We start from the raw sequence: 55,823 nt of genomic DNA on the forward strand, positions 1-55,823 counted from the left end.
GGCTTGCCAGCGATGGCGGCGGGGCAGTCGATGAAGAATCCACTGCGCCGCCCCTTCGCTGGCAAGCCAGCTCTCAGTGTGTCTTGCGCCTTAGCTGGCGTGGGTACTCAGGATGCTCGCTACTTGCTGCGGCTGGCAGTTCAGATACGGCGACTTTTTCAGCCAGCGCTGATCCGGGTACCACGAGAACATGAACTGACCGTCCTTGAGCTTATCGATCACCTGCTTCGCAATCTGTGGCCGAACGGCCGGGCAACCCTGGCTGCGACCGATGCGGCCCTGGCGTTTGCTCCATAACGGGTTCACATAGCTGGCGGCGTGAATGACGATGGCGCGATCGCGAGCCATGTCATTGAAGCCCGGTTCCAGACCGTCCATGCGCAACGAATAACCGTGGGTGCCGCTGTAGCTTTCCTGAGTGCGGAAGAGGCCGAGACTGGACTGATAACTGCCTTCGACATTGGAAAACTGCGTGGCGAAGTTTTCCCCGGAGTTGGAGCCGTGGGCGACCAGATCGCGCAGCACCAGTTTTTTCCGGTTGAGGTCGAAGATCCAAAGGCGACGTTCGGTGGACGGTTGCGAATAATCGATGATTGCCAGATGACGGGACGGCTTCGCGCCGTTGTTGACCGCACATTGCATGGCACTCAAGGCACCTTTCAGCGCCTGGGGATTGAGTTCTGGCGCGGCGTGCGCGAGGCTGGTGAAGAGAACCGGCGATGGTTTGCCGGCGGCGAAAGCTGGGCTGGTCACGGCGACAAGGGTCGCGGTGGTCAGCAGAAGTCGGCGCAGAAACGTCAACATTTATAAAGTGTCCTCACTTGCTACTTATTTGGCACTTTGGCTCCTGACTCCCAGTCGTAACCTGCAAGCTCGCAGATCGAGCCTGACTGTTCAGCGCACCTGATGTAAGGTTGGCCATCATCAAGAAGGCCATGGATTGGAGTAAAGCAGTTGTTCAAAAAGTACGCATGCTACTTGAGCATTTGTTTGCTCGCTGCGCCGTTTGTCGCTTGTGCCGATGAACCGCTGCCGCCGTTGCAGACACTGCCGACGCCGCCGGCAGAAATGCCAGTCGAGCCGCAAAGCCCTTTGCAGGCCGTGCTGATCAGTCTGCCGCAGGCCTGTCCGGCGATTGCCGCGCACCTGGCTGGCCCGGCGCTGGAACAGTTGCAAGCGTTTTACCAACAGCAGGACTGGATGCCGGTGTGGGCACGCGAGTCCGGACGATTGCAAGCCTTGCAGGGGCAGTTGCAGCTGTTGGCCGATGATGGCCTCAGTCCGAAACGCTACCCGGTTGCGACGAATCCTCCGCAGGACGGCGAGCTGTGCGCCGATATCGACATCAGCCGCTATTACCTGCAAGCCCTGCAGGATCTGCATTACGGACGCCTGTTGCAATCGCACTTCGAACCGCTGTGGCACGCCGACGAGGCACCGCGCGACCGTCAGGCCGAACTGCTCGCCATTGCTGTGCCGGGCATGCATGACATCCCCGCCGCATTCGACCTGGCCCGCCCGCGCCTGGCGCAGTATCAGAACCTGCGTCAGCTCTACGCCACGCAACGGCTGAAGGCCTTGCCGCAATGGCAATCGGTGGGCAACGGGCCGCTGCTGCGCCCGTCGATGGAAGACAGACGCGTGCCGGAACTGGCGCAACGTCTGTACAGCGAAGGCTATCTGACCCACGCCGCCGGCGCGCCCGGCAATGCCTACGAGGGCGTGCTGGTGGACGCGGTGAAAAGCTTTCAGGCCAACCATTCGTTGCAAGCGGATGGCGTGGTCGGGCCGGGGACGATTGCCGAACTCAACATCAGCCCGCTGACCCGCCGCGAACAACTGCGGGTCAATCTCGAGCGCTTCCGTTGGCTGGCCCAGGACATGGAACCCGATGGTTTGCTGGTCAACGTCGCCGCCGCCGAACTGACCCTGTATCAGCGCGGCCAGCCGGTGTGGCAGACCCGTACCCAGGTTGGCCGTGCCGAGCGCCAGACACCGTTGCTCAAATCCCGTGTCACGCGATTGACCCTCAACCCGACCTGGACCGTGCCGCCGACCATCTGGAAGGAAGACAAGTTGCCGGCGATCCGCAAGGACCAGACATTCCTCAGTCGGCAGAATCTGCAAGTGCTCGACGCCAACGGGCAACCGCTGGCGGCGGCGGATATCGACTGGGACAACCCGGGCAACATCCTCCTGCGTCAGGACGCCGGGCCGCGCAATCCGCTGGGGCAAATGGTCATCCGCTTCCCCAATCCGTTTTCGGTGTACCTGCACGACACGCCGAGCAAAGCGTTATTCGACAAGGGGCCACGGGCGTTCAGCTCGGGGTGTGTACGGGTCGAGCACCCGATGCAACTGCGCGACTTGTTGCTGAGCCCGGCAGAAAAGGCCCGAACCGAGACGTTGCTCGCCACCGGCACCACCCATGAATTTCGCTTGTCGGCGCCAGTGCCGATCCTGATGACTTACTGGACCGTGCAAGTCGACAACGCCGGCCACGTGCGTTACTCGCCAGACATCTACAGCCGTGACAACGCGTTGTTGGCCGGACTCGATCGGGCACATTGAGCCTCAACGGGCGCGGCGATTCCAGAACCGCCGCGCCAGCCACGCATCGACGCTCAATTTGCCCGCCCCGGCGAATACCAGCGGCACCAAGGCTGCCAGGTAAATCGCCGGCAACTTGAAGTTGCCGAAGCCCTTGTTGGTGATCGCGTAACCCTGGGCCAGCTCGCTCAGCGATGACCAGTCGGCAGGCCAGTGCACGGCAGCGGTGGCGACCACGGTCACCACGATCAGCGCCACCGCCGAGATCCGCGTGCCGAGGCCGACCAGAATCGCCAGCGCGCCGATCAGTTCGGCCCACATCGACAGTTCCCAGTTCAACGTCGCCGGCAAGTGATCGAAGGGAAAAGGGAACCGGCTCTGAATGTCCTCGAACCAGTTCTGGCCGTTGAATTTTTCCAGTCCTGATTCGAAAAACTCCCAGGCGATGAACAGGCGCAGGGTCAGTGGTGCGAGCCAGGTGCCGGCGCGGTCGAGGTTCAGGTGTACGGCTTGGGTGGCGGTTGAAAGGTTGGTGGTCATGATGAGTCTCCGGACGATGGGGGAATTGAATCGACCGGGTTATTTGAGCTTTGGGGTGTATCGACGATGTGTCGCGGGCGGGTGGAATTGTGAGCTTGGTGTGTCTGCGGTGGGGCGATATACAGTGCGATACAGTCGACCAAACTGGACGCACGCCCTCGGCCCAGTCAGCATGGCCCAAAAAAAGCGGATCCCCCTCATGCGAAGACTCCCCTCACTGCCCGCCCTGCGCACCTTTGAATGTGCCGCCCGCCACGCGCATTTCGGCCGGGCCGCCGCCGAGTTGTGTGTCACCGACAGTGCCGTCAGTCATCAGATTCGCCAGCTCGAAGAACAACTCGGCGTCCCGCTGTTCATCCGTGAAGGCCGACAAATTCGCCCGACCATCGCCGCCGGACGCCTGATGCAAAGCCTGCAACAGGCCTTCGAACTGATCGGCGAGGCTTGCGATGAACTGCGCGACCCGTCTTCGCTTGCCGTGTTGCGTCTGGCCGTCACCGCTGAGCTTGCGCAGAAGTGGTTGATGAGTCGCCTCAGTGATTTCTATGCGCGCTATCCGCACATCACCTTGCACCTTTACGAACAACCCATCGACGCCAGCGCGCCGGGCGAAGACATCGATCTGGCCATCACCTACGGCACCGGCCCGGCGGACAGCAGCGCCTACTTCGTCCGGCCGTTGCCAGCCCTGCAATTCTTTCCGGTGTGCAGCCCCGGCCTGTTCAACCAGGGCACGTTGAAAACGCCGAAGGATCTCGCCCGACACTGTCTGCTGCACGACGATCAGGACGGCAAGACCTGGACCGCCTGGCTGACCAGCCACGCCGGTGACCAACGCCCGCAGCGCCAGTTGTATTTCGCTCACGCCGGGTTGGCGCTGGAAGCGGCTGTGCAAGGGCAGGGCGTGGCGATGGGCGACAACCTGACCGCGCAGGAAGACTTACAGAGCGGCCGGCTGGTGCGGCCGTTCACCGCAAGCATGACCGCGCTGGGTCAATACGTGCTGGTCTGCGAGCGTGTGCGCCTGGAGCGCCCGGCCGTGGCGCAAATGCTGGAATGGTTCAACGATCAACTGGCCGATTGATGAGTTGAATTCAACTGTCCCGTAGTAATCATCGTTGGCGAGCGTGCTACCTGCGACCGTACCTTGTGGTCATTCCCATCGCGAAGACGAGGTTTGACCATGGCACGTTTGCTCGACTCCACCCCGAAACACGACGGCTTCCGTCTGCCCGGCGAATTCGAAGCCAAGTCCGGTTGCTGGCTCGGCTGGCCTGAGCGCACCGATGTCTGGCGCAACGGCGCCAAGCCTGCGCAGAAAGTCTGGGTGCAGATCGTCACCGCCATCTCCCACAGTGAACCGGTCACCGTGTGCGCCTCCGCCGCGCAATTCGCCACCGCCCGCCGCCAGTTGCCGCCGCAAGTGCGCGTAGTGGAAATGACCTGCAACGACACCTGGTTTCGCGACAGCGGCCCGTGTTTTGTGGTCAACGACCAGAGCGGTGAAGTGCGCGGTGTCGACTTTGAATTCAACGCCTATGGCGGACTTGACGGCGGACTGTATTACCCGTGGGACAAGGACGATCAGATCGCCAGCAAGATCCTTGAGATCGAACGTTTCGACCGTTATCGCGCACCGTTGATTGCCGAGCTCGGTGGCATCCAGAGTGACGGTCAGGGCAGCATTCTCACCACCGAGCAGTGCCTGCTCAACCGTAATCGCAACCAGCATCTGGGCAAGCAAGAAGTCACTCGCAGGCTCACCGACTACCTCGGCGCCGAGCAAGTGATCTGGTTGCCTCGGGGCTGCAAGTTCGACGAAACCGATGGTCACGTCGATGATCTGGCGTGCTTTGTCCGCCCCGGCGAAGTGGTGTTGCAATGGACCGAAAACCGCGACGATCCGCAGTGGGAGATCTATCAAGAGGCGTACGACATCCTGCGCAGCACTCGCGACAGTCGTGGCCGCGAGTTGATCGTGCACAAACTGCCGCAACCGGATGTGCTGGAGTGGACCGCCGAAGAAGCCGAAGGCCTCGACCAGCAGGACAGCACCCACACCCGTCAGGCCGGCACGAAAATCTGTGCGTCGTACATCAATTACTACGCCGGTAACAGCTCGATCGTGGTGCCGCTGTTTGGTGATCGCAACGACAAGGTGGCCATGGCGACCCTGGCCGAGCTGTTTCCGCAACACAAAATCGTCGGCATCGAAAACTCCCGGGAAATCCTCCTCGGCGGTGGCAATGTCGCGTGCATCACCATGCCGCAATACGCCGGCACGCCTGACCACAAAAAGGGAGTGTGATGATGGGCCTGCACAAACTGACTCAAGCGTTGTTGCTGGTGCTTGCACCCTTGTGTGTGCAGGCCGCCGACACCGCGCAACCGGTGGTCAATCTGTACATCTGGGGTGAGTATCTGGCGCCGGATACCTTGAAGAATTTCGAGGCGAAAACCGGTATTCATGTGGTCGCCGATCACTTCGATTCACTGGAAACGGTGGAGACCAAACTGCTCACCGGGCGCAGCGGATATGACCTGGTACTGACCGCCGGCCAGCATCTGTCGCGCGCCATCGAGAGCGGTGCGATTCAGCCGCTGGACAAGGCACGGGTGCCGCATTTTGCTGGCGTAGGTGAGGAGTTTCGTCAGCACATGGCGGTGTTCGATCCGGGTAACCGTTATGCCGGAATTTATGCGTGGGGCACCACCGGTGTGGGCTATCAGGAAGAGGCGATCAAGCAGCGCCTGCCGAATGCACCGACCGACAGCTGGGCGATGTTGTTCGATCCGGCAGTGGTGTCGAAATTCGCCGATTGTGGGGTGAGCCTGCTCAACGATCCCAACGAAGTGTTTGCCGCCGTCATGAAATACATGGGGCTGGACATCAACCGGCAAAACCTCGATGACCTGAAACTCGCCGAGCAGCAACTGGCGAAGATCCGTCCGTACATTCGCTACTTCGACAACGACCTGAACATCAGCGATCTGGCCAACGGCAACACCTGCGTGGCGATGTCGTGGAACGGCAACGTTGCCATCGCGGCAGGGCAGGCGCAAGCGGCCAACAAACCGTTCAGGCTCAGTTACCGGATCCCGAAGGAGGGCACGCTGATCTGGTTCGACGCCATGGTCATTCCCAAGGATGCCCCGCACCCGCAGGCCGGGCTGGCGTTGATGGATTACCTGATGACGCCGGAGGTGATTGCGCCGATCACTGACACCATCCACTACGCCAATGCGATCACGGCGGCGGACGGGTTGGTGGATGCGGCGATTCGCAATGATCCGGGGACGTATCCGTCCGAGCCGGTGCGGACCTCGCTGTACAGCAAGAATGACAATGGCAAGGCGTTCAATCGGGCGTTGATCCGTGCGTTCAGCCGTTTGAAATCCGGCCTTTGAAAGGGTGTTGAATCGAATGACGCCTTCGCGAGCAGGCTCGCTCCCACAGGGGAATCGATTCCAAAGGTGGGGAGCGAGCCTGCTCGCGAAGGCGTCGGCGCAGCTTGAATCAATGTCATCTGACCCACCGCCATCGCTGGCAAGCCAGCTCCCACAGGACTTGTATTGCTTGAGGACTCTATATTCACCACCGACCTTGTGGGAGCTGGCTTGCCAGCGATGAACGATAACGCGGTCTAAACCTTAGGTACCCGCCACAAATACCAGGCCGCCACCGTCCGATACGGACTCCACGCCAACCCGATCTCTACCATTTGCCTGCGCGTCGGTTGCACCGCCAACCCCTTCAACCGGCGATAGCCCTCACGCACGCCAAAATCATCCGCCGGCAAGATATCCATCCGCTCCAGGCTGTAGATCAACAACATCTCCACGGTCCAGCGGCCAACCCCGCGCAGGCTGACCAACCGCTCGATCAGCGCTTCATCCGCCATCGCCAGCGCCGTCGCGTAATCCGGCACCACACCCTCCAACGTCGCTTGAGCGATTCCCTGAATCGTCGCGATCTTGCCCGCCGAAAAGCCGCAACTGCGCATTCGATCAAAATCCGTCGCGAGGATTTGTTCAGGTCGCGGAAACGATTGCCCGGGAAACAGGCCCACCAGCCGCCCGACAATCGCATCGCCAGCCTTGGCATGCAGCTGCTGATAGGCAATCGCCCGCACCAGCGATTCATACGGATCGCGCGCCGGGTGCGGCTGATGCAGGCAAGGGCCGACAGCGGCGACATGCTGTTGCCAATCGGCATCGAGCGCGGCCAGAAAAGTGCTGGCCGCTTGATAAGTGTCGGCCATGCTATTTCAGCAAGCCGTTGACTTCGCCGTAGGTGAACGCCTTCAAGTCGTGGGTATCGAGCTTGCCCGTGGCGAGAAAGCTTTTCACCAGTCCGTCCATCGCGCCATAGAGGAACTCGGCGATGCCGGAACCGGCGCTCAAGCGGCGTACGCCCAACGCTTGCAGCTCGGCAGGCGAGGGCAGGCAGGCGAAGCCCAGCACGTTGACCGGCATCGAAGTGCCTTTGCAGATGGCTTCGATCTCGTAGGCGGCGGTGACACCGGCGGCGAACAAGCCATCGGCACCGGCAGCCTGATAAATCGCCGCGCGGCGCAGGGTTTCGGCGACGCGATCCTCGGCCGGTACCAGACTCTTCAGATAGACATCGGTGCGGGCATTGATGAACAGTTGGATATTACGTTTGTCGGCCACTTGTCGCGCCACTTCGATCTTGCGCGCCAGCAGCTCGGGATCCGCGGAACCGTCCTCGATATTGATCCCGACAGCGCCGGCGGCGATCACCGCATCCAGCACTTCGGCCACGCGCCCGAGATCATCGGAATAACCAGCCTCGACGTCGACGGTCAGGGGAATACTGATCACCCGGGCAATCGATTCCACCGTCGAAACCAGACGTTCGAGGGGCAGGGTGTTGCCGTCCGGGTAGCCGTGCGCCCAGGCCACCGCAGCGCTGCTGGTGGCAACGGCTTTGCCGCCCAGATGTTCGACCAGTCGCGCGCCGGTGGCGTCAGCGACGTTGGTCAGGATCAGCAAGTCTTGCTGGTGCAATTGGTGGAACCGAGTGTCGAGCGCGTCCATCGAAATCCCTTCTTGTGGTTTGAATCAAATCGTCAGAAAGCCAGTTGTTGGGTGAACTGCACCGCAGCGTTTTCCAGTCTCAACAGAAACGCCTTGCGCGGCTGTCCTCCACCATAGCCGGTGAGCGAACCATCCGCGCCGATCACCCGATGACAAGGCACCACAATCGCCAGACGGTTGTGCCCGTTGGCCAGGCCCACCGCACGACTGGCGCCGGGTTTGCCCAGACCGGCAGCAATGGCGCCGTAGCTGCGGGTCTGTCCATAGGGGATGTGCAACAGTGCCGACCAGACCTGCCGGGCGAACTCGCTGCCGGGCAGGTGCAAAGCCACCGTGAACCGCGTCAAGCGGCCGGCGAAATACTCCACCAGTTCGCGCTCAATCTGCTGCAGGTGTGCGTTCTGCCCCGGCGCGACCACGTAACCGTAACGGTTCTGCAACTCCTCGATTTCCCGGGTCAACGCCGGCCGATCAAGAAACTCCAGCAACACCAGTCCACGCCGTTCAGCCATGGCGATCATCGGCCCCAGCGGCGTGGTCAACCGGGTGAACAACAGCGGTTCACTGTTGGCGGCGCGGCCGGGGGTGATGTGGAATGACTTCTGGAACGCATCGCGAAAGCCGCTGAGGGATTCGTAGCCGGAATCGAAAGCCGCATGATCGATCGAGGCGCCTTGCTTGATCCCGCCCAGCGCCATGCCGAGCCTGCGGGTGCGCAGCCACGCGTGGAAGGTCATGCCGAAATGCTGCTTGAACCAGCGCCGCAGTTTCAGTGGCTCGATGCCTTTGGTCAGCAACTGCGCGTCACTCCAGCGGATTTCCGGATCCGCTTCGACTGCCGCGAGTAACTGTTGCACCCAATCCGGCGCAATCGCCGCAGCGTCCAGCGGTTTGCAGCGCAGGCAGGCGCGATAACCGGCAGACATGCACTCGTCGGCATGGGCGAAGAATTCGACATTCTCCGGTTTCGGTTTGCGCGCCGTGCAGCTCGGGCGGCAGAAGATCCCGGTGGTTTTCACGGCCGTGAAGAACACGCCTTCATAGGCAGTGTCGCGTTCGAGCATGGCGCGAACCATCTCGGCGTGGGGCGGCAGGACAGCGGCTTGTATGTTCATGAGCTGAGAGTAAAACCAGATTCTCGATGGCTCCACCGAAAAATCGACAATGAATTTCGCAGTCCCTTGGACTACCGTGTTGAAGCTGCCGAATGTGTGAGGAGGTGGGTTTATGCATCCGTTTTCGATTCAACATATTGATCACATCGTGCTGCGCGTCGCGGACCTGCAACGCAGCATCGATTTTTACGCCAAGGTGTTTGGCGCCGAAGTGGTCAAGCACAACGAACCGCTGGGTCTGGTGCACTTGCGCGCCGGGACGTCGATGATCGATCTCGTCGACCTGGCGGGCGAACTCGGCCGCAAGGGCGGCGGGGCGGCCGGTGTCGAGCGGCGCAATGTCGATCACTTCTGTCTGCGCATCGCACCGTTTGATGAAGGGGCGTTGACCGCGCACTTGCAGTCGCACGGCCTCAACGTCGAAAAAGCCGCCACCCGCTTCGGTGCCGAGGGCTACGGCCTATCGTTGTACTGCTTCGATCCGGACGGCAATCAGGTGGAGCTCAAAGGCCCGTCTGCGGCTTAGGCCCGCTTCGCCATCAACAACACCGAAGCCGCCGCCGACAACAACCCCGCGCAGCAACGATTGAACAGGCGCTTGCCGCGCGGTTCGGAAAACCAGCGGCGCATGTGCAGGCCCATCCACGCGTAGGCGCTGATGGCGATCCATTCCAGCAGTAGAAACAGTACGCCGAGCACGGCGAATTGCGCCGACACCGGCCGGGCAGGGTCAACGAACTGCGGCAGAAACGCGGTGAACAGCAGGATCGCTTTCGGATTCCCTGCTGCGACGAGGAACTCCTGTCGGGCCAACGCGAAGAAGCCGACCGCCGCGCCCGTCACCTGTTGCTCGGCTTCGGTATTGGCCCGCCACAATTGCCAGGCCAGGTACAACAGATACGCCGAGCCAATGATCTTGATCGCATGGAACAGCCATTCCGAGGTTTGCAGCACCACCGACAACCCGGCACCGGCGAGGGCGATCATCCCGGCGAACGCCAGAATCCGCCCGATCCCCGCCGAGCAGGCGCGACGAAAGCCATAACGGGTGGCGTTGCTGACCGATAGCAGGTTGTTCGGCCCGGGGGCCATGTTCAAGGCGAAACAGGCCGGAAGAAACAGCGAAAGCGTGGCGAGATCCATGTGGCGGGCTCCGGTGACGGGAGACGTATTTTTATCACGGGCCTACGGCGCCTGACCCGTACAGTCATGCAGCGCTGTCGCGGAACAGCAGCCGTCGATGATTGGGCAATCAGATCGAACTTTCTGTGCAGCGCTGAACTCTGAAAAGTCCGAGGGCAATGGTTTCGTCAGAAAAAACCATCCATACGGTCAGAAATGTCGTTTGCGGTGTAACATTTCACCCGACATTCAACCGACCCCGAATGGCCCCAGGCGGCCCCACCAAGAGCGATATACATGCAAGCAAAGGCCCGTGAAGTTTATGTGCCACCGGTGCTTCAGGATTTGCGAGCCGGCACTGCCGAACTGCACATCGCACTGGAAAAACGCCTTCCTTTTTTCTCCGATATCCTCGATACACCCGCCTTCGTGCGCCTGATGCAGGCTTATTACGGCTTCTATCAGCCGCTGGAAAACGCCTTGCAGCGCAGTGGTTCAGTCCCCGACGATTTCGACCTGACGCCACGCCTCAAGACCCAGACTTTGCGCAGCGATCTGCAAACACTGGGCGTTACCCCTCAAATCCTCGAAAACCAGCCGTTCTGCGATCAACTGCCGCTGATTGACTCAAACGCTGCCTGCCTGGGTGTGCTGTACGTGCTCGAAGGTGCAACGCTGGGCGGGCAAATTCTGCGCCGGGAAATCTCCGCACGCCTGGGCCTGGAAGCCGACAACGGTGCGGCATTTCTCGACATCTACGGTGCCGCCACCGGCCGCCGCTGGCGTGATTTCATCGAATACCTGGGCAATCGTCCAATGGCCGCCACCGAACGCGAAGCCGTCGTGCAAGCTGCACAAACCACATTCAGCTGTTTCGAGCGCTGGCTCGAGAGCCGGGAGGTACTGGCATGACCCCGCAAGACAAAGAAGCGTTTGAAGAGTTGTTGGCCAACTGTGCCGACGAGCCGATTCGGTTTCCCGGCGCGATTCAGCCGCACGGCTTGTTATTGACCCTGAGCGAGCCTGCGCTCGCGATCATTCAGGTCAGCGCCAACGTCGAAACCCTGCTGGGCCGTACGCCAGAGGCGCTGATCGGCCAACCGCTGCAAAGCCTGCTCGGCGACGAGCACACCGGCCAGGTGCGTGAGGCCTTGCAGCAACCGGCGTTTTTCGATGCGCCGCCGCTGCATTTCCATCTCAACGGCTGCGCGTTCGAAGGCTTGCTGCACCGGCATCAGGGTGTACTGATTCTGGAGCTGGAGATCCACGTCGAGAACTTCCAGCCGCGCAATGTCGCCGGCAACCAGACGAATCTGGGGCGGATGCTCCAGCGTCTGCAAGCGGCCACGTCGCTGCAAGCGCTGTACGACATCAGCGTCAAGGAAATCCAGGCCATGACCGGGTATGACCGCGTGCTGATCTATCGTTTCGAGGAGGAGGGCCACGGCCAGGTCATCGCCGAAGCGTCCGATCCGTCGATGGAAGTGTTCAATGGCTTGTTCTTCCCGGCCTCGGACATTCCCGAGCAGGCCCGCGAGTTGTACCGCACCAATTGGCTGCGGATCATCCCCAACGCCGACTACCAACCGGTGCCGCTGCTGCCGAAGCTGCGTCCGGACACGCAAACGCCGCTGGATCTGAGCTTTGCGACCCTGCGCAGCGTTTCGCCGATCCACTGCCAGTACATGAAGAACATGGGGGTGTTGTCGTCGATGAGCATTTCCCTGCTCAAGGGCGACAAACTCTGGGGCCTGATCAGTTGCGGCAATCGTCAGCCGCTGCATGTGCCGCATGAACTGCGCACCGCGTGCCAGACCATCGGCCAGGTACTGTCGCTGCAGATCAGCGCGATGGAGGCGCTGGAAGTCAGCCGTCAACGCGAGGAAAAAGTCGAGGCACTGGCGCAGCTCAATCAGGCGATGATCGATTCGCCGCAGAATGTTTTCGATGGTCTGGCCAATCAGCCGCAAGTGTTGATGGCGCTGGCCAATGCCGGCGGTATCGCGATCATCGAAGACAAGCAGTTGCACCGTTACGGCAACTGCCCCGAGCCGGATGAGATCCGCGCACTGCACAAATGGTTGCAGGAAAGCGGCGAGGCGGTTTTTGCCAGTCATCATCTGGCCAGTGTGTTCCCACCTGCCGCGCAATATCAGCAAGTCGCCAGCGGCGTGCTTGCCATGAGCCTGCCCAAACCGGTGGACAACGGCGTGCTGTGGTTCCGTCCGGAAGTGAAGGAAAACATCAACTGGAGCGGTGATCCGCGCAAGCCGCTGGATCTGGAAAACTCCGATGCCGGCCTGCGCCTGCGTCCGCGTACGTCGTTCGAAATCTGGAAAGTCGAGATGGCCGGGATCTCCACCAAGTGGAGCCATGGCGACGTGTTTGCGGCCAATGACTTGCGCCGCTCAGCGCTGGAAAACGACCTGGCGCGTCAGGTGCGCCGCGAGCAGGAAGCGGTGCGCGCCCGTGATGAACTGGTGGCGGTGGTTTCCCACGACCTGCGCAATCCGATGACGGTCATTTCGATGCTCTGCGGCATGATGCAGAAGGCCTTCAGCTCCGACGGCCCGCACACCTCGCGGCGCATCTCCACGGCCATCGACACCATGCAACAGGCCGCCGGGCGCATGAACACGCTGCTGGAAGACCTCCTCGACACCTCGAAAATCGACGCCGGGCGCTACAGCATCACGCCGCAGAAGCTCGACGTCAGCCAGATGTTCGAAGAAGCGCAGGCGCTGCTCGCGCCGCTGGCGGTGGACAAGGACATCAGCATTTCCTTCGCGGCTGACCCGGATCTGCGCATCCATGCCGACCCGGAACGGCTGTTTCAGGTGCTGTCGAATCTGGTTGGCAATGCCATCAAGTTCACCCCGCGCCTGGGCACGGTCGGCGTGTATGCCACGTCCGTTGGCGATGAAATCGTCTTCACCGTGCGTGACAGCGGCGAGGGCATTCCCAAGGAGCACCTGCCGCACGTGTTCGACCGTTACTGGACGGTGAAGGAAGGCAACCCGACCGGCACCGGCCTCGGCTTGTACATCACCCAAGGTATTGTCGAGGCTCACGGCGGACAAATCGTCGCCGAAAGCGAGCCGGGGCAGGGCAGCGAGTTCCGCTTCACCGTGCCGCGACTGGACTGATCGTCAGTCAGAGGGCGGCACATTCAGCATGGATGTGCCTGCCCCGACGTCTTCGCGAGCAGTCTCAAACGTGTCATTGCGTGTTGCGTTGTGCGTTTTTGCTCACCATCAGGCTTAACAGCACCGAGCCGAGAATCACGCTTCCCACCACCGCCAGCGACCACTCCACCGGCAGGTGAAACCACGGCATCAGCGTCATCTTGCCGCCAATGAACACCAGCACAATCGCCAATCCGTACTTGAGCAAATGAAAGCGCTCAGCCATGTCCGCCAGCAGAAAGTACAGTGCCCGCAGGCCCATGATCGCGAAAATATTCGAGGTGAATACGATGAACGGATCGGTGGTTACCGCGAAGATCGCCGGGATGCTGTCCACCGCAAACATCAGGTCGCTCGCCTCGATCAGCACCAGCACCAGAAACATCGGCGTGGCCCAGCGCACGCCGTTTTGCCGGACGAAAAACCGTTCGCCATGAAAACCGCTGGTAATGCGTAAATGCCCGCGCACCCAGCGCAGTAACGGGTTGTTGTCCAGATCCGGTTGCTGATCGGCAAACACCAGCATCTTGATCCCGGTGATGATCAGGAATACGCCGAAGGCATACAGCAGCCATTCGAACCGGGAGACCAGCCAGACGCCGGCGAAAATCATCACCGCGCGCATCACGATCGCCCCGAGCACCCCGTACAGCAGCACTCGACGCTGTAACTCCGGTGGCACGGCGAAGTAGCTGAAGATCATCACGAAGATAAACATGTTGTCGATCGACAGTGACTGCTCGATCAGATAACCGGTGAGAAATTCCAGGGTTTTCTGCTGCGCGATTTCACCGCCAAACGTACCGTTCAGGTACCACCAGAGCAGGGCCGCAAACGCCAGTGCCAACAAGCACCAGGCAATGACCCAGGACAAGGCTTCGCGCACGGACACCCGATGCGCCTTGCGTCCGCCGAACACAAACAGGTCCAATGCCAGCATGGCCAGAACGAAAACGATGAAGGCGCCCCACATCCATGGTTCGCCGATATTGATGTGGGTGGCTGGCATGTTCGCGCTCCCTGTCTTGTTCGATGAGGGTCAGACGAAGCCATGCTAGCGACGGGTTCGCGGCAAAGAAAAATCGTTTATTTCTGGGGCAGAGTTCGTTAAAAACGAAGTGTCGGCCGCCAGCGGCGATCCGACCCATCCTCTTTCACCGGGGCGAGCCCTTGGCGCACCCCTTGCGCAGCGGTACTTTCAGCGATGACCGATGACACTCTGGAACCTCAAGCGGTGTGCAGCCCGATCACCAGTAGCGCGATTTTTATCGTCGCGACGCTCAATGCCGGCACCGCAGCGAACGACACCGTAAAAGGCTGGTGCGCTGATCTCGCGGGGCTGGTGCGCTCGGTGGGCAAACGCGTACCGGCAGGCAATCTGTCCTGCGTCTGCGGGTTTTCCTCGAATGCCTGGGATCGTCTGTTCGGCAGCCCGCGACCGGCGTCACTGCACGGGTTCCGCGAATTTGGCGCGGCCGGGCGCCACGCCCCGGCGACCCCCGGCGATTTGCTGCTGCACATCCGCGCTGATCAAATGGATCTGTGTTTCGAGTTGGCCACGCAGATCATGGCAGCGCTGGGCGATGCCGTGACCGTGGTCGATGAGGTCCAGGGTTTCCGCTATTTCGACATGCGCAGCATCATCGGTTTTGTCGACGGTACGGAAAACCCGGTCGGGCGCAAAGCCGTGAACTTCACCATCGTCGGCGATGAGGATCCGGACTTCAGCGGCGGCAGTTACGTGCTGGTGCAGAAGTATCTACACAACATGAGTGCGTGGAATGAACTGAGTGTCGAGGCGCAAGAGCGCGTGATCGGGCGCAAGAAATTGTCCGATATCGAACTGGATGACTCGGTCAAACCGAGCAACTCCCACAGTGCGCTGACGACGATCACCACAGCGGACGGCGAGGAGGTGAAGATCCTCCGTGACAACATGCCGTTCGGCCGGCCGGGAGCCGGGGAGTTCGGTACGTTCTTTATCGGTTATGCGCGTTCGCCAGCGCCGATGGAGCAGATGCTGGAAAACATGTTCGTCGGCAAACCACCGGGCAACTACGACAAGCTGCTGGATTTCAGCACGGCGGTGACTGGCAGCCTGTATTTCGTGCCATCAGCCGATTTGTTGGAAGCGCTGGCCGATCGCTGATCAACGGAAAAACTCCCCCGGCGTTTCCCCAAACTGTTGGCGAAACGCCGCGATAAACGCCGACGTCGAATCGTAACCGCAGGCCAGCGCGACGTCGGTGACGCGTTCGCCTTTCTCCAGTGGCGTCAGCGCACCGAGCAGGCGCAAGCGCTGGCGCCAGGCACGGAAGGTCAGGCCGGTATCGCGCAGAAACAGACGCGTGAGGGTCTTTTCGGTGACGCCGAATTTGTCGCTCCAGTGGCTCAGCGTGGTCTGTTGTTCCGGGTGTTGCTCCAGGCTCTGGTAGATCTGGCGCAAACGGGCGTCCTGGGGCAGCGGCAGCATCAGGTCGATGTGTGGTGCGTCGGCCAGTTGATCGAGGATCACTTGAGCGAGGCGCCCGTGAGCGCCGCGCTCATCGTATTCCACCGGCACCTGGCTGAAGGCGCGAATCAACTCCCTGAGCAGATCGCTGACGCCGAGCACATGACAGCGCTCGATCTGCCGCGAGGCGACGTTGCAATCGATGTACAGGCTGCGCATCTCGGTGTGCGGCGAACTGAATACCCGATGCGGTACGCCGGCCGGAATCCACACCGCGCGTTCCGGCGGCGCAACGAAACGCCCGGCGCTGGTCTGCACCTCAAGTACGCCTTGAATCGCATAGGACAATTGCACCCACGGATGGCTGTGACGCCGGGTCAGCGCGCGATTGGGCAGCGATTCGGTGCGCCCGTACAGCGGGCGCGGCAGGCTGGGCAGCCCGGGAATGCTGCGTCGAAAGCTTTTGTCCTGTCCTTTAGGCGGCATCTGCAGGCTCTTCGGCGTTAGTCGGTAATTCCCTGTCACGTTAAAGTCGCTGGCACGCCCTGGCAACCCCGGATGAACACATCATGATGCGCCCTAGATTCCTTCCCGATAACTTCACCCTGACGCTGATCGGCGTTGTGCTGCTGGCCAGTTTTCTGCCAGCCAGCGGTCAGGTCGCGGTCGGCTTCGGCTGGTTGACCAACATCGCCATCGCGCTGCTGTTTTTCCTCCACGGCGCCAAGCTTTCCCGCGAGTCAATCATCGCCGGTGCCGGTCACTGGCGCCTGCATCTGCTGGTGTTCGGCCTGACCTTTGTCTTGTTCCCGCTACTGGGGCTGGCGCTGAAACCACTGCTGTCGCCGTTGATCGGCGACAAGCTGTACATGGGCATGCTCTACCTGTGCGCATTGCCCGCCACCGTGCAATCGGCGATTGCCTTCACCTCGCTGGCGCGGGGCAATATCCCGGCGGCGATTTGCAGCGCTGCGGCGTCCAGCCTGTTCGGGATTTTCCTCACGCCGTTGCTGGTGACCCTACTGCTCAACGTGCATGGCGACGGCGGCTCGACCCTCGATGCGATCCTGAAAATCAGCGTGCAACTGCTGCTGCCATTTATCGCCGGGCAGATCGCCCGGCGCTGGATCGGTGCGTGGGTAGGGCGCAACAAGAACTGGCTGAAATTTGTCGATCAGGGCTCGATTCTGCTGGTGGTCTACGGCGCGTTCAGTGAGGCGGTCAACGAAGGCATCTGGCATCAGATTCCGCTCATCGAGCTGCTGGGGCTGGTGGTGGTCTGCTGTATCTTGCTCGCGCTGGTGTTGCTCGCGTCGACCCTGCTGGGCAAGGCGTTTGGTTTCAACCAGGAAGACCGCATCACCATCCTGTTCTGCGGCTCGAAAAAGAGCCTGGCGACCGGCGTGCCGATGGCGCAGGTGTTGTTCGCCGGCAGCACCATTGGTGTATTGATTCTGCCGTTGATGCTGTTCCATCAGATTCAGTTGATGGTGTGTGCGGTGCTCGCGCAGCGCTACGCGAAACGTCCGGAGTCGGTGCCTGAGTTGATGGCGCAAGTCGATCCATAACGCTGACTTGCAGGAGCTGCCGCAGGCTGCGGCAGCTCCTACAGAGAGCGACTCTTCACCGCTGCGGCAGCACGTGAGGGTACGTTCAGTATGCGCAGCAATGAAGACACATGAATCCGCACCGTAAACGGCGAAATATCCAGTTCACGGGCGATTTCCTTGTTGGTCTTGCCTTGCGCGATCAGCCGCAACACCTCTTGCTGACGGGGCGTGAGCGCCGCACCGGTCTCCAGCGGCAATAAGCCCGACGGTGCAAACTTCACCAGCACTTCACCTTCGCGAATTGCCAGGATCGCCTGACCGATTTCGTCCGGTGCGATGTTTTTGCCGATGAAGCCATCGATGCCTGCTGCCATGACGTCGCTGATCAACGCCTCGTCATCAACCATCGACACCACGATCAGTGTGGTGCGCGGCAAGCGGCGACGCAGTTCGGCGAGCTGACTGACGCAGGTCAGGCCGGGAAAGCGCAGGTCCAGAATCAGGCTATCCGGCTCGTCGCCACAGGGCAGCAGCGCCAGTACGGCGTCGAGGTCGCCAGCCTGTTCAATATTTGCGTCGGGGAGCAGGCGCTGCACCGTGCGCAGCATCGCTTCGCGAAACATCGGGTGATCGTCGGCTATGATAATTCGGCATGTCATGGCGTGACCCTCCCTGGGCCGGGTGTTGCTGATGGCATGCACCTTAGCACCCGGTGCGGGCATTGCCTGTCGGTTTGTGCTGATTATGACGATTGCGGCACAAGGACGTTCACCATGAAGTTCGAGAAGAACACCGAGCTCGATCAGGCCAATCTGCGCATTATCATCGCCAGCATCGCGTTGGTTTACATTGGCGTACTAGGCGTCTTACCGGCCCAGCGCTTCGATACCTATCTGCCGGTGGTCACCTATATCTGCCTGTTTTTGCTGGCCTCGATTGTGCTGCGCCAGACAATTGTGCGCTGGCCGGGGCATTATCCGGCACGGCGGATTTTCGCCATGGTCCACGATTACACCGGCACCTGCTTCGGTCTGGTGGTCGGTGGCGAAGCGGCATTGCCGCTGTACGCGGTGATTATCTGGGTCAACCTCGGCAACGGCATGCGTTACGGCTCGCGTTATCTGGCGATTGCCACGGTACTGGCATTGCTGGCGTTGCTCGCGGTTTATCGGCTGACGCCTGTGTGGCAGGCGCAACCATTCATGGTGTTGATGCTGATGATCACCAGTACGGTGATTCCGTTTTATGCGCACTTGTTGCTTGAACGCACGCGCAAAGCGTCCGAAGAAGCGGTCGCGGCCAATCTGGAGAAGTCGCGGTTTCTCGCCCAGGCCAGCCATGACCTGCGCCAGCCGATCCACTCCATCGGCCTGTTTACTGCGTGCTTGCGTGAGTCGCGATTGGGTGAGGAAGAGCGACGCTTGGTCGACAACATCGACCGTTCACTGCTCAACGTGTCGCAGTTGTTCCGTTCGATTCTCGATCTGTACACCCTCGATAACGGGCGGATCCTGCCGAAATTGCAAACCGTGCATCTGGGCGAATGGCTCGCGGAGCTGATTCGCCAGAACGCCGAAGCGGCACGCTGGGCGGGCGTGGAGTTGCGTTTGCGACCTTGTGAATACTGGGTGCGCACCGATCCGGCGCTGCTGGCGACCATGGTTCAGAACGTGCTTTCCAACTGCTTCAAGTACGGCGCGCAGCGACCGGTGCTGATCGGTGTGCGCAGGCGCGCAGCCGGGCTGGCTATCGTCATTTACGATCAGGGCAATGGCATCGCCGAGGAGCATCTGCCGAAGGTATTCGAGGAGTTTTACCGGGTTCGCCAGCTACGTGACAAAGACGTCGAGGGTGTGGGGCTGGGCCTGTCGATCGTCAAGCGTCTGGGGCAATTGATCGGGTTGGAGGTCGCGCTGCGCTCACGGCTGGGGCGCGGGACGGCGGTCACTTTGTCCGGACTTCCCATGGCTGCTGCGCCGCAACAATCAGTCAGTCGCGATGATGCGCGACAAGTCGGTCTGCTGACCGGGTTGAAGGTGTGTCTGGTGGAGGATGATCGCAACGTGCTGATGGCCACGTCGGCGTTGCTGGAGCGTTGGGGCTGTGTGGTGCAGGCCGAACTGACGGGTCGCGACTTGGTCACCGATTGCGACATCATCGTCGCCGACTATGATCTCGGTACCCATGCCACGGGCATCGAATGCATTGACGATGTGCGGCGCCAGCGCGGCTGGGCGGTGCCGGCGATGATCATCACCGGGCATGACATCGAAAAAATACAGGCGGCCTTGCACGACCGCCAAATTGCCATCCTGTCCAAACCGGTACGCCCGGCCGAGCTGCGCACGACCTTGCGAACCCTGCGCGACCGGCAAGCAGCGCCCGTCGCGGAAACGCTGTAGGCGCTGCGGCACGCTGCGCCTACATGGGCCAAGTATCAGCGTTTGCAGAGATAGTCCTGAGTGATGGTGGTTTGCAGGCAGTTGTACTGGCCCATGGTGCGGCAGATGTTTTTCTCCGAGCCGGTGACCTCGGCGTTTTTGTAGCCCCAGGTCTTGCAGCGTTGTGCGGCGACGGTCAGGCCTTGTTCGGCGCTGGTCTGGCCGCTTTCGAATTGACCCAGTTCATAGGAGACCTGGACGACGCCATCGTTTTTGCTGCCGCCGGTGGCTTCCCATTGTTTCGGTGTGGCGCAGCCGGTGAGGAACAGGGTGGCGAGGGTGAGTGTTGCGATCAGGGTTTTCATGATGGAACGCAGTCCTTTACCGAGGAAGTGGGATTATTGGAATGGAATCGGCGAGGCGCCTTTGGGCAGGCAGGACAGCGGCGGCGTCATGATGCCCATGCTCGCGACCGCGATGATGGCGCCACTGGGCAATTCACAGTTGTACTCACCGGCCGGGGTGTAGGCGGTGTAGTAGGTGAGGGTGCTGTCGCTGCGGACGTTGTCGATTTTCGACACTGGTTTGCCGATGACGGTCTGCGCGCGCTCTTTCATGCTGGCTTCGCTGGGCTTGACGGTCTGGCAACCGCCGACGCCGATCAGGAGGGCGCCGACAACGGCGACTTTGCAGAGCTGGGTATGCAGTTTCATGGTGTTTCTTCCTTGGTGTTGTTCTGATTTCCAGGCACAACGATCCCGCACGCTGCGAGAGGGCAACGTTGGGGAACATCGGGGGTTGCAGGGGAATATAGCGTCGGGTGGCGCAGCGGTCGATTAGCACAAATGTGCTACTGCGGCGCCGAACAGACGGCAAGTCGAAGCCGTCCGTTGGGCCGAAAGAGGTATTACTGAGTGCTGTTGAACTGGTCGGAATAACTGCCGGTCATCAATGCCGAGGCGACTCGATCAGAGCCGACGCCTACGCGGGAGTAAGCGAGGCGGTTGGCCTTAACCCGATCAGCACCGTCCGCTGCGCCGGCGCCTGCGATCAAGCTGTTTGGCAATTGGCACGGGTGAACCCTTCAGTGCACGGGTGTCGACGATTTCGATGACACTGGGAAACGCGACTGAAGCAGTATGGATCGGCATCGACTGCCCATCCTGCCGGGGGACGAGGGGACAATCAGCGATTAGTCCTTTCACTTCCTTGCAGGCAGGGGCAAGAAGGAAATCGGTCTAAAAACGCCAGCCCGGACTTCCGGCCTTTTGCTAGGCTCAAGAATGTAGGCGAAGACGCAGACTGATGCGCAAACGGATAGCAAGGGGACGTGGGGCGCGTTCCGAAGGGTACACGGTTAGAAAGATCTCCGCGCTGAGATCCAGCCCTTACGCCGTGTGAAGCAGCCGAGGCACTACTTTTTCAATTTCGCCCGGTACTGTGAGAAGCCTGATAAACCTTGTAAGCCAGAGACCAGCACTGGCCGCCTGCTCAAACAACCAAAGCCCGCATCGTGCGGGCTTTGTCGTTCTTGCCTGATCAGATTTTTGTCAGCGCGTGCGCCAGATCGGCGCGCAGGTCTTCGACGTCTTCGACGCCCACCGACAGCCGCACCAAACCATCGCCGATACCCAGTATGGCGCGGGTTTCAGGTGGAATGGTCGCGTGCGTCATGATCGCCGGATGCTCGATCAGACTCTCGACACCGCCGAGGCTTTCAGCCAGAGCGAAGATCTTCACGTTCTCCAGGAAACGCCGTGCGCCTGCCAGATCAGTGTTCAGATCCACCGAAATCATCCCGCCGAAACCGCGCATCTGCCGCTTGGCCAATTCATGCTGCGGATGCGACGCGAGGCCCGGGTAGTAGACGCGGTTGACCTGCGGCTGCTGCTCCAGCCACTGCGCCAGATCCAGTGCGTTGCTGCAATGCCGCTCCATGCGCAGCGCCAGGGTTTTCACCCCGCGCAAGGTCAGAAATGCATCGAACGGCCCGGAAATAGCGCCGACCGCGTTCTGCAAAAAGCCCAGGCGTTCGGCCAGTTCGGCGTTCTGCCCGACCACGGCAATACCGCCAATGACGTCGGAGTGACCGTTGAGGTATTTGGTGGTCGAGTGCAGCACGATGTCGAAACCCAGCTCCAGCGGCCGCTGGATGTACGGGCTGGCAAAGGTGTTGTCGGCCACGCTGATGATCCCGCGTGCGCGGCAGATCCGCGCAATCGCGGCCAGATCCGACAGGCTCAGCAGCGGATTGGTCGGCGACTCGACGATGACCAGGCGCGTGTCGTCCTGCAGCGCCGCTTCGAAGGCCGACAGATCGGTCAGATCGACGTAGCTGAAACGATGCCCGGCGCTGCGTTGGCGCACCTTGTCGAACAGGCGGAAGGTGCCGCCGTACAGGTCGTTGCCGGAGATGATGTGCGAACCGGCATCGATCAGTTCGAGGACGGTGGAAATCGTCGCCAGCCCGGAAGCGAAAGCAAACGCCTGGGTGCCACCTTCCAGATCCGCCACGCAACGCTCAAGGGCAAAACGCGTCGGGTTGTGCGAGCGGCCGTAGTCGAACCCTTTGTGCACACCGGGGCTGTCTTGCAGGTAAGTCGAGTTGGCATAGATCGGCGGCATCAGCGCGCCGGTGGTCGGGTCAGGCTCTTGCCCGGCGTGGATCACCCGGGTCGCGAAGCCTTGGGAATTCTTGTCGTGCTGACTCATGCGAGGGATCTCCGTAATTGGTTGAGCATGTCGGTGCGGGTGATCAGGCCATGGAAGCCCGACGCGTCGGCGACGATGGCCACGAGGCCACGGCTGAGCACCGATTCCAGTTCCGCAAGGGTAGCGCCTGGTGCCAGCGTTTGCAGTTTATCGGTCATCACGCTGGAAACTGATTGGCTGAAGCGTGCAGCGTCTTCGTGAACGGCCAGCAGGATGTCGGATTCATCGATAACGCCAACCAGCTCCTTGCCTTCAACCAGCACCGGCAGTTGCGAAACGTCTGCCAGACGCATGCGCTGGAACGCGGTCAGCAAGGTGTCGTCGGGGCCGACGCTGATCACCCGGCCATCCTCGAAGCGACGGGCAATCAGGTCGCGCAAGTCGCCATAACCCTTGCGTTGCAACAGGCCCTGATCGGTCATCCACTGGTCGTTGTAGACCTTCGACAAATAGCGAGTGCCGGTGTCGCAGACAAAACTGACGACGCGTTTCGGCTCGGTCTGTTCGCGGCAATAACGCAGCGCAGCGGCGAGCAAAGTGCCGGTCGACGAGCCGCCGAGAATACCTTCGGCCTTGAGCAACTGGCGGGCGTGATCGAAGCTTTCTTCATCGCTGATCGAATAGGCGTGACGCACACTGGAGAGATCGGTGATCGACGGAATGAAGTCTTCGCCGATGCCTTCGACCGCCCACGAACCAGGCGTCAGCATCGAGCCGTCACGGCTGTATTGCGCCATGACCGAGCCGACCGGGTCGGCCAGGACCATTTCCAGATCCGGTTGCACGCGCTTGAAGAAACGGGTCAGCCCGGTCAGGGTCCCGGCCGAACCGACGCCGACGACGATGGCATCCAGGTCGTGTTCGGTCTGCGCCCAGATCTCCGGTGCGGTACTGCATTCATGGGCCAGCGGGTTGGCCGGGTTGTTGAACTGGTCAGCGAAAAATGCGCCGGGAATGTCTTTCGCCAAACGTGCGGCGACGTCCTGGTAATACTCGGGATGGCCCTTGCCGACATCGGAGCGGGTGATATGCACCTCGGCGCCCATGGCTTTCAGGTGCAGGACTTTTTCCGTGGACATCTTGTCCGGCACCACCAGCACCACGCGGTAGCCTTTGGCGCGCCCGACCAGTGCCAGACCCAGGCCGGTATTGCCGGCCGTGGCTTCGACAATAGTGCCACCGGGTTTGAGGCGACCATCACGTTCAGCCGCATCGATCATTGCCAGACCAATACGGTCCTTGATGGAACCGCCGGGGTTTTGCGATTCGAGTTTGAGAAACAGTGTGCACAGGCCGGTATCGAAGCGGGTCACTTGTACCAGCGGCGTATTGCCGATCAGCCCAAGTACGGCAGGGCGTGAATCCTTTGACATTTCTTCACCTTTTTTTGTGGTGTTGATCGCGTTCCATTCGCGGGGAATAAGCTCGCGTGCAACATAGGCTCAGACAGGGGGCCGTCGCAACCTTTAGTCGGCCGCAAATACTGCCATTTCGATCTAACGATAGAACGAAAACCGCGAGGAGGAGGGACGCATTTATCAGCTATTACAGGAAGGCGTCATTGAGGTTTGAAAGGGCGTCCTCGCTATCTTGAAAGCCTTGATTAGCGAGTGAATCTGCTGCAGTGCGCAGAGGTCAGTGATTGCTCATCAGCCCATGCAGAACACCCAGCCTCAATCCCGGCTCGGAGGGCACCATCTGCGAGATGCCAAACACCTTGAAAGCCGCCAGCATCAACACCAGCCCGCCGGGCAGGATGCTCTGGCGATGAGGTTGCAGACCGGCGAGCTTCAACTGTTGGACGTTGCTGACCTTCAGCAACAGCAAGGAAAGACGCAACAGGCCAGCGTAGGTAATACCGTCCTGAGCGAAGTCGTTGAGCCGATTGGCCTTCAGCACTTTAGCGAGCATGCGCGCGGTGCCCGAAGAGCCAATGGTCTGCTGCCAACCCTGAGCGCGATAGCGGCGGGCGACTTTTTCGAATTGCAGGATGGCCACGCGTTCGGCTTCTTGCAGCGCACCGGCAGAAATGGCGCCACCGCGAAAGAATCGCGTACTTAACGTGCCGCTGCCGATGGCGATGCTTTCGGTCAGTAGCGGTTGCGAACCCTGGCCGAGAATCAGTTCGGTGGAACCGCCGCCGATGTCGACCACCAGGCGCATATCTTCGACGCCCGGTAACGTGTGCGCCACGCCGGCGTAGACCAGACGAGCCTCTTCATGCCCGGAAATGACGTCGATGCGAAAACCCAGATGCCGCTCGGCACTGGCCAGAAACAGCGGCGCGTTATCGGCCTCGCGCACTGCGCTGGTCGCCACTGCCCGCACTCGACCCGGGTCGAACCCGCGCAGTTTCTTGCCGAATCGCGCCAATGCCTGCCAGCCTCGATTCAGCGCCAGCGTATCCAGTGCGCCACCGTCAAAGCCCTCGGACAAACGCACCGGCTCGCGCAAGGTTTTGACTTCCTGAATCATCAGGCCTTTGCGACTGCGTACCGACTGGCCGATCATCATGCGAAATGTATTCGAGCCCAGGTCGATGGCGGCGAACAGCGAGGCGTCTTCTTTCATGGGAGTCCTTGCAAAGCATCCGTCGAAGGCTCAAGACGGTTTGCGAGGATTCTGCCGTCGGCTTGATGACATCCTGATGACGACACAGGGGCGATTGAATGAATTTGCCGCTGTCATGACACTGTCATTTTCCGGCGCCTACACTTTGCTCAATACATCGCGTGTTCTTAAAGTTTTTGCTGCCATTTCCGGCAGCTTTTTTTTGCCTGAAATTCGTCACCCCATTACCCGCCACAGGTGTTGGTTTGCAATTCCTCATAGAGCTTGGCTAATATACGATCCATATACACATCGTATTGGATTCATATATGGGCATCGTAAAGATTTCAGAGGACATGCACGAGAATCTGCGCATCTCCAGTAACGCCCTCAGCCGCTCGATCAACGCGCAGGCCGAGCACTGGATGCGCATCGGCATGCTCGCCGAGCTGCATCCCAACCTCGACCACAGCGCCATTTGCCGCTTGCTGATCCGCGCCGAGCAGAACGGTGGGCTGGATCTGCAACAACTGACTCAGGAAGCCGTCAGCGCATGAGAAACCAGATCAAGATCAACACCCCGGCCGATATCGCCCAATCGCGTGCCGCTGGCAAACTCGCTGCAGAAGTACTGGCAATGCTGGTGCCGCACGTCAAGGCTGGCGTCACCACCGATGAGCTGGATCGGCTGTGCAACGACTACATCGTCAACGTGCAGAAAGCCGTGCCGGCCAACGTCGGTTATCACGGTTTTCCGAAAACCGTCTGCGCCTCGGTCAACGATGTGGTCTGTCATGGCATCCCTTCGGGCACGCCGTTGAAGGATGGTGACATCGTCAACCTCGACATCGCGGTGATCAAGGACGGCTGGTTCGGCGACACCAGTCGCATGTACGTGGTCGGCGAGGCAACGCCTGAGGCGCAGCATCTGATCAAGACCACTTACGAGGCGATGTGTGCGGGAATTCGCGTGGTCAAGCCGGGTGCGACTTTGGGCGATATCGGCCACGCGATCCAGACGCTGGCGGAGAAGGAGGGCTTCAGCGTGGTGCGCGAGTATTGCGGGCATGGGATCGGCAAGGTGTATCACGACGAGCCGCAGATCCTGCATTACGGTTTTCCCAATCAGGGAATGAAGTTGAAGGCGGGAATGATATTTACCGTTGAACCGATGCTCAATGCCGGCAAGCGTCATGTGAAGAACATGCCGGATGGCTGGACGGTGCTGACCAAGGACGGCTCGTTGTCGGCGCAGTGGGAGCATATGGTCGCGGTGACTGAGACCGGGTTTGAAATTCTTACGGCGTGGCCGGATGAGATTGAAGGCTACCGCGCTATTGTTTGATACCGCGTCGTCTGTTTCCCTCACCCTAGCCCTCTCCCGGAGGGAGAGGGGACTGATTGGGGGATGTTGGAGAGGTATGCCGACCTGAAAGCTGCTCAGTGAATCCATAATCGCCACTGATCTTTCAGGTCGATGTCAGACGCAAGACACCTCGGTCGGCTCCCTCTCCCTCAGGGAGAGGGCTGGGGTGAGGGGGAGCAGACGACTCGTTCTAATTGAGAACCCGCAGCCTTGTTGAGGTCGCTTTCAGTCCACTCGGTGTAGACGCAGGCGTCGGCAGTCGCCCAGCGCACTCGCACCGGATCCCCGGCCTTGAGCGGCATGCCGGCCGCGGACAATGCCTTCACCGTCATCGAGGTGCCGCCCGAGGTGACCACGCTGCAGGTCTGGCTTTCCCCGAGAAACAACACTTCCACGACCTTCGCTGACACCTCGTTCCAACCCGACGGCAGCGGTTCGCTGAGCGCCTGCGGTACGCTCAAGGCCAAGGCTTTTTCCGGCCGCACCATCAGCAATACATCCTGATCGGTGTGCAATCCCGCCGTCAGCCGAATCGACAACGACTGCCCTTCAAAACTTGCCGCTGCATTGCCCTGGGCCTTGAGTTTGAGGAAGTTCGAGTTCCCCAGAAACGAGGCGACAAAGGCATTCGGCGGATTCTGATAAAGGTCATATCCGCTGCCCAGACCGACAATCTTGCCGTGACTGAAAATTGCAATGCGTTGCGACAAGCGCATGGCTTCTTCCTGGTCGTGGGTCACGTAAACAATGGTGATGCCCAGACGACGATGCAGTTGGCGCAATTCGTCCTGCAAGTCTTCACGCAGCTTTTTATCCAGCGCACCGAGCGGTTCGTCCATCAACAGAATGCGCGGTTCGTAAACCAGCGCCCGGGCGATGGCGACACGCTGTTGCTGGCCGCCAGACAATTGCGAAGGGCGGCGATGGGCGAACTGCTCAAGTTGCACCAGTTTCAACATCGCATCGACACGCTTGTCACGTTCGGCTGCGGCAAGTTTGCGAATCGCCAAGGGAAACGCGATGTTGTCGCGCACCGACAGATGCGGGAACAGCGAATAACGCTGAAACACCATGCCGATGTCACGCTTGTGCGGCGGCACGTTCACCAGCGATTGGCCGTTGACGAGTATCTCGCCGCTGCTCGGCGTTTCGAACCCGGCAAGCATCGACAGCGTGGTGCTTTTGCCCGAGCCGCTGGAGCCAAGGAAGGTCAGGAACTCGCCGTCCTTGATGTCCAGCGAGATGTTGTCGACGGCGGCAAAGTCGCCGTAATGCTTGTTCAGGTTGCGCAGGCTGACCAGGGGTTTGTCGTTCTGCTGGGATGCGTCTTTGATCACGGCACTCATGTCGTACTCCTGGGCGCTCAGGCGCTGATTTCGTTGCGCCGGCGCAGCGCGGCGGCGATCACCATGACCAACACTGACAAGCCGATCAGCAGCGTCGAAGCGACGGCGATCACCGGTGTCAGGTCCTGGCGCAGGGTGGTCCACATTTTCACGGGAAGGGTTTGCAGGGTCGGGCTGGCCATCATCACGCTGAGCACCACTTCATCCCACGAAACGAGGAAGGCGAAGAGGGCGCCGGCGACCATGCCCGGACGAATCGCCGGGAAGGTCACCTTGAACACTGCTTGCAGACGCGAGGCTCCGCAGATCACTGCCGCGTCTTCAATCGACTGATCGAACAGCTTCAGCGAGTTGATGATCGAGATGATGGTGAACGGCAACGCGACGATCACATGGCTGACCACGAAGGCGAACATCGTCCCGGTGTAACCGAGCTTGAGGAACAGCGCGTACACCGCCACGGCGATGATCACCAGTGGCACGATCATCGGCAGGGTGAACAGGCCGTAGAGCATTTCCCGGCCGGGAAAACGCCCGCGCACCAGCGCGAACGCGGTCGGCAGACCCAGGGCCACGGCGCAGATCGTGGTCAGCACGGCAACCTTGAGGCTTGCCGCTGCAGCGTTCATCCAGTCCGGGTTGGAGAAGAACTGGCCGTACCATTTCAGCGTCCAGCCCGGCGGTGGAAACACCAGCCACTGCGACGAGCCGAACGACAACAGCACGATGAAGACGATCGGCAACAGCAGGAACAGACCGATCAGCCCGGTGGTGGCGTAGAGGCCGAAACGCATGCGCCGGCTCATCGCATTGGGAGTCAGGAGCATGTCGGCTTACCTCGCGTTACTGGCGCCAACCGGGGATTCCGGCTGAAGCTTCAGGTAGAAGTAGAACAGCACCAAAGTGATCGCGATCAGCAACGCGGCGCCGGCACTGGCCAGGCCCCAGTTGAGGAACGATTGCACCTGCTGAATGATGAACTCCGGCAGCATCATGTTCTGCGCGCCGCCGAGCAGTGCCGGGGTGACGTAGTAACCGAGCGACATCACGAACACCATCAAGCCGCCGGAGGCCAGACCCGGCCGGCACAGCGGCAGGAACACCCGGAAGAAGTTGGTCCACGGGCTGGCGCCACAGATCGAACCAGCCTGCAGAATCATCGGGTCGATGGCCTGCATGGTCGCCTGCAACGGCAGCACGATGAACGGGATCATGATGTAGCTCATGCCGATCACCACACCGGTGAGGTTATGCACCATTTCCAGCGGCTGATCGATGATGCCCATCGCCATCAGGGCCTTGTTGATCACCCCGGACGCTTGCAGCAGCACCAGCCATGAATAGGTGCGGGCGAGCAGGCTGGTCCACATCGACAGCAGCACGATGTTGAGGATCCAGCGACCCCAGCCACGCGGCACCAGGGTGATCGCCCAGGCCAGCGGAAAGCCCAGCAGCAGGCTGAACAGCGTCACCAGCCCGGCCACCGAAAAGGTGTTGAGCAGCACCCGCGCATACGCCGAGTTGGCGAACAGTTGTTCGTAGTTGCCAAGGCCCGGGGTCGGTTCGAGCACGCCGCGCAACAGCAGGCCAATCAACGGCGCGAGAAAGAACAGGCCGATGAACAGCAGCGCCGGTGCGAGGTTGCCGGCGCCGCGCCAGCGTTGTCTGAGGGACGGGGCTTGCTGCATCGCAACCGCCTGTTTTCCGTGGGCCGAGCCGGCAGCGCTCGCGGCGCTCCCGGTGGCAGTGGAGGGACGGGACGCGGTGGCCGCCATTTTCATTTGACCAGCCATTCGTTCCACCGTGTCGCGATGGCCTGGCCGTTTTTGGCCCAGTACGCGAAATCAAGAGTGATCTGATCCTTAGCGTAGGCAGTCGGCAGGTTGGGGGCCAGCGTCGAATCCAGACGCTCCACACTGTCGAGGTTGACCGGGGCGTAGGCGGTCAGGTTGGAGAAGTCGGCCTGGCCTTTGGCGCTGCTGGCATTGGCCAGAAACTTCATCGCCGCGTCCTTGTTTTTCGAGCCTTTTGGAATCACCAGAATGTCGGCCATGACCAGGTTCTGTTTCCAGCTCACGCCAACCGGCGCGCCGTCTTCTTGCAGGGCGTGAATGCGGCCGTTCCAGAACTGACCCATGCTCGCTTCGCCAGAGGCCAGCAGTTGCTGCGACTGCGCGCCGCCGCCCCACCAGACGATGTCTTTCTTGATGGTGTCGAGTTTCTTGAAGGCGCGATCCAGATCCAGCGGGTAGAGCTTGTCGGCCGCTACGCCGTCGGCCAGCAGCGCCAGTTCGAGCACGCCGGGGCTTGGCCATTTGTACAGGGCGCGTTTGCCGGGGTAGGTTTTGGTGTCGAACAGCGCGCTCCAGTCCTGCGGCTTGTTGGCGCCGAGTTTGCCCTCGTTGTAGCCGAGGACGAAGGAGAAGAAGAACGAGCCGACGCCGTAATCGCTGACGAAACGCGGGTCGATCTTGTCGCGCTGAATCACTTTGAAATCGAGGGGTTCGAGCAGGCCTTCAGCGGCGGCGCGCAGGGCGAAATCGGCTTCGACATCGACCACGTCCCACTGCACGTTGCCGCTCTCGACCATGGCTTTGAGTTTGCCGTAGTCGGTCGGCCCGTCCTGCACCACGGTGATGCCGCTGGCTTTGCTGAACGGATCGGCCCAGGCCTGTTTCTGCGCATCCTGGGTGCTTCCACCCCAGCTGACAAAATTCACGCTGTCGGCAGCCATTGCAGCCTGGCCGGTGACGCTGAGCAGTCCCGCAAAAAAGATCGCGGTTGCAGCTTTGTTCAACACCATTTTTACGCCCTCATTGTTGTGTTTTTGAGCGGGCTTGCGTTGTTGCCCGCCTATCGGGAGCAGTAGATGGACGTTCGTTGGAGTGTCCGGTCTATGGAATATCATATTATGGTATTCCAAACTTTGTGCAAGCACTTTGCCTTACCGGTTATCTGGCGAATCTGTTTTTTGGAAGCTCAGAGGAATCAGTTTGAAATGCAAAACCCTGTAGGAGTGAGCCTGCTCGCGATAGCGGTGTATCAGTCAACATCATTGCTGAATGTCACACCGCTATCGCGAGCAGGCTCACTCCTACATTTGGATTTGTGCTCGACGTGGGTTATTCGGTGAAGGGGATGCTCTCGACCACTTCCAAGTCATACCCGGTCAACCCCGCATACTTCAGCGGTGGGCCGAGATGACGCAGCTTGCCAACCCCCAGATTCTGCAAAATCTGCGCCCCAGTCCCCACCTCGGAATAAATCCGCGATTGCGAGCGACTGAACTGCCGCGGCGGTTGGGTCAATTGCGGCACGCGCTCAAGCAACGCCTGCGACGACTCATGATTGGCCAATACCACCACAACCCCATGCCCTTCAGCGGCAACCCGTTGCAGCGCCGCCCACAGTGTCCAGTTGCTCGGCCCGCTGTACTCGGCACCGACCAGATCACGCAGCGGATCAATCACATGCACGCGCACCAGCGTCGGCTCTTCGCGGCGCAGATCGCCCATGACCATGGCCATATGCACGCCGCCCTCGATGCGATCCTCAAAGGTGATCAAGCGGAACGTGCCGTGCACCGTCGGCAGCTCACGTTCGCCAATCCGTTCGATGGTGTGTTCGGTGCTGAGTCGATAGTGGATCAGTTCGGCGATGGTGCCGATCTTGATCCCGTGCTTGCGTGCAAACACTTCCAGATCCGGGCGACGGGCCATGGTGCCGTCGTCGTTCATCACCTCAACGATGACCGAGGCCGGTGTGAAACCGGCGAGACGCGCTAAATCGCAACCCGCTTCGGTATGACCGGCGCGGGTCAGCACGCCACCTTCCTTGGCACGCAACGGAAAGATATGGCCCGGCTGTACCAGGTCTTCGGCGCGAGCGTCTTTGGCTACGGCAGCGGCAACCGTGCAGGCGCGGTCGGCGGCGGATATGCCGGTGGTGACGCCAACCGCCGCTTCAATCGACACCGTGAAGGCTGTGCTGAACACGCTGCCGTTGGCCGGCACCATTTGCTCAAGGCCCAAACGCTGGCAATGTTCGTCAGTCAGCGTCAGGCAGATCAGCCCCCGCGCTTCACGCGCCATGAAGCTGATCGCCTCGGGCGTGCAGCAGTCGGCGGCCAGCAGCAGGTCGCCCTCGTTTTCGCGATCTTCGTCATCGACCAGCAGGACCATTTTGCCGAGACGATAATCTTCGATGATTTCTTCGATGCTGTTGAAGGCCATGCTGGACTCTCAGGGTTCGTTGGAAATATATTGGTATACCATAATACAAAATCAACAAAGAGGTCACTATGAAGGCGTACTGGATTGCTCATGTGGATATCGCCGATGCCGATCACTACAGCCAATACACCCAGCGCGCGCCGGCGGCCTTCGCCGAGTTCGGCGCGAAGTTTCTCGCGAGAGGCGGGCGCAGCGAGGCGATGGAAGGGCGCAGGACGCCGCAACGCAGTGTGGTGATCGAGTTTGAAAGCTACGAAAAAGCCGTGGCGTGCTACCAATCGGCGGCGTACCAGGAGGCGAAAAGTTACCGCGAGGAATGGGCGAAGGCGGAAATCATCATCGTCGAAGGCATCGCCCCACTCTGAACCCCGCGGAAGTGATCGTTCCCACGCTCCGCGTGGGAATGCCTCTTCGGACGCTGCGCGTTCGGCTTTTGAAGGGACGCGGAGCGTCCCGGGCTGCATTCCCACGCGGAGCGTGGGAACGATCAGGCAGGGGGGAATGCGGTCTTCAGCGGATAAAGTGGATCTTGCCGCTGTCGTCATTGCCCATGTAGATCCCGTAAACCCCAGCCTGGCGCTCCTCGATATAGCGCTCGAGAATCTGCCGGATCGCCGGGTAATAGATCTGTTCCCACGGGATGTCTTCAGGCGCAAAGAACTTGTAGTCCAGCGTTTCCGGCCCGTACTGCCCGGTGATCTCCAGCGCGATGGCGCGGAAGATGATGTACACCTCGCTGATCTTCGGCACGCTGAAAATCGAATAGGGCGAGAGAATCTCCGCACGCACGCCGCTTTCTTCCCAGACTTCACGCAGCGCCGCCTGCTCGGTGGTCTCGCCGCTTTCCATGAAGCCGGCCGGCAGCGTCCAGGTGCCCGGGCGCGGGGGAATCGCCCGTTGGCACAAGAGGTATTTGCCGTCCTGCTCGATGATGCAGCCGGCAATGATCTTCGGATTGACGTAGTGGATGTAGCCGCAGCCGCGACACATCAGGCGTTCGTGCGTATCGCCCGGCGGTACCTGCTGACTGAGGTCAGGGCCACCGCATTTCGGGCAATAGCTCGGGCTGAACATATCAGTGACCTATACGAGGTTCTTTCAGCGCAATCGGCAGGGTGATTGGCGGGGTAGCCCCGGTCTCTTCCTGCTTGCGCTTGAGATAGTCGAGTGCCACCGCAGCGGCAGCGCGAACGTGATCAACACAGGCCTGATGCGCGGCCAGCGGATCGCCGCTCTTGATCGCCGCGACCATTTTTTCCATTTCCTGATTACTAGCGCCACGACGGTTTTCCTGGGAAACCGAGGTCGCGCGCAAGTAGCTGATGCGAGCCTGCAACTGACGCAGCTGAGTCGCCGCAACATGGTTGCCCGAACCTTCCAGCAGCACGTCGTAGAAGCCCTGCACCGAGTCGATCACCTGTTGCAGTTCGCCGTCCTTGAGTGCCTTGCGGTTCTCGTCGAGGGCTTTTTCCAGGGCTTTGATGTCCTTGGCCTTGGCGCGCAGCGTGAACAGCTGGACGATCAAACCTTCGAGCACGCAGCGCAGCTCATAGATATCGACGGCATCGGCGAGGGTGATGATTGCCACGCGCGGGCCTTTGGCATCGGCGAACTCGACCAGGCCTTCGGATTCAAGGTGACGCAAGGCTTCGCGCACCGATGTGCGGCTGACACCCAGGCGATCACACAGATCGCGCTCCACCAGACGATCGCCCGGCATGAGCTGGAAATTCATGATCGCGCTACGCAGTTTATCCAGCACGATTTCGCGCAGGGTAACGGGGTTGCGATTGACCTTGAAGCTGTCGTCGAGTGGCTGGCGTTTCATGGGGTCCGCTCTTTACTGTGGCTGTCCATGCCAGACGGGCATCAAAACAGCCGAGGGGTTAACTGGAGGCCTCGGCGTCGGCTTCGGCGAAGGCTTCACGGGCGAGCCGGAAACTGTCCACGGCCGCCGGGACGCCGCAATAAATGCCGACCTGAAGCAGAATTTCGCGTATTTGCTCACGACTCAGGCCGTTACGCAAGGCGCCGCGCACATGCAGCTTGAGTTCGTGCGGACGGTTGAGCGCCGAGATCATCGCCAGGTTGATCATGCTGCGCTCCTTGAGCGACAAGCCTTCGCGGCCCCAGACATGACCCCAACAGTATTCGGTGACCATTTCCTGCAGGGGGCGGGTGAAGTCATCGGCGTTGTCGATGGAGCGCTGGACGTAGGCTTCGCCGAGCACCTCGGTGCGAATCTTCAGGCCTTTTTCGTACTTCTCGTTATTCATATTCTTCGCCTCACCTCAATCCCTGTGGGAGCTGGCTTGCCAGCGATAGCGGACTATCAGCCAACATCGATGTTGAATGTTAAGTCCTCATCGCTGGCAAGCCAGCTCCCACAGGATTTTGCATTGTTCTGTCAGGCCAGTGTCGGCAATGGCCCGAGCTTGCCTTTGTGGTAGATCATCGGCGTCACCGGTTGCGCCGGCAGGATCAGGTTCTTCACCGCGCCCACGATGATTGCGTGATCACCGCCGTCGTATTCCCGCCACAGTTCACACTCGATGATCGCCGTCGCTTTGGCCAGAATCGGGTTACCGAGTTCGCTCAGATGCCACTCGATATCCTTGGCCTTGTCCTTGCCTTTACCAGCAAACGCATAGGCCTCGGCGGTCTGCTCGGCGGACAGCAAATGGATCGCGAATTTCTTGCTGTCGCGCAAAACCGGATAGGTGTCGGAAGCGTAGTTGGGACAGAACAGCACCAGCGCCGGGTCAATCGACAGCGCGCTAAAGGCGCTGGCGGTGATGCCGACGATGCCGCCATCCGGATCGAGGGTGGTGACCACCGTGACGCCAGACGGAAACGAACTCATCACGTCTTTGTAAATGCCGGGTTCGATCATTTCGCAGGACTCCTAGCGCATCACAAACGGATCAGGCATTGGCGCCTGAGAGAGGTTGATCCACACCGTTTTCAGTTCGGTGTAAGCCAGCACCGAGTCGATGCCGCTTTCGCGTCCATAGCCACTGTTCTTGAAGCCGCCAATCGGCGCCATCGCCGAGACCGCACGGTAGGTGTTGACCCAGATGATCCCCGAACGCACATCCCGGGCGAGGCGATGGGCGCGACCGAGATCGCGGGTCCAGATGCCGGCGGCGAGGCCGAACTGCGAGTCGTTGGCGATCGCCAGCGCTTCAGCTTCATCTTTGAATCGAATCACCGAAGCCACCGGGCCGAACACTTCTTCCTGCATGATCTTCATCGAATTGCGGTCGCATTCGAACAGCGTCGGCTCGTAGAACCAGCCTTCACCAAGACCTGCCGGACGCTTGCCGCCGGTACGCAAACGCGCACCTTCTGCGATGGCATCAGCCACAAGACCTTCGACCACCGCCAGCTGCTGCGCAGTGGCCATCGGGCCCATTTCACTGTTGTCTTCCTGCGGATTGCCGATGCGGATGCGTTGGGCGCGCTCGACCAGCCGATTGACGAATTCGTCGTAGATTTCGTCCTGCACCAACAGGCGCGAACCCGACACGCAACTCTGACCCGATGCCGCGTAGATCCCGGCAATCGCGCCGTTGATCGCGCTGTCCAGATCGGCATCGGCGAAGATGATGTTCGGCGACTTGCCGCCCAGTTCCAGCGATAGCTTGGCGAAGTTCTCGGCGCTGCTGCGCACCACGTGCCGCGCCGTCGCCGCGCCGCCAGTAAAGGCGATCTTGCGGATCAGCGGATGGCGGGTGAGGGCGGCGCCGGTGCTCGGGCCGTAACCGGTGACGACGTTGACCACGCCCGGCGGAATCCCGGCTTCGAGGGCCAGACGCGCCAGCTCCAGAATCGTCGCCGAGGCGTGCTCGGACGGCTTGATCACAATCGTGTTGCCGGCGGCGAGGGCCGGAGCGAGTTTGATTGCGGTCAGGTACAGCGGGCTGTTCCACGGAATGATCGCGGCGACCACACCCATCGCTTCGTGCACGGTGTAGGCGAACAGGTCGGGCTTATCCAGCGGCAGCGTGCCGCCTTCGAGCTTGTCGGCGAGGCCTGCGGTGTAGTGGAAGAACTCCGGCAGATAGCTGACCTGACCACGGGTTTCGCGGATCAGTTTGCCGTTGTCGCGGCTTTCCAGCTGCGCCAGTTGTTCCTTGTTTTCCGCGATCAGGTCACCGAGGCGACGCAGCAGTTTGCCCCGTGCGGTGGCGGTGAGGCCGCGCCAGGCCGGGCTGTCGAACGCGGCCTGCGCCGATTGCACGGCGCGTTCGACGTCCGCTTCATCGGCGTCGGGCAGTTGCGCCCAGGCTTGTGCGGAGGCCGGGTTGAGGCTTTCGAAAGTCTTGCCGGAGAGAGCGTCGACCCATTCTCCGCCGATGCACATCTGGAAGCGTGCGAGTGTCATGCAACGATCCCCTTTATTTGGTTTTGTCGGGAGTGTGCGAATTGGAGAAATTCCAGCAGCGTCTGGTTGACCAGTCGCGGCGACTCTACGGGCATCATATGCCGTTGCTCGGGCAGCACGGCAACCTTCGCGCCGGGGATGCGCCGGGCCAGTTGCTCGGCCATTTCCGGGGTCGAACCCGGGTCGAGTTCGCCGGTGGCAATCAGCGTCGGCGCCTGAATGCTGCCCAGGTCGTCGGCGCGGTACATGTCTTGGGTGGCGAACAGCTCATAAGTGGTCAGATAGCCTTGCGGATCATTGCCGGCGAGGGTCTGGCGGATCGCGGCGATCTGCGCAGGGTTAGCCGCCTGATATTCACGGCTGAACCAGCGTGACAGCGCCGCTTCGGCATTGGCGTCCGGTCCATGTTCGGCAGCCTGAGCGGTGCGGGCGATAACGCCGGCACGCTGCTCTTCGCTGCGGTTGAACACGCTGTTCAACACCACAAGGCTTTGCAGGCGCTGCGGGTAATGCAAGGCAAACGCCCGCGCCACCAGCCCGCCCATGGAAAAACCGATCACCGCTGCCTCAGGCAGGTTCAAGTGATCGAGTAGTTCCAGCAGCTGATCAGCGTACCCGAGCAGGTCGGTGCCGCTGGCCGGTCGCGGGCTGGCGCCGTGGCCGAGCATGTCGTAGGCGATCACCTGATATTGGGCCGACAGGCCAACGATCTGGCCGCCCCACATTTCTTTGTTCAGGCCCACGCCGTGGATCAAGACCACGGGCTGGCCTTGGCCGGTCGCCAGGTAACTGGTGCCAGCCGGGGTGAGTTCAGCGGTGAGCCGAATCATGGAGCGCTCCTGCAATGCCTTTTTATTGTGATTACTGGGCTTTTTCGGCGGCCAGTTCTTCCAGATCGATGTAACGGTTGCCGATGCGCGGATGCAGGCGACCACCGTCGGCGCAACCGAGCACCACGACGATTTCGTCGGCACGCGGCGCGTCTTCGATCTGCATTTCCAGAGTGATGTAGTGCGAACGCTGGCCTTCGTCGTCCTTGTGCATCATCGGGATCTGGATCGAGGTGCCCGGGCCGCCGCGCTTGTTGGTGAAGCTCAGATAGCTCTTGGCGTTGACGGCTTCGCGGTAGTGATTGCCGAAGCGCAGGGTGTGGATCACGGCGGAGGCGTGTTCGATCTCGCCATCGGCGCCGACCACGGCCGCTTTGCCGTAGGCCTCGATCTTCTCGGCGCCGCCGATGATGCCAACCAGACGCTCGACCATCAGTGCACCGAGGTCGGAGCAATTGGCGCGGATCTGCGGCTTGAGGTCTTCAACGAAACCGTTACCCACCCACGGGTTTTTCATCACCACGGCGAGGCCGACCATGGTCACTGGCTTGTCAGCGGCCTTGCCGCCTTCGATGAAGGTCTCTTCGACATAGCTGACGATCTTGCGAATTTCGAAACTCATGAGCTGCTCCGTTGGGGGATTGAGAGTGTCTGTGCGTCTGATGGTATACCATAATACTGATCGTGCAAGTCCTCCTCACAAGTTTCGCCGCATCACTCCGGCGAATGGTCATGCATTCAAATCCCAAAGCCCCCACGATCCCCTGTAGAAGTGAGCCTGCTCGCGATAGCGGTGTGTCAACTGAACAATTGCTAACTGACACACCGCTATCGCGAGCAGGCTCACTCCTACAAGGGGAATATCTCGGCAATAGCGGGCCGCTTTTGGTTAACAAAAGATAACGTGGCGCCGATTGTCAGACGTTTCTAAAGCCCGATAGGATGGGCCAGCTTCCGAAGTGGCTCTGGATTGCGGGTTTCAGGACTATGCTTCTGACCAGCCATCACTGGAGCACACTTGCGGCGCCCTTGAAGGCCAGATGGCCTAACAATAATAAATAGGGGAAGGTCTATGAGTCGTTGCCGCCCGCCGGCGTTACGCAACACCGCGTTGCTGGCCACAGCACTCTCTCTGCTGGGCTTCGCCACGTTGTCGGCACCTGTGATCGCCGCCGAGGCCCCGGCCGACGTGGTGTACGCCACCGAATCCGCCAAAGCCACGAAAAGCCTGATTCTCGATGTTGTCCACGCCGGAACGCGGCTGGTGGCGGTCGGAGATCGCGGGCACATCGTCTATTCCGATGACCAGGGCAAGACCTGGACTCAAGCCAAGGTGCCGAGCCGGCAACTGCTCACGGCGGTGTACTTTGTCGACGACAAGCACGGCTGGGCGGTCGGCCATGACGCGCAGATTCTCGCCAGTGAAGACGGCGGTCTGACCTGGACCAAGCAATTCGAAGACCTCAAACGTGAATCGCCGCTGCTCGACGTCTGGTTCAAGGACGTCGACAGCGGCCTCGCCGTGGGCGCGTATGGCGCGCTGCTGGAAACCACCGACGGCGGCAAACACTGGGAAGACGTCAGCGACCGCCTCGACAACGAAGACCAGTTCCACCTCAACGCCATCGCGGCGGTGAAAGACGCCGGGCTGTTCATCGTCGGCGAGTCCGGCAGCATGTTCCGCTCCGCCGACTGGGGCCAGACCTGGGAAAAACTCGAAGGCCCGTACGAGGGCTCGCTGTTCGGCGTGATCGGCACCGCGCAAGCGCAGACCCTGCTGGCCTACGGCTTGCGCGGCAACCTTTACCGCTCCACCGATTTCGGCAGCACCTGGGAGCAGGTCGAACTGAAAGCCGCACGCGGTGCGCTGGAGTTCGGCCTGTCCGGCGCCACGCTGCTGGCGGACGGCTCCATCGTCATCGTTGGCAACGGCGGTTCGGTGATCAGCAGTAGCGACAATGGCGAAACCTTCAGCGTGTTCAACCGCCCGGATCGCATTTCGCTCTCCTCGGTCACTGCGGCTGGCGACGGCAACCTGATTCTGACCGGGCAGGGCGGTGTGCACACCACACTGCCAAACGGCGCCGAGATCAATAATAAGAAGGCGGGGCTATGACTTCCTTGATCACTCCTCAGCAGGACAAGGCGACGTTCCTCGAACGTCTGATTTTCAACAACCGGCCGGCCGTGATCCTTATCTGTCTGGTGGTCAGTATTTTCCTGTTCTGGCAGGCCACGCTGATCCGGCCGTCGACCAGCTTCGAAAAAATGATCCCGCTCAAGCATCCGTTCATCGAGAAGATGATGGAGCACCGCAACGATCTGGCGAACCTGGGCAACACCGTGCGGATTTCGGTGGAAGCCACCGACGGCGACATCTTCTCCAAGGAGTACATGGAGACCCTGCGTCAGATCAACGACGAGGTGTTCTACATCTCCGGCGTCGACCGTTCCGGCCTCAAGTCGCTGTGGAGCCCGAGCGTACGCTGGACCGAAGTGACCGAAGAAGGTTTTGCCGGCGGCGAAGTGATCCCGCAGAGCTACAACGGCTCGCAGGACAGCCTCGACCTGCTGCGCAACAACGTGCTCAAGTCCGGTCAGGTCGGGCGTCTGGTGGCCAACGACTTCAAGTCGAGCATTGTCGACATCCCGTTGCTGGAGTCCTATCCGGACCCGGATGACCAGGGCAAGTTGCTGGCGCTGGACTACCGCAAGTTCTCCCATGAACTCGAAGACAAGATCCGCAACAAGTTCGAAGCGCAGAACCCTAACGTCAAGATCCACATCGTCGGTTTCGCCAAGAAGGTCGGTGACCTGATCGACGGTCTGGTGATGGTGGTGATGTTCTTCGGCATCGCCTTCGTCATCACCTTGATTCTGCTGCTGTGGTTCACCAACTGCGTGCGTAGCACCATCGCGGTGCTCAGCACGACGCTGGTGGCGGTGGTCTGGCAACTCGGGCTGATGCACTTTTTCGGTTTCGGTCTCGATCCGTATTCGATGCTGGTGCCGTTCCTGATTTTCGCCATCGGCATTTCCCACGGCGTGCAGAAGATCAACGGTATCGCCCTGCAATCCAGTGAGGCCGATAACGCCCTGACCGCAGCGCGACGCACCTTCCGGCAACTGTTCCTGCCGGGGATGATCGCGATTCTCGCGGATGCGGTGGGTTTCATCACGCTGTTGATCATCGACATCGGCGTGATCCGTGAACTGGCCATCGGCGCGTCCATTGGCGTGGCGGTGATCGTGTTCACCAACCTGATCCTGCTGCCGGTAGCGATTTCCTATGTCGGCATCAGCAAGCGGGCGATTGCCAAGAGCAAGAAGGACGCGAACCGCGAACACCCGTTCTGGCGCCTGCTGTCGAACTTCGCCAACCCGAAAGTCGCACGCATCTCGGTAGTGCTGGCGCTGATCGCCTTCGGCGGCGGCCTCTGGTACAGCCAGAACCTGAAAATCGGCGACCTCGACCAGGGCGCGCCGGAGCTGCGTCCGGACTCGCGCTACAACAAGGACAACAACTTCATCATCAACAACTACTCGACCAGTTCCGATGTGCTGGTGGTGATGGTCAAGACCAAGGCGGAAGGCTGTTCACGCTTTGAGGCCATGGCGCCAATCGACGAACTGATGTGGAAGATGCAGAACACCGAGGGCGTGCAGTCGGCGATCTCGCTGGTGACTGTGTCCAAGCAGATGATCAAGGGCATGAACGAGGGCAACCTGAAATGGGAAACCCTGTCGCGTAACCCGGATGTGCTGAACAACTCGATTGCCCGCGCTGACGGTCTGTACAACAACAGTTGCTCGCTCGCGCCGGTACTGGTGTTCCTCAACGATCACAAGGCCGAAACCCTCGATCGTGCGGTGCATGCGGTGCAGGAATTCGCCAAGGACAACAACAAGGACGGTCTGGAATTCATCCTCGCAGCGGGTAACGCCGGGATCGAAGCGGCCACCAACGAAGTCATCAAACAGGCTGAGCTGACCATCCTGATTCTGGTGTACATCTGCGTGGCGGTGATGTGCATGATCACCTTCCGCTCGTGGGCGGCGACCTTGTGCATCGTCCTGCCGCTGGTGCTGACCTCGGTACTCGGCAACGCGCTGATGGCGTTCATGGGCATCGGCGTGAAAGTCGCGACGCTGCCAGTAGTGGCGCTGGGGGTGGGGATTGGTGTCGACTACGGCATCTACATCTACAGCCGTCTGGAAAGTTTCCTGCGTGCCGGTCTGCCGTTGCAGGAAGCTTATTACCAAACCCTGAAATCCACCGGTAAAGCGGTGCTGTTCACCGGTCTGTGCCTGGCCATCGGCGTGTGCACCTGGATCTTCTCGGCGATCAAGTTCCAGGCCGACATGGGCCTGATGCTGACCTTCATGCTGCTGTGGAACATGTTCGGTGCGCTGTGGCTGTTGCCGGCACTGGCGAAGTTCCTGATCAAACCGGAGAAGCTGGCGGGCCAGAAGGGCAACTCGCTGTTTGCTCACTGATCTGCAAGGCTGAAACGACAAAGCCGCAACCTCAGGGTTGCGGCTTTTTTACATCTTATGATCCACACAAAACCCTGTGGGAGCTGGCTTGCCAGCGATAGCGGACTAACATCCAACAGCAATGTTGAATGCTAAGCCCTCATCGCTGGCAAGCCAGCTCCCACAGGTTCTTTGGTGTTCAGGAAAGTTCTGTGCCTAGCACGACGCTAAGCGCACTTCGGGCATCATCCAACTGCACCAACGTCGCATGCCGTGCCCCCAACGCATCGCGATTTTCGATCGCGGTGAGAATCGCCTTGTGCCGAGGCAACGCCAATTCATGCAGATTCGGCCGTTGATTCGAATGCTTCAACGCTTCGGCAATCGCCACCGACAGCATGTTGCACAGGTTCGCCAGCAAATCATTGTGCGTCGCATCGGCAATCCGGCTATGAAAGTCCAGATCCGGTTGCAACAGGGCTTCCGGCGTCGGCGCCGCTTCCATGCGTTGGTAGGCTTCGCCGATGAGGGCAATGTCGGCCTCGGTCGCATGTTGGGCGGCGAGGGCGGCGGCGGCGGGTTCGATGATGCTGCGCACGCTGGTCAGCACGTTGAAAAACTCATTCTGCGGGCTACTTTGCATCAGCCAGTGCAGCACATCCGGATCGAGCATGTGCCACTCGCGCCGAGCCTTGACCACCGTGCCGACACGCGGTTTGGAATACACCAGCCCCTTGGCCACCAGCACCCGCGTGGCTTCACGCAACACCGGCCGACTGACCGCGTACTCCTCGCAGAGCAAGGCTTCGGCGGGCAGTTTGTCATCGGGCAAAAAGCGTCCGGAGACGATCTGCATGCCCAGTTCCTGGACGATGCGCGAGTGCATGCTTTTACGGTCGGAAGGTTTGCGGTAATCCATGGGGAACGGCGCGATCCTGAGCGATGGAGATGGCGCGCATCATAGCAGGCACGACACAATCTTGAGGCGTATACAAAAAGCAAATGTGGGAGCTGGCTTGCCAGCGATGGCGGAGTGTCAGTCAACATGAATGTCAGCTGAAAGACCGTAATCGCTGGCAAGCCAGCTCCCACAGGGGACGGCGGTGTTAGTGGGAATGGCGTGGCACTTCGGCGCCTCGGCACCCGACCAGGAAGTCAAAATCACAACCCTGATCCGCCTGCAGCACATGGTCGATGTACAACTGACGATACCCGCCCACCAACAATTGCTGCGGCGGTTGCAGATCGGCCATGCGCGCCGCCAGCTCGGCATCCGGAATATCCAGATGCAAACGTCCGGTCGCGCAATCCAGCTCGATCCAGTCGCCTTCCTTGACCGTTGCCAAAGGCCCACCAGCCGCTGCTTCCGGCGCTACGTGCAAAACCACGGTGCCGTACGCCGTGCCGCTCATTCGCGCGTCAGAAATGCGCACCATGTCGGTCACACCCTGCGCCAACAGCTTGGCCGGCAAGCCCATGTTGCCGACCTCGGCCATGCCCGGATAACCCTTCGGCCCGCAGTTCTTCATCACCAGAATGGAATCTTTATCGACATCCAGTTCCGGATCGTTGATCCGCGCCTTGTACATGTCGAAGTTCTCGAACACCACCGCACGGCCACGATGTTGCATCAGTTCCGGGGTGGCGGCGGACGGCTTGAGCACCGCGCCGAGTGGCGCCAGGTTACCGCGCAACACGCAAATTCCACCGTCGGCGCGGATCGGATTGTCGAGCGTGCGGATCACCTCGTCCTCGCCGTAAATCGGCGCGTCCTTGGTGTTCTCGCCGATGGACTTGCCATTGACGGTCAATGCGTTCGGATTAGGGATCAGATTGGCTTCACCGAGACGGCGCAGCACCGCTGGCAAACCACCGGCGTAATAGAACTCTTCCATCAGGAAACGCCCGGACGGTTGCAGGTCGACGATGGTCGGCATGCCGCGCCCGATGCGGGTCCAGTCGTCCAGATCCAGCTCGACGCCGATGCGTCCGGCGATGGCTTTCAAGTGAATCACCGCGTTGGTCGAACCACCGATGGCTGCGTTGACCCGAATAGCGTTCTCGAAGGCTTCCTTGGTCAGAATCTTCGACAGTTTCAGATCCTCGCGAACCATCTCCACCGCACGCATACCGGACATGTGTGCCAACACATAACGCCGCGCATCCACCGCCGGAATCGCCGCGTTGTGCGGCAGGGAAGTGCCGAGAGCTTCCGCCATGCAGGCCATGGTCGACGCCGTGCCCATGGTGTTGCAGGTGCCCGCGGAACGCGACATGCCGCCCTCGGCCGCCAGAAAATCGTCGATGGTGATGGTGCCGGCCTTGACCTGTTCGCTGAGCTGCCAGACCACAGTTCCGGAGCCGATGTCCTTGCCTTTGTGCTTGCCGTTGAGCATCGGCCCGCCGGTCACGACGATGGCCGGCACGTCGCAACTGGCCGCGCCCATCAGCAGCGCCGGGGTGGTTTTGTCGCAACCGGTCAGCAGCACCACGCCGTCAATCGGGTTGCCGCGAATCGCTTCTTCAACGTCCATGCTCGCCAGGTTGCGCGTCAGCATCGCGGTCGGGCGCAGGTTCGATTCGCCATTGGAGAACACCGGGAATTCCACCGGGAAACCACCGGCCTCGATCACCCCGCGTTTGACGTGCTCCGCGATCTGGCGGAAGTGCGCGTTGCACGGGGTCAGTTCCGACCAGGTGTTGCAGATGCCGATGATCGGCTTGCCATGAAACTGGTGGTCGGCGATGCCCTGATTCTTCATCCAGCTGCGGTACATGAAGCCGTTCTTGTCGGCCGTGCCAAACCATTGGGCGGAGCGCAGGGTGGGTTTCTTATCAGACATGATCGATTCTCTTATTGTATGACTATAGTGTTCGAGCTACGGCCTAACATAAGCGCAAAATCGATGGTTTGGAAGTGTTGTTGGGTAATTAGTAATACTATATAGTCGTTTTCGACGGAGGGATGGCCCTGACGGTTTTTCGTGAGAGGCGTCTCCCGAGGTTCTATAAAAACAACAATCGGAGACCGATCTCATGAGCCAGGAACTGCGGCTGATCCGGCGCATTACGCTGAAACTGATTCCCTTCCTGATCCTGCTATACCTGATCGCCTATGTGGATCGCTCCGCCGTCGGCTTCGCCAAGCTGCACATGGGCGCCGACATCGGCATCGGCGACGCCGCCTACGGTCTCGGCGCCGGGCTGTTTTTCATCGGCTACTTTCTCCTCGAAATCCCCAGCAACCTGATGCTCGAACGCTTCGGCGCCCGGCGCTGGTTTGCGCGGATCATGATTACCTGGGGCGCCATCACCATCGGCATGGCCTTCGTCCAGGGGCCGCACAGTTTCTACGTGATGCGCTTTCTGCTCGGCGCGGCGGAGGCGGGGTTCTTCCCCGGCGTTCTGTACTACATCACCCAATGGTTCCCGGTGCGCCATCGCGGCAAGATCCTTGGCCTATTCATCCTCTCGCAACCCATCGCGATGATGATTACCGGCCCGGTGTCCGGCGGCCTGCTGGGCATGGACGGCATCCTTGGGCTGCATGGCTGGCAGTGGCTGTTCATCGTTATCGGCACCCCGGCGATCCTGCTGACCTGGCCGGTACTGCGCTGGTTGCCGGATGGCCCGCAACAAGTGAAATGGATGGATCAGGCCGAGAAAGACTGGCTGACCGGCGAACTGAAAAAGGATCTGCAGGCATACGGTCAGACCCGTCACGGCAATCCGTTGCATGCGCTGAAAGACAAGCGAGTGTTGCTGCTGGCGCTATTTTATCTGCCGGTGACGTTGAGCATTTATGGGCTCGGTTTGTGGCTACCGACGCTGATCAAGCAGTTCGGCGGCAGCGATCTGGTCACCGGGTTCGTCTCGTCGGTGCCGTACATCTTCGGGATCATCGGCTTGCTGATCGTGCCGCGCAGTTCCGACCGTATGAATGATCGCTACGGCCATCTCGCCGTGCTCTACGTGCTCGGTGCGATTGGCCTGTTCATGAGCGCCTGGCTGTCGTTACCGGTAGCGCAACTGGCGGCGCTGTGTCTGGTCGCTTTCGCGCTGTTTTCCTGCACGGCGGTGTTCTGGACTTTGCCAGGGCGGTTCTTTGCTGGCGCGAGTGCGGCGGCGGGGATCGCACTGATCAACTCGGTGGGGAATCTTGGCGGGTACATCGGACCGTTCGTGATTGGTGCGTTGAAGGAGTACACCGGGAATCTGGCTTCAGGTCTGTACTTCCTCTCCGGGGTGATGGTGTTCGGCTTGATCCTGACCGGAATCGTCTACCGCGTGCTGGAACGTAAACACGTCCTGCCAGTCGACCAGTTTGCTGCCAGCGCCCGTGGTGCCACGCGAACCTGATATCAAACGATCCATCACCGCAAACCCTGTGGGAGCTGGCTTGCCAGCGATAGCAATCTGTCAGTCACATCAATGCTGAATGTGCCGCCGCCATCGCTGGCAAGCCAGCTCCCACAGGGATCAGCGGTGTTTTCGAAGGAATAGGAGAAGAACATGCATCTGGTTCAATTCGAATTAAGCAACGGCGAACGCCGCGTCGGCGTGGTCGCGGGCGGTCTCGTGCGCGAAGTGCAAGACGCCCGCAGCACCCGCGATCTGGCGCTGGCGGCCATCGAGGCCGGCAGCACCCTCGAACAGCAAGTGCACACCCTCGGCCTCGGCATCAGCCACGATTATGCACAGTTGCTCAACGACCTGCGCATCTTGCCGCCGCTCGATCATCCAGACCCGGCGCACCTGCTGGTCAGTGGCACTGGCCTGACGCATCTCGGCAGTGCTTCGGCCCGGGACAAAATGCATCAGCAAGCGGGCGACGAAGCGACGATGACCGACACCATGCGCATCTTCAAATGGGGCGTGGAGGGTGGCAAACCGGCGGCGGGGCAGGCCGGTGTGCAGCCGGAATGGTTCTACAAGGGCGACGGCAGCATTGTCGTGCGTCCGGGGCAAGCGTTCCCGCTGCCGCCGTTCGCCGAGGACGCCGGCGAAGAGCCGGAGATGGCCGGGCTCTACGTCATCGGGCAGGACGGCAAACCGTATCGGCTGGGCTATGCGGTCGGCAACGAGTTTTCCGACCACATCATGGAACGCAAGAATTACCTGTACCTCGCGCACTCGAAACTGCGCAGTTGCAGTTATGGTCCGGAACTTCGCGTCGGCGGACTACCTCAACACCTTGCGGGCAGCAGTCGCATTCTGCGCGACGGCGAAGTGCTCTGGCAGAACGAGTTTCTCAGCGGCGAGGCGAACATGTGCCACAGCCTCGCCAACCTCGAATACCACCACTTCAAATACAGCCAGTTCCTGCGTCCTGGCGACGTGCACATTCACTTCTTCGGCACCGCGACCCTGTCGTTTGCCGACGGCATCCGCACGCAACCGGGCGATGTATTCGAGATCAGCCAGGCCGAATTCGGCGCACCGCTGGTCAATGGCATCGCCCCGGTTGCAGCGGCTTTTGAACCGGACAGCATCGGCACCCTTTAAGGAGATCCCATGACTCAGATTCTCGGTCACAACTACATCGGCGGGCAGCGCAGCGCAGCTGGCGACGTCAAACTGCAATCCGTCGATGCAACGACGGGCGAGCAATTGCCTCACGATTTCATCCAGGCCACGGAGCAGGAAGTCGACGCCGCCGCCAAAGCCGCCGCGGCCGCGTACCCGGCTTATCGCAGCCTCAGCGCTGAACGCCGCGCACAGTTTCTCGACGCGATTGCCGATGAACTGGACGCGCTCGGCGATGACTTCGTCGCCGTGGTCTGCCGCGAAACGGCGTTACCGGCCGGGCGTATTCAAGGTGAACGCGGGCGTACCAGCGGGCAGATGCGCCTGTTTGCCAAAGTTCTGCGCCGTGGTGATTTTTATGGTGCGCGGATCGATCTGCCGCTGCCGGATCGTCAACCGTTGCCGCGCCCTGATCTGCGCCAGTACCGCATCGGCCTCGGCCCGGTGGCGGTGTTCGGCGCCAGCAACTTTCCGCTGGCATTTTCCACCGCTGGCGGTGACACCGCGTCGGCCCTGGCCGCCGGTTGCCCGGTGGTGTTCAAGGCACACAGCGGCCATATGGCGACAGCGGAACTGGTCGCCGATGCGCTGATTCGTGCGGCGGAAAAAACCGCGATGCCAGCCGGCGTATTCAACATGGTTTATGGCGGCGGCGTCGGTGAATGGCTGGTCAAACATCCGGCGATCCAGGCTGTCGGCTTCACTGGCTCGCTCAAGGGCGGGCGTGCCTTGTGCGACATGGCGGCGGCACGCCCGCAACCGATCCCGGTGTTCGCCGAGATGTCGAGCATCAATCCGGTGATCGTTCTGCCGCAGGCGCTGGCCGAGCGCTCGGAAACCGTGGCCCGCGACCTCACTGCGTCGGTGGTGCAGGGTTGCGGTCAGTTCTGTACCAATCCGGGCTTGGTCATCGGGATCCGCTCGCCGCAGTTCAGCGCGTTCGTGCAGCAGGTTGCCGGGCTGATTGGCGATCAACCGGCGCAAACCATGCTCAACGCTGGCACCCTCGGCGGCTACGGCAAAGGTTTGCAGAAGCTGCTGGCGCATCCTGGCGTCGAGCATCTGGCCGGCAATCCACAGCAGGGCAATCAGGCGCAGCCGCAATTGTTCAAGGCTGATGCAAGCCTGTTGATCGAAGGCGATGAAGTGCTGCAGGAAGAAGTCTTCGGCCCGACCACGGTGATTGTCGAAGTCGCGGACAAGGCGCAACTCAGCGCGGCGTTGCTGGGGCTGCACGGCCAACTCACCGCGACGATTATCGGCGAGCAGGCGGACTTCGAACGCTTCCCGGAACTGACACCGCTGCTGGAACAGAAGGTCGGGCGGATCCTGCTCAACGGCTATCCGACTGGCGTTGAAGTGTGCGATTCGATGGTGCACGGTGGGCCGTATCCGGCGACGTCCGATGCGCGCGGCACCTCCGTCGGCACGCTCGCCATTGATCGCTTCCTGCGCCCGGTGTGCTTCCAGAACTACCCGGACAGCTTGCTGCCCGAGCCGCTGAAGAATGCCAACCCGTTGCGCATCCAGCGACTGGTCGACGGCAAGCCATCGCGCGACGCCATTTAAAGCAACCCCAATCCCCTGTGGGAGCTGGCTTGCCAGCGATGACTGCGGCACATCCAACATTGATGTGTCAGACAGATTGCTATCGCTGGCAAGTCGAATCGTCGCACCGCAGCTCCCACAGGGTTCTGCGTCGACAATGAGCTATCATTGGCCCTTTCCCCCCTAGAAAGACTGTTTGCCATGACTGCCCAAACCCTTCTCGACGTCCTCGAACACTCCGATATGGTCGAAATCGACGGCTTGCATGCCTTCGAATTTTCTCTCGACGAAGACGACAACCTGCACATCGAATGCATGGATGGCCGAGCGGCCAAGCACTGGGAGTTCACGCCGGCGCAGGTCGCAGCAGCAACCTTTGATAATGACCTGCAAAGCTGGTTGATCGTTGGTGATTCCGGTGAGCACCGCTTGGTCTGCAGCGAAGCCTTCGGCGGCAGCGACGATGAGGATGAAACCGATGAAAATGCGTAAATTCTGGCCGCTGCTGATGGCCGGCAGCGTCGGCGCGATGGGCCTTTCCAGCGCCAGCGCAGAAAACTTCCAGTTGCTGGTTGGCTCCTACACCGCAGGCACCAGCCAGGGCATCTATCGAATGAACTTCGACAGCGCCACCGGCCAGATCGCCACCAAACCGCTGCAAGTGATCAAGAGTGAAAACCCATCGTGGCTGACCCTCTCCAAAGACCAGAAACGCCTGTTCGTGGTCAATGAAAACGGCCCTGGCCAGAAAGACCCGGTCGGTCGCGTCAGCAGCTATGCGATCGATCCGAAGACCCACGCGCTGAGCCTGATCAACCAAGTGCAAAGCCTGGGCAACGAACCCACCCATTCGAGCCTCAGCGCGGACGCCAGCCATCTGTTCGTCAGCAACTATTCGGTGATGGAAGATCCGGGCGGAACGCTGGCGGTGTTGCCGGTCGGCGCCGACGGCAAGTTGAAACCGGTGGTGCAGATGAGCGCGCACCCGGCGAGCCGGGTCAATCCCGAGCGTCAGGCCTCGAACCACGTGCACTCGACGGTATCTTCGCCGGACGGCCGCTATGTGTTCTCCAACGACCTCGGTGCGGACAAAGTCTTCATCTATAAATTCGACCCGAAAGCCAATCCTGACTTGCCGCTGACCCCGGCCAAAACCGCCTCGGTGACTTTGCCTGCCGGCAGTGGCCCGCGTCATCTGCTGTTCAGCGCTGACGGCAAACACGCTTGGCTGACCATGGAAATGAGCGCGCAGGTTGCGGTGTTCGACTACAACGACGGCGTGCTGACCCAGACGCAACTGGTCGATCTGGCCGCTGGCCAACCGACATCGGACAAGGCCGGGGCCGCGCTGCATGCGTCGGCGGACGGCAAATTCCTCTACGTCAGCAACCGTGGCACCGCTAATCAACTGCTGGTGTTCAGCATTGATCCGGCGACCGGCCAGCTCAAAGAGCTGCAAAAACGTGCGGTGGAAGGTGATCACCCGCGCGAATTCAGCCTCGATCCGAGTGGCAGATTCCTGCTGATCGCCAACCAGAAAAGCAACGAAATTGTCGTCGTCGAACGCGATGGCAAGACCGGTCTGCTCGGCAAAACCGTGCAGAAACTGCCGATGGATGCCCCGAGCGACCTCAAGTTTCTAGTGCGACAATAAGCCACAGGCCCCGGTTTACGGGGCCTGTCTCTTTGTATTAATCGCGCTGATAACTGCTAATGCTACAAAGCATTTCAAGCGATCAACCCTCGAGCGTTAAGTTTGCTCCACGGCCCAACCGGGCAAGCAAGCCAACCGAACACGAGGGTTACCGCCATGAACTTCAATCTCTTCTCCGTTATCGCCGCTTCCGCCATCTCCGCCACCGTGGTTCTGCCAGCCAGCGCCAACGTTGAAATCAACAGCAAAAAATCCCACACCCAGAGCTACACCCAGAAATACCTGCAACAGAGCGCCAACTTCTACGCCGCCCTGGATCACAAAGCCCAACACTGAAATTCCCGCCTCGCGCGACTCCCTATAGGAGCTGCCGAAGGCTGCAGTCTTGATCTTGCCCTTGGGATCGTTCCCACGCTCTGCGTGGGAACGCAGCCCGTGACGCTCCGCGTCACTGGACGCAGAGCGTCCCAAGAGGCATTCCCACGCTGAGCATGGGAACGATCAGATCGCAGCCTTTGGCAGCTCCTACACGTTTGCGTGTGTTTTTCGCGGCACGATAGGTTTCTTCAAACTCGCAAATAGACTGGCTAAATAATCAACGAAGCTGATGGTTACTATGGGAAACGCTGAGTGGTTAGCTGAAGTTTTTTGATCGATTCTGTGGCCATCGAAACATGCCCACGGAGAACACCATGGCCAGCGCAATCATTTCTTCTGCCAAATTCGGCGCCTACCTGGCCATCGGTCTTTACCTGGCTCTGGTGCTGATCGTCAGCATTTCATCGCAACTGGAACACACGTTCGAAGCGCCGATTCAAGTCGCAAACCCCGGCATCCAGTTTGAACACCGTTCGCACAGCGTGATGGTTGATAGGACTGAACTCGCAGGAGTCGGTGGAGCATGAAAGGCTACAGATTCTGGGTGATTGCCGGTCTGGCATTAATCACCAATGGCGCTTCATTACTGGGGATTGGTCAAGGCTCGGTCGGTGCATTGGCCCGGGCCATAGAGGCCAACCACAACATTGCGCACAACATTGAGCGGGCAAATACGCTGGGGCTGCTGGCCGGTAATCCACCGGCAAAGGTCTCGGTCGATTTCCTCGGGCCGTTTGAAGTGGATTGCTCGGCGTTGGGTATGTGCGATGCTCTGGCGTAACCCAATAACGGGCTGAACACCCATTCTGAAGAAGTACTCATTTGTGGCGAGGGGATTTATCCCCGATGGGCTGCGAAGCAGCCCCAAAACCAGCAAACCAGATTAATCTGACTCACCGGGGCATCTGAATTCAGGGCCGCATCGCAGCCCATCGGGGATAAATCCCCTCACCACAGGGTTTACCCTGTGCAGGAGAAATGGTGCTACTTCTTCATGATCGAGGTGAAGAGGTCGGATTCTAGAAAGTGTTGTAACCAAGCCTGTAATCGTACGAAAGGCGTCTGCGCAAACCACTCGCGATCTACATGGGCAAACTGACGTACGAACGGCAACAAGGCGATATCCGCCAGGCTCGGATGATCCGCCAACAAATAATCGCGATCCGTCAGCAGTTCCTCCAGCCTCTGCAAATACACCGCGCCCTCGGCCCGATAAACCTCCATCGGTTGCTCCGGATAGCGCTCGGCATATTTATAGCGATTCAACTGCACCTTGAACCCCTGATCATTCGCTTCGATCAAGTCGGCAATTCGTGAATCCCCGTCAAGCAACCATCCCTGCGGATCATTCTGCGCCAGCGCCCAGCGCATGATCTCCAGGCTCTCATCAATCACAAGACCACCGGCATCCAGCACCGGTACCGTGCCTTTGGGCGAGATCGCGAGCATTTCGGCCGGTTTGGCCTTGAGGCTGACCTCAACAATGTTCACCGCCACGCCCGAATAACGCAGCGCCATCCGCGCCCGCATCGCGTACGGGCAACGGCGGAAGGAGTACAGCGTATTCATTTCACCTCCAATGTGCTCAAACCATTGCCCTGACGCTGCACCTGAATCTGCACCGGGATCCTTTCGTGCATTTCCTGTACGTGGGAAATCACCGCGACCTTGCGACCCTGCGCCTGCAAGCCATCGAGGGCGTCCATCGCCAGTTGCAGGGATTCCGGGTCGAGGCTGCCGAAGCCTTCGTCGATGAACAGCGATTCGATTTTCAGCGTGCTCGATGCCATCGATGCCAGGCCCAACGCCAGAGCCAACGACACCAGGAACGTCTCGCCGCCGGACAGTGAATGCACCGAGCGCAGTTCGTCGCCCATTTCCGTGTCCATCACCAACAGCCCCAACATGCTGCCGCCGCGCTTCAAACGGTAGCGCTTGACCAGTTGACGCAACTGCACGTTGGCGTGGTGCACCAGCAAGTCGAGGTTGTAGGCCTGGGCGATCTTGCGGAATGTGTCGCCAGTCGCCGAACCGATCAATGCGCTCAGGCGTGCCCAGCGCTGGTATTCGGCATAGGCGTCGGCGATCTGCTGCGCCAGCGCCTGATTGGCGTTCTGCCGACGCTGGTCTTCAGCCTGTTCGGCACGCAATTCGGCGCATTGCTGCTCACTGACGTTGAACTGGTTTTGCAGGTCGGCAAGGGCGCTGGCCAGTTGTTCGGCGTCGAGATTGCCGTTGTGCTGGGCCTGATGATCGAGCAAGCGCTGCTCACGCTCCTGCAACAGAACATTCGCCTGTTCGATGGCTTTTTCATTGAGTTGCAGGCGTTGGCGCAGTTCAGTGAGTTGCCCGTCGTCGACGCGCAACAGCTCTTCGAGGCCGCCGTCGTCCAGTTCCGGGTGACGGGCGCGCCAGTCGGCAATCTTGCCGGCCAGATCCTTGTCTTCAGTGTCCAGCGCCTGCAAGCGTTCCTGCTGCGCCTTGAGCTCGGCAGCGATCTGCACAAGTTGCGTGCGCACGTTTTGCAGTTCCTGGGCAGTCGTGGTTTCTGCGTGACGCGCCCGCTCCACGGCCTGTTCCAGTTGCTGCTGCCAGCGCTCGGCGCTGCTCTGCTCGCCGAGCAGTTGCGCGAGTTTTTCCTGACAGGCCCGCTGTTGCTCGGCCAGCGCATTGAACTGCTGTTCGGCGGCTTGCGACTGTTGCACGCGGCTCTGCTGACGATCCTGTTCTTTCTCCAACGTCTGCTGACGTTGTTGCTGTTCGGCCAGCTCTTCCTTTTGCTGATCGACTTGCTCAAGGCGCTCGGCGATCTGTCGGTCGAGTTGCATGAACGTTGCCGCAGGCTCTACACGCAAGGCCTCAAGAGTGTCCGCTGGCAGCAGACTGGCGAACGCGCTGAGTTCTTCTTCAAGCCGCTGCCGGTCGCTGTTCAGCTCGCGCTGTTGGTTGCTCAGATGCTGCGCCGCTTGCTGATGCGCGGTTTCGGCCTGACGCAGTTGCTGGGTCAGCCGCGCGGCATCCTGCTGCAAGGTGAGCAGGGCGCTTTGGCGTTGTTCGTCCTGAGTGATGCTCTGGTGTAACTGCTCGTTCTGCCGGGTGAGCCAGGCGTCCCGCTTGTCGGCGTCCTGATTCATCAGTTGCACGGTTTGCGGATGAGCGTCGAGGCTTGGTGCCAACGCCTGCTGCTGATTCGCCAAATGCTCCTGCTGTTGCAGCAGTTCTTTCTGCTGAGCGATGACGCCAACCACTTCGGCGCGCAGTTCCGTGAGTTTTTCCTTGAGCTGATCGACCACTCGCTGGGCGTTGGCCTGCTCGCTTTCATCGTGTTTGCCAAGGCTTTGCCACAGCGCCTCGGGCTGGTGGTACGGATGTTCGTTGCTGCCGCAGACCGGGCACGGCTGGTCGTCCTGCAACTGCGCGCGCAACTCCTCGACACTGGCACTGCGGGCCAGACGCTGACGCTCAAGCAACTCGCGGGTGACGTTAAGGGTTTGCTCGGCGATGGTCAGTTCGGCTTTGGTTTTGACCCCGTCCTGAGTCAGGCGCTCGCGCTCCTGCTGAGCGTTGAGCTGACGCTGGTGCAGCTCGGCGCCGCGTTTGTCCAGATCCTGTCGAGTGGCCCACAGGCGTGAGAGGTCTTCGATGGCACGTAGCTGTTTACGGTTGTCCTGCAGCAGATTGCCGAGGATGCCGATCTGCTCGGCGACCGCATCCGGCTCGGCGCCAGCCTCTTTGAACAGTACTTCCAGTTGCTGTTTTTGTGTGGTGAAGGTTTCGGCGCTGCGAGTGGCATTTTCTTCGAGCGAGGCCAGTTCCGCCTGGCCCTTGTTCAAGCGATTGCCGATCAGCATCAGTTGTTGCAGGCGATCGCGGTAGGCGTTCCATGCGTCGCTCAATGGCGCGAGATGAGCGCTCTGTTCCAGTTCGGCGGCAATCTTTTGCAAGCGCTCGGCGACTTCGGTCTGCTTATCCAGCAAGGCTTGAATGGCGCTCTGGCCTTGGCTGCAGGCAAGCTCGGCATGGTGTTTCGCTTCGCCGCTCTGGGCCGTGTCTTTGGCCAGACGGGCGAGGGTGCTTTGCTCTTCGAATGCCTGACGCAACAACGGTGCACTGTCGGTTTGCGTGTGCTGCGCTTCGTTCAGCGCGACTTTCGCGGCGTCGAGGTTTTGCTCCAGAAGCGTCTGGCGCTCGGTCAGCTCGACGTGTAGCTGTGTGTGCGCGGCAATCTGCGCGGCCAACGGGGACAAGAGCGCGTCGAGTTCAGTCTTGCGGGCGAACTGGTGACGTTGCGGGCCCAATTGCTCCAGTCGCGTCAGTTGTAGCCGATCACCGGCCAAACCTTCCCACTGCTGTTGGGCGCTGTGCAGTTGTTCGGCAGCCGCTTGCTGCGCGTCCTGCAACTGGCGAAGATCCTTGAGCCAGCTGTGCTGCTGCTCAAGCTGTTTGAGTTGCGTCTGCTGCAACTTCATCTGTTGCTGCGCAGCGTTGAAACGCCCGTCCAGTTCGGCACGGGCCTCGGGAGTCAGCGGCGTGACGCCGGTGGCCTGATCCTGCAACAGCTTGTGCGCTTCGCGGGCTTCTTTGGTTTTGTCGAACGCGCGGCGGCCCAGGCGGGTGTACAGCGCGGTGTCGGTGAGTTTTTCCAGCAGCTCGCTGCGGTCGTTGTCGTCAGCCTTGAGGAACGCACTGAATTCACTCTGGGCCAGCAGTACGGCGCGGGTGAACTGTTCGAAGTTCAGGCCCAGTGCCGCTTCCAGCTGAGTCTTGTACTCGCCTTTCTGACTGGCGAGCAGTTGATCCTGATCGATATCGCGCAGGCTCTGCCGGCTGGCCTGCAACTTGCCGCCAGCCTTTTCCCGCGC

General features: G+C 60.5%; 53 protein-coding genes (1 of these 53 only partly in view). 23 read left to right on the forward strand and 30 right to left on the reverse strand.

Annotated elements, in window-relative coordinates:
• Positions 1-90 precede the first annotated feature (90 nt).
• Positions 91-804, reverse strand: coding sequence for a murein L,D-transpeptidase catalytic domain family protein (locus AC3WMT_RS23180; RefSeq protein ID WP_103305718.1), 714 nt, complete (start codon positions 802-804; stop codon positions 91-93).
• 150 nt (positions 805-954) lie between these two features.
• Between AC3WMT_RS23180 and AC3WMT_RS23185 the strand changes: the two genes are divergently transcribed.
• Positions 955-2,571, forward strand: coding sequence for a L,D-transpeptidase family protein (locus tag AC3WMT_RS23185; protein WP_103305719.1), 1,617 nt, complete (start codon positions 955-957; stop codon positions 2,569-2,571).
• A gap of 3 nt (positions 2,572-2,574) precedes the next feature.
• On the opposite strand, the gene AC3WMT_RS23190 is transcribed toward AC3WMT_RS23185, so the two are convergent.
• Positions 2,575-3,090: an HvfX family Cu-binding RiPP maturation protein gene (locus tag AC3WMT_RS23190; RefSeq protein WP_103305720.1), complete on the reverse strand. Its 516-nt coding sequence runs from the start codon at positions 3,088-3,090 to the stop codon at positions 2,575-2,577.
• 199 nt (positions 3,091-3,289) lie between these two features.
• Between AC3WMT_RS23190 and AC3WMT_RS23195 the strand changes: the two genes are divergently transcribed.
• The 3 genes from AC3WMT_RS23195 (at position 3,290) to AC3WMT_RS23205 (ending at position 6,498) form a co-directional block, all read left to right on the forward strand.
• Positions 3,290-4,174: a LysR substrate-binding domain-containing protein gene (locus AC3WMT_RS23195; protein ID WP_103305721.1), complete on the forward strand. Its 885-nt coding sequence runs from the start codon at positions 3,290-3,292 to the stop codon at positions 4,172-4,174.
• 99 nt (positions 4,175-4,273) lie between these two features.
• Positions 4,274-5,398 (forward strand): agmatine deiminase, encoded by a 1,125-nt coding sequence (gene aguA, locus AC3WMT_RS23200; protein WP_103305722.1) that lies wholly within the window; start codon positions 4,274-4,276, stop codon positions 5,396-5,398.
• Positions 5,399-5,400: 2 nt separating this feature from the next.
• A complete protein-coding gene (locus AC3WMT_RS23205; RefSeq protein ID WP_103305723.1) occupies positions 5,401-6,498 on the forward strand; it encodes an extracellular solute-binding protein in 1,098 nt (365 codons plus the stop codon).
• A 236-nt stretch (positions 6,499-6,734) separates the two neighbouring features.
• Here the strand turns inward: AC3WMT_RS23205 and AC3WMT_RS23210 are convergent, their stop codons facing one another.
• Genes AC3WMT_RS23210 through AC3WMT_RS23220 form a run of 3 tightly spaced genes read right to left on the reverse strand, consistent with a single transcriptional unit; the run spans position 6,735 to position 9,266 of the window.
• Entirely contained in the window at positions 6,735-7,352 is a 618-nt protein-coding gene (locus tag AC3WMT_RS23210; protein WP_103305724.1) for a DNA-3-methyladenine glycosylase family protein, read from the reverse strand.
• A gap of 1 nt (position 7,353) precedes the next feature.
• Positions 7,354-8,151, reverse strand: a complete 798-nt coding sequence (locus tag AC3WMT_RS23215) for an isocitrate lyase/PEP mutase family protein (protein ID WP_103305725.1) — start codon at positions 8,149-8,151, stop codon at positions 7,354-7,356.
• Between the two features lie 32 nt (positions 8,152-8,183).
• Positions 8,184-9,266 carry a bifunctional transcriptional activator/DNA repair enzyme AdaA gene (locus AC3WMT_RS23220; protein WP_103305726.1) on the reverse strand — a complete coding sequence of 361 codons (1,083 nt, stop codon included), beginning with the start codon at positions 9,264-9,266 and terminating at the stop codon, positions 8,184-8,186.
• Between the two features lie 112 nt (positions 9,267-9,378).
• Between AC3WMT_RS23220 and AC3WMT_RS23225 the strand changes: the two genes are divergently transcribed.
• Positions 9,379-9,792: a VOC family protein gene (locus AC3WMT_RS23225; RefSeq protein WP_103305727.1), complete on the forward strand. Its 414-nt coding sequence runs from the start codon at positions 9,379-9,381 to the stop codon at positions 9,790-9,792.
• Here the strand turns inward: AC3WMT_RS23225 and AC3WMT_RS23230 are convergent.
• On the reverse strand, positions 9,789-10,409 hold the full coding sequence (locus tag AC3WMT_RS23230; protein ID WP_103305728.1) for a LysE family translocator: 621 nt from the start codon (positions 10,407-10,409) through the stop codon (positions 9,789-9,791). The genes AC3WMT_RS23225 and AC3WMT_RS23230 overlap by 4 nt on opposite strands.
• 276 nt (positions 10,410-10,685) lie before the next feature.
• Between AC3WMT_RS23230 and AC3WMT_RS23235 the strand changes: the two genes are divergently transcribed.
• Both AC3WMT_RS23235 and AC3WMT_RS23240 read left to right on the forward strand, forming a co-directional pair.
• Positions 10,686-11,300, forward strand: a complete 615-nt coding sequence (locus AC3WMT_RS23235) for a biliverdin-producing heme oxygenase (RefSeq protein ID WP_103305729.1) — start codon at positions 10,686-10,688, stop codon at positions 11,298-11,300.
• Complete coding sequence (locus tag AC3WMT_RS23240; RefSeq protein WP_103305730.1) at positions 11,297-13,534, forward strand: ATP-binding protein; 2,238 nt, start codon at positions 11,297-11,299, stop codon at positions 13,532-13,534. Before AC3WMT_RS23235 ends, AC3WMT_RS23240 begins: the two co-directional genes overlap by 4 nt.
• Positions 13,535-13,607: 73 nt before the next feature.
• Here the strand turns inward: AC3WMT_RS23240 and AC3WMT_RS23245 are convergent, their stop codons facing one another.
• The gene (locus tag AC3WMT_RS23245; RefSeq protein WP_103305731.1) at positions 13,608-14,582 is read right to left on the reverse strand and encodes a TerC family protein; all 975 of its coding nucleotides are present in this window, start codon (positions 14,580-14,582) and stop codon (positions 13,608-13,610) included.
• Positions 14,583-14,777: 195 nt separating this feature from the next.
• On the opposite strand from AC3WMT_RS23245, the gene AC3WMT_RS23250 reads away from it, so the two are divergent.
• Positions 14,778-15,722 (forward strand): Dyp-type peroxidase, encoded by a 945-nt coding sequence (locus AC3WMT_RS23250; RefSeq protein WP_103305732.1) that lies wholly within the window; start codon positions 14,778-14,780, stop codon positions 15,720-15,722.
• On the opposite strand, the gene AC3WMT_RS23255 is transcribed toward AC3WMT_RS23250, so the two are convergent.
• Complete coding sequence (locus tag AC3WMT_RS23255; RefSeq protein WP_103305733.1) at positions 15,723-16,511, reverse strand: AraC family transcriptional regulator; 789 nt, start codon at positions 16,509-16,511, stop codon at positions 15,723-15,725.
• Between the two features lie 83 nt (positions 16,512-16,594).
• Here AC3WMT_RS23255 and AC3WMT_RS23260 point away from each other — a divergent pair, with 83 nt between their 5' ends.
• Positions 16,595-17,593: a bile acid:sodium symporter family protein gene (locus tag AC3WMT_RS23260; RefSeq protein WP_103305734.1), complete on the forward strand. Its 999-nt coding sequence runs from the start codon at positions 16,595-16,597 to the stop codon at positions 17,591-17,593.
• A gap of 38 nt (positions 17,594-17,631) precedes the next feature.
• Here AC3WMT_RS23260 and AC3WMT_RS23265 read toward each other — a convergent pair whose 3' ends face one another.
• Entirely contained in the window at positions 17,632-18,234 is a 603-nt protein-coding gene (locus AC3WMT_RS23265; protein WP_103305735.1) for a LuxR C-terminal-related transcriptional regulator, read from the reverse strand.
• Between the two features lie 114 nt (positions 18,235-18,348).
• On the opposite strand from AC3WMT_RS23265, the gene AC3WMT_RS23270 reads away from it, so the two are divergent.
• A complete protein-coding gene (locus AC3WMT_RS23270; RefSeq protein ID WP_103305736.1) occupies positions 18,349-19,977 on the forward strand; it encodes an ATP-binding response regulator in 1,629 nt (542 codons plus the stop codon).
• Positions 19,978-20,012: 35 nt separating this feature from the next.
• On the opposite strand, the gene yecR is transcribed toward AC3WMT_RS23270, so the two are convergent.
• From yecR to AC3WMT_RS23295, 5 genes are all read right to left on the reverse strand, one after another.
• Positions 20,013-20,321, reverse strand: coding sequence for a YecR family lipoprotein (gene yecR, locus AC3WMT_RS23275; protein WP_103305737.1), 309 nt, complete (start codon positions 20,319-20,321; stop codon positions 20,013-20,015).
• A gap of 33 nt (positions 20,322-20,354) precedes the next feature.
• Positions 20,355-20,669: a hypothetical protein gene (locus AC3WMT_RS23280; protein WP_103305738.1), complete on the reverse strand. Its 315-nt coding sequence runs from the start codon at positions 20,667-20,669 to the stop codon at positions 20,355-20,357.
• A gap of 826 nt (positions 20,670-21,495) precedes the next feature.
• Positions 21,496-22,668 (reverse strand): cystathionine gamma-synthase, encoded by a 1,173-nt coding sequence (locus AC3WMT_RS23285; protein ID WP_103305739.1) that lies wholly within the window; start codon positions 22,666-22,668, stop codon positions 21,496-21,498.
• Positions 22,665-24,041, reverse strand: coding sequence for a pyridoxal-phosphate dependent enzyme (locus AC3WMT_RS23290; protein WP_103305740.1), 1,377 nt, complete (start codon positions 24,039-24,041; stop codon positions 22,665-22,667). Before AC3WMT_RS23290 ends, AC3WMT_RS23285 begins: the two co-directional genes overlap by 4 nt.
• Positions 24,042-24,303: 262 nt before the next feature.
• A complete protein-coding gene (locus tag AC3WMT_RS23295; protein WP_103305741.1) occupies positions 24,304-25,239 on the reverse strand; it encodes a Ppx/GppA family phosphatase in 936 nt (311 codons plus the stop codon).
• Between the two features lie 308 nt (positions 25,240-25,547).
• On the opposite strand from AC3WMT_RS23295, the gene AC3WMT_RS23300 reads away from it, so the two are divergent.
• Both AC3WMT_RS23300 and map read left to right on the forward strand, forming a co-directional pair.
• Positions 25,548-25,775 (forward strand): ParD-like family protein, encoded by a 228-nt coding sequence (locus tag AC3WMT_RS23300; protein WP_007918027.1) that lies wholly within the window; start codon positions 25,548-25,550, stop codon positions 25,773-25,775.
• Positions 25,772-26,563 (forward strand): type I methionyl aminopeptidase, encoded by a 792-nt coding sequence (gene map, locus AC3WMT_RS23305; protein ID WP_103305742.1) that lies wholly within the window; start codon positions 25,772-25,774, stop codon positions 26,561-26,563. Before AC3WMT_RS23300 ends, map begins: the two co-directional genes overlap by 4 nt.
• Positions 26,564-26,733: 170 nt before the next feature.
• On the opposite strand, the gene AC3WMT_RS23310 is transcribed toward map, so the two are convergent.
• The 5 genes from AC3WMT_RS23310 to ribBA form a co-directional block, all read right to left on the reverse strand.
• The gene (locus AC3WMT_RS23310; protein WP_103305743.1) at positions 26,734-27,930 is read right to left on the reverse strand and encodes an ABC transporter ATP-binding protein; all 1,197 of its coding nucleotides are present in this window, start codon (positions 27,928-27,930) and stop codon (positions 26,734-26,736) included.
• 17 nt (positions 27,931-27,947) lie between these two features.
• On the reverse strand, positions 27,948-28,757 hold the full coding sequence (locus AC3WMT_RS23315; protein ID WP_007918021.1) for an ABC transporter permease: 810 nt from the start codon (positions 28,755-28,757) through the stop codon (positions 27,948-27,950).
• Positions 28,758-28,763: 6 nt separating this feature from the next.
• Complete coding sequence (locus AC3WMT_RS23320; RefSeq protein WP_177431443.1) at positions 28,764-29,711, reverse strand: ABC transporter permease; 948 nt, start codon at positions 29,709-29,711, stop codon at positions 28,764-28,766.
• Positions 29,708-30,733, reverse strand: a complete 1,026-nt coding sequence (locus AC3WMT_RS23325) for an ABC transporter substrate-binding protein (RefSeq protein ID WP_103305745.1) — start codon at positions 30,731-30,733, stop codon at positions 29,708-29,710. Before AC3WMT_RS23325 ends, AC3WMT_RS23320 begins: the two co-directional genes overlap by 4 nt.
• Positions 30,734-31,052: 319 nt before the next feature.
• Entirely contained in the window at positions 31,053-32,162 is a 1,110-nt protein-coding gene (gene ribBA / locus AC3WMT_RS23330; RefSeq protein ID WP_103305746.1) for a bifunctional 3,4-dihydroxy-2-butanone-4-phosphate synthase/GTP cyclohydrolase II, read from the reverse strand.
• A 68-nt stretch (positions 32,163-32,230) separates the two neighbouring features.
• Between ribBA and AC3WMT_RS23335 the strand changes: the two genes are divergently transcribed.
• Positions 32,231-32,527 carry a DUF1330 domain-containing protein gene (locus AC3WMT_RS23335; RefSeq protein WP_103305747.1) on the forward strand — a complete coding sequence of 99 codons (297 nt, stop codon included), beginning with the start codon at positions 32,231-32,233 and terminating at the stop codon, positions 32,525-32,527.
• A gap of 145 nt (positions 32,528-32,672) precedes the next feature.
• On the opposite strand, the gene AC3WMT_RS23340 is transcribed toward AC3WMT_RS23335, so the two are convergent.
• The 7 genes from AC3WMT_RS23340 to AC3WMT_RS23370 all read right to left on the reverse strand — a co-directional run bounded on the left by AC3WMT_RS23340 (position 32,673) and on the right by AC3WMT_RS23370 (position 38,001).
• Entirely contained in the window at positions 32,673-33,236 is a 564-nt protein-coding gene (locus AC3WMT_RS23340) for an NUDIX hydrolase (protein ID WP_103305748.1), read from the reverse strand.
• Position 33,237: 1 nt separating this feature from the next.
• Entirely contained in the window at positions 33,238-33,990 is a 753-nt protein-coding gene (locus AC3WMT_RS23345) for a GntR family transcriptional regulator (protein WP_103305749.1), read from the reverse strand.
• Between the two features lie 58 nt (positions 33,991-34,048).
• Positions 34,049-34,438, reverse strand: coding sequence for a carboxymuconolactone decarboxylase family protein (locus tag AC3WMT_RS23350; RefSeq protein ID WP_103305750.1), 390 nt, complete (start codon positions 34,436-34,438; stop codon positions 34,049-34,051).
• 131 nt (positions 34,439-34,569) lie between these two features.
• Positions 34,570-35,055, reverse strand: a complete 486-nt coding sequence (locus AC3WMT_RS23355) for a flavin reductase family protein (RefSeq protein WP_103305751.1) — start codon at positions 35,053-35,055, stop codon at positions 34,570-34,572.
• A gap of 12 nt (positions 35,056-35,067) precedes the next feature.
• The gene (locus tag AC3WMT_RS23360) at positions 35,068-36,549 is read right to left on the reverse strand and encodes an aldehyde dehydrogenase (RefSeq protein ID WP_103305752.1); all 1,482 of its coding nucleotides are present in this window, start codon (positions 36,547-36,549) and stop codon (positions 35,068-35,070) included.
• Positions 36,546-37,379 carry an alpha/beta fold hydrolase gene (locus AC3WMT_RS23365; protein ID WP_103305753.1) on the reverse strand — a complete coding sequence of 278 codons (834 nt, stop codon included), beginning with the start codon at positions 37,377-37,379 and terminating at the stop codon, positions 36,546-36,548. The genes AC3WMT_RS23360 and AC3WMT_RS23365 overlap by 4 nt, the downstream gene beginning before the upstream one ends.
• Before the next feature lie 31 nt (positions 37,380-37,410).
• A complete protein-coding gene (locus AC3WMT_RS23370) occupies positions 37,411-38,001 on the reverse strand; it encodes an amino acid synthesis family protein (protein WP_103305754.1) in 591 nt (196 codons plus the stop codon).
• 450 nt (positions 38,002-38,451) lie between these two features.
• Here AC3WMT_RS23370 and AC3WMT_RS23375 point away from each other — a divergent pair, with 450 nt between their 5' ends.
• Entirely contained in the window at positions 38,452-39,495 is a 1,044-nt protein-coding gene (locus tag AC3WMT_RS23375; protein WP_103305755.1) for a WD40/YVTN/BNR-like repeat-containing protein, read from the forward strand.
• Positions 39,492-41,876 carry an efflux RND transporter permease subunit gene (locus tag AC3WMT_RS23380; protein ID WP_103305756.1) on the forward strand — a complete coding sequence of 795 codons (2,385 nt, stop codon included), beginning with the start codon at positions 39,492-39,494 and terminating at the stop codon, positions 41,874-41,876. The genes AC3WMT_RS23375 and AC3WMT_RS23380 overlap by 4 nt, the downstream gene beginning before the upstream one ends.
• A 178-nt stretch (positions 41,877-42,054) precedes the next feature.
• On the opposite strand, the gene AC3WMT_RS23385 is transcribed toward AC3WMT_RS23380, so the two are convergent.
• Both AC3WMT_RS23385 and AC3WMT_RS23390 read right to left on the reverse strand, forming a co-directional pair.
• On the reverse strand, positions 42,055-42,774 hold the full coding sequence (locus AC3WMT_RS23385) for a FadR/GntR family transcriptional regulator (protein ID WP_103305757.1): 720 nt from the start codon (positions 42,772-42,774) through the stop codon (positions 42,055-42,057).
• Positions 42,775-42,961: 187 nt separating this feature from the next.
• A complete protein-coding gene (locus AC3WMT_RS23390) occupies positions 42,962-44,698 on the reverse strand; it encodes an IlvD/Edd family dehydratase (protein ID WP_007917984.1) in 1,737 nt (578 codons plus the stop codon).
• Positions 44,699-44,891: 193 nt separating this feature from the next.
• Here AC3WMT_RS23390 and AC3WMT_RS23395 point away from each other — a divergent pair, with 193 nt between their 5' ends.
• From AC3WMT_RS23395 to AC3WMT_RS23430, 8 genes are all read left to right on the forward strand, one after another.
• Positions 44,892-46,214, forward strand: coding sequence for an MFS transporter (locus AC3WMT_RS23395; protein WP_103305758.1), 1,323 nt, complete (start codon positions 44,892-44,894; stop codon positions 46,212-46,214).
• 153 nt (positions 46,215-46,367) lie between these two features.
• Positions 46,368-47,360, forward strand: a complete 993-nt coding sequence (gene araD1, locus AC3WMT_RS23400; RefSeq protein WP_103305759.1) for an AraD1 family protein — start codon at positions 46,368-46,370, stop codon at positions 47,358-47,360.
• Between the two features lie 9 nt (positions 47,361-47,369).
• Positions 47,370-48,950: an aldehyde dehydrogenase (NADP(+)) gene (locus AC3WMT_RS23405; protein ID WP_103305760.1), complete on the forward strand. Its 1,581-nt coding sequence runs from the start codon at positions 47,370-47,372 to the stop codon at positions 48,948-48,950.
• A 180-nt stretch (positions 48,951-49,130) separates the two neighbouring features.
• Positions 49,131-49,421, forward strand: coding sequence for a DUF5629 family protein (locus tag AC3WMT_RS23410; RefSeq protein ID WP_103305761.1), 291 nt, complete (start codon positions 49,131-49,133; stop codon positions 49,419-49,421).
• A complete protein-coding gene (locus tag AC3WMT_RS23415) occupies positions 49,408-50,583 on the forward strand; it encodes a lactonase family protein (protein ID WP_103305762.1) in 1,176 nt (391 codons plus the stop codon). The genes AC3WMT_RS23410 and AC3WMT_RS23415 overlap by 14 nt, the downstream gene beginning before the upstream one ends.
• A 156-nt stretch (positions 50,584-50,739) precedes the next feature.
• Positions 50,740-50,919: a hypothetical protein gene (locus AC3WMT_RS23420; RefSeq protein WP_007917967.1), complete on the forward strand. Its 180-nt coding sequence runs from the start codon at positions 50,740-50,742 to the stop codon at positions 50,917-50,919.
• 356 nt (positions 50,920-51,275) lie between these two features.
• Entirely contained in the window at positions 51,276-51,488 is a 213-nt protein-coding gene (locus AC3WMT_RS23425; RefSeq protein ID WP_103305763.1) for a hypothetical protein, read from the forward strand.
• Positions 51,485-51,742, forward strand: a complete 258-nt coding sequence (locus AC3WMT_RS23430; protein WP_103305764.1) for a hypothetical protein — start codon at positions 51,485-51,487, stop codon at positions 51,740-51,742. The genes AC3WMT_RS23425 and AC3WMT_RS23430 overlap by 4 nt, the downstream gene beginning before the upstream one ends.
• Before the next feature lie 203 nt (positions 51,743-51,945).
• On the opposite strand, the gene AC3WMT_RS23435 is transcribed toward AC3WMT_RS23430, so the two are convergent.
• Positions 51,946-52,530 (reverse strand): glutathione S-transferase, encoded by a 585-nt coding sequence (locus tag AC3WMT_RS23435; RefSeq protein WP_103305765.1) that lies wholly within the window; start codon positions 52,528-52,530, stop codon positions 51,946-51,948.
• Positions 52,527-55,823, reverse strand: partial view of an AAA family ATPase gene (locus AC3WMT_RS23440; protein WP_103305766.1) — the 3' portion only. Its footprint extends 345 nt past the window's final position; the window shows 3,297 of its 3,642 coding nt (coding positions 346-3,642); its start codon lies off the right edge, out of view; the stop codon is at positions 52,527-52,529. Before AC3WMT_RS23440 ends, AC3WMT_RS23435 begins: the two co-directional genes overlap by 4 nt.

It is taken from the genome of Pseudomonas sp. FW305-7 (assembly GCF_058786735.1).

What these genes read in the sequence shown, in the direction of transcription:
- AC3WMT_RS23180 (WP_103305718.1), bottom strand. Translation starts at nt 804, where the DNA reads ATGTTGACGTTTCTGCGCCGACTTCTGCTGACCACCGCGACCCTTGTC.
- AC3WMT_RS23190 (WP_103305720.1), bottom strand. Translation starts at nt 3,090, where the DNA reads ATGACCACCAACCTTTCAACCGCCACCCAAGCCGTACACCTGAACCTC.
- AC3WMT_RS23195 (WP_103305721.1), top strand. Translation starts at nt 3,290, where the DNA reads ATGCGAAGACTCCCCTCACTGCCCGCCCTGCGCACCTTTGAATGTGCC.
- aguA (WP_103305722.1), top strand. Translation starts at nt 4,274, where the DNA reads ATGGCACGTTTGCTCGACTCCACCCCGAAACACGACGGCTTCCGTCTG.
- AC3WMT_RS23205 (WP_103305723.1), top strand. Translation starts at nt 5,401, where the DNA reads ATGGGCCTGCACAAACTGACTCAAGCGTTGTTGCTGGTGCTTGCACCC.
- AC3WMT_RS23210 (WP_103305724.1), bottom strand. Translation starts at nt 7,352, where the DNA reads ATGGCCGACACTTATCAAGCGGCCAGCACTTTTCTGGCCGCGCTCGAT.
- AC3WMT_RS23215 (WP_103305725.1), bottom strand. Translation starts at nt 8,151, where the DNA reads ATGGACGCGCTCGACACTCGGTTCCACCAATTGCACCAGCAAGACTTG.
- AC3WMT_RS23220 (WP_103305726.1), bottom strand. Translation starts at nt 9,266, where the DNA reads ATGAACATACAAGCCGCTGTCCTGCCGCCCCACGCCGAGATGGTTCGC.
- AC3WMT_RS23225 (WP_103305727.1), top strand. Translation starts at nt 9,379, where the DNA reads ATGCATCCGTTTTCGATTCAACATATTGATCACATCGTGCTGCGCGTC.
- AC3WMT_RS23230 (WP_103305728.1), bottom strand. Translation starts at nt 10,409, where the DNA reads ATGGATCTCGCCACGCTTTCGCTGTTTCTTCCGGCCTGTTTCGCCTTG.
- AC3WMT_RS23235 (WP_103305729.1), top strand. Translation starts at nt 10,686, where the DNA reads ATGCAAGCAAAGGCCCGTGAAGTTTATGTGCCACCGGTGCTTCAGGAT.
- AC3WMT_RS23240 (WP_103305730.1), top strand. Translation starts at nt 11,297, where the DNA reads ATGACCCCGCAAGACAAAGAAGCGTTTGAAGAGTTGTTGGCCAACTGT.
- AC3WMT_RS23245 (WP_103305731.1), bottom strand. Translation starts at nt 14,582, where the DNA reads ATGCCAGCCACCCACATCAATATCGGCGAACCATGGATGTGGGGCGCC.
- AC3WMT_RS23250 (WP_103305732.1), top strand. Translation starts at nt 14,778, where the DNA reads ATGACCGATGACACTCTGGAACCTCAAGCGGTGTGCAGCCCGATCACC.
- AC3WMT_RS23255 (WP_103305733.1), bottom strand. Translation starts at nt 16,511, where the DNA reads ATGCCGCCTAAAGGACAGGACAAAAGCTTTCGACGCAGCATTCCCGGG.
- AC3WMT_RS23260 (WP_103305734.1), top strand. Translation starts at nt 16,595, where the DNA reads ATGATGCGCCCTAGATTCCTTCCCGATAACTTCACCCTGACGCTGATC.
- AC3WMT_RS23265 (WP_103305735.1), bottom strand. Translation starts at nt 18,234, where the DNA reads ATGACATGCCGAATTATCATAGCCGACGATCACCCGATGTTTCGCGAA.
- AC3WMT_RS23270 (WP_103305736.1), top strand. Translation starts at nt 18,349, where the DNA reads ATGAAGTTCGAGAAGAACACCGAGCTCGATCAGGCCAATCTGCGCATT.
- yecR (WP_103305737.1), bottom strand. Translation starts at nt 20,321, where the DNA reads ATGAAAACCCTGATCGCAACACTCACCCTCGCCACCCTGTTCCTCACC.
- AC3WMT_RS23280 (WP_103305738.1), bottom strand. Translation starts at nt 20,669, where the DNA reads ATGAAACTGCATACCCAGCTCTGCAAAGTCGCCGTTGTCGGCGCCCTC.
- AC3WMT_RS23285 (WP_103305739.1), bottom strand. Translation starts at nt 22,668, where the DNA reads ATGAGTCAGCACGACAAGAATTCCCAAGGCTTCGCGACCCGGGTGATC.
- AC3WMT_RS23290 (WP_103305740.1), bottom strand. Translation starts at nt 24,041, where the DNA reads ATGTCAAAGGATTCACGCCCTGCCGTACTTGGGCTGATCGGCAATACG.
- AC3WMT_RS23295 (WP_103305741.1), bottom strand. Translation starts at nt 25,239, where the DNA reads ATGAAAGAAGACGCCTCGCTGTTCGCCGCCATCGACCTGGGCTCGAAT.
- AC3WMT_RS23300 (WP_007918027.1), top strand. Translation starts at nt 25,548, where the DNA reads ATGGGCATCGTAAAGATTTCAGAGGACATGCACGAGAATCTGCGCATC.
- map (WP_103305742.1), top strand. Translation starts at nt 25,772, where the DNA reads ATGAGAAACCAGATCAAGATCAACACCCCGGCCGATATCGCCCAATCG.
- AC3WMT_RS23310 (WP_103305743.1), bottom strand. Translation starts at nt 27,930, where the DNA reads ATGAGTGCCGTGATCAAAGACGCATCCCAGCAGAACGACAAACCCCTG.
- AC3WMT_RS23315 (WP_007918021.1), bottom strand. Translation starts at nt 28,757, where the DNA reads ATGCTCCTGACTCCCAATGCGATGAGCCGGCGCATGCGTTTCGGCCTC.
- AC3WMT_RS23320 (WP_177431443.1), bottom strand. Translation starts at nt 29,711, where the DNA reads ATGAAAATGGCGGCCACCGCGTCCCGTCCCTCCACTGCCACCGGGAGC.
- AC3WMT_RS23325 (WP_103305745.1), bottom strand. Translation starts at nt 30,733, where the DNA reads ATGGTGTTGAACAAAGCTGCAACCGCGATCTTTTTTGCGGGACTGCTC.
- ribBA (WP_103305746.1), bottom strand. Translation starts at nt 32,162, where the DNA reads ATGGCCTTCAACAGCATCGAAGAAATCATCGAAGATTATCGTCTCGGC.
- AC3WMT_RS23335 (WP_103305747.1), top strand. Translation starts at nt 32,231, where the DNA reads ATGAAGGCGTACTGGATTGCTCATGTGGATATCGCCGATGCCGATCAC.
- AC3WMT_RS23340 (WP_103305748.1), bottom strand. Translation starts at nt 33,236, where the DNA reads ATGTTCAGCCCGAGCTATTGCCCGAAATGCGGTGGCCCTGACCTCAGT.
- AC3WMT_RS23345 (WP_103305749.1), bottom strand. Translation starts at nt 33,990, where the DNA reads ATGAAACGCCAGCCACTCGACGACAGCTTCAAGGTCAATCGCAACCCC.
- AC3WMT_RS23350 (WP_103305750.1), bottom strand. Translation starts at nt 34,438, where the DNA reads ATGAATAACGAGAAGTACGAAAAAGGCCTGAAGATTCGCACCGAGGTG.
- AC3WMT_RS23355 (WP_103305751.1), bottom strand. Translation starts at nt 35,055, where the DNA reads ATGATCGAACCCGGCATTTACAAAGACGTGATGAGTTCGTTTCCGTCT.
- AC3WMT_RS23360 (WP_103305752.1), bottom strand. Translation starts at nt 36,549, where the DNA reads ATGACACTCGCACGCTTCCAGATGTGCATCGGCGGAGAATGGGTCGAC.
- AC3WMT_RS23365 (WP_103305753.1), bottom strand. Translation starts at nt 37,379, where the DNA reads ATGATTCGGCTCACCGCTGAACTCACCCCGGCTGGCACCAGTTACCTG.
- AC3WMT_RS23370 (WP_103305754.1), bottom strand. Translation starts at nt 38,001, where the DNA reads ATGAGTTTCGAAATTCGCAAGATCGTCAGCTATGTCGAAGAGACCTTC.
- AC3WMT_RS23375 (WP_103305755.1), top strand. Translation starts at nt 38,452, where the DNA reads ATGAGTCGTTGCCGCCCGCCGGCGTTACGCAACACCGCGTTGCTGGCC.
- AC3WMT_RS23380 (WP_103305756.1), top strand. Translation starts at nt 39,492, where the DNA reads ATGACTTCCTTGATCACTCCTCAGCAGGACAAGGCGACGTTCCTCGAA.
- AC3WMT_RS23385 (WP_103305757.1), bottom strand. Translation starts at nt 42,774, where the DNA reads ATGGATTACCGCAAACCTTCCGACCGTAAAAGCATGCACTCGCGCATC.
- AC3WMT_RS23390 (WP_007917984.1), bottom strand. Translation starts at nt 44,698, where the DNA reads ATGTCTGATAAGAAACCCACCCTGCGCTCCGCCCAATGGTTTGGCACG.
- AC3WMT_RS23395 (WP_103305758.1), top strand. Translation starts at nt 44,892, where the DNA reads ATGAGCCAGGAACTGCGGCTGATCCGGCGCATTACGCTGAAACTGATT.
- araD1 (WP_103305759.1), top strand. Translation starts at nt 46,368, where the DNA reads ATGCATCTGGTTCAATTCGAATTAAGCAACGGCGAACGCCGCGTCGGC.
- AC3WMT_RS23405 (WP_103305760.1), top strand. Translation starts at nt 47,370, where the DNA reads ATGACTCAGATTCTCGGTCACAACTACATCGGCGGGCAGCGCAGCGCA.
- AC3WMT_RS23410 (WP_103305761.1), top strand. Translation starts at nt 49,131, where the DNA reads ATGACTGCCCAAACCCTTCTCGACGTCCTCGAACACTCCGATATGGTC.
- AC3WMT_RS23415 (WP_103305762.1), top strand. Translation starts at nt 49,408, where the DNA reads ATGAAAATGCGTAAATTCTGGCCGCTGCTGATGGCCGGCAGCGTCGGC.
- AC3WMT_RS23420 (WP_007917967.1), top strand. Translation starts at nt 50,740, where the DNA reads ATGAACTTCAATCTCTTCTCCGTTATCGCCGCTTCCGCCATCTCCGCC.
- AC3WMT_RS23425 (WP_103305763.1), top strand. Translation starts at nt 51,276, where the DNA reads ATGGCCAGCGCAATCATTTCTTCTGCCAAATTCGGCGCCTACCTGGCC.
- AC3WMT_RS23430 (WP_103305764.1), top strand. Translation starts at nt 51,485, where the DNA reads ATGAAAGGCTACAGATTCTGGGTGATTGCCGGTCTGGCATTAATCACC.
- AC3WMT_RS23435 (WP_103305765.1), bottom strand. Translation starts at nt 52,530, where the DNA reads ATGAATACGCTGTACTCCTTCCGCCGTTGCCCGTACGCGATGCGGGCG.